Below are 57,671 nucleotides of genomic sequence, written 5' to 3'. Positions count from 1 at the left end.
GATTCGTTCACCTTCATAACACCCGATAGAAAACGGAGATACAGGATCGACTATCTCTTTATTCCAGAGGAATTCAATGTTCTGGGGGCAGGCTCTCCAGATGAGGATGAAATTCTCAGAGCAAAGCCGCGTTTATCTGATCACCTCCCTGTTGAGGTAACAGTGGAAATCTAGGCCAAAATGTTAATACTATATTAAAATTTAATATCACATAAGTTTGATTTAAGGGGCACTCAGATAATTAATATGTGAAAAATAATCGATTTTTATGCCGGGATTTTCATATTGAACTTCAAAACGGGCTTTTATGTTATTAACAATCATCTTAAGTCCTCCTTGAATTTAATTAATATTTTTGTAATATTTAATATTATAAAATCATATAAGTATTTCTGTCACAGGTATTAATTTTCCATTAAATTATTACATTAATTTGATTCAACTCAGAAATAGTAATAAAAAATTAATAAAAAATCTTAAATAAAATTTCTGAAAGATCTCTGATTGTAAAGAATAAGGGAGGTGAAAATGATTAGAAAACATTGGATTATTCTATTGATTGCAGCTTTTTTTACAGTGATTTTACAGGGATCCGCTGTAGCGGCAGAAATTGATGGGGGTGGAATGAAAAATCCAGAGAACCTCACAGACAGTGAGGGACGATTCACATTCACTGGTGTCAATGATAATAGCCAGGTTGTATGGGTGGACCCACTGACATTACCAGACAGGTATCGAATCAACGAAACACTTAGACTGACACTGCACCCATCCTCAAACGCATCAGTGAGGGCCGGAGATGTGGTACTTGAGGCATCCTTCATCAGCTCAACGATAACAGGAAGGCTCTACGCAGACCTTAACAGGAACAGCGTCTTTGATGACAGGGATGAGGCACTCGCCGGGGTGAGGGTGGTTGACCCTCCTGAGATAAGATTCCTGATAATCTCATGGCCAACAGAGGCTGGACAGCTCCTTCAGCCAGTGAAGAACATCATGCAGAAGCACCCTGAGATCACAGTGAAGGTAAGAAATACTGACCAGGCAAAGCTTAACCTGACAGAGACTGCTCAGCTAATTGAATGGGCTGACCTCATATACATCAGCAACGTCCAGACTGTTAACGGCCCAAACGGGCCTGTACCCGACCTCCTCATGTCAATGAAGAGCCAGGGAAAACTCAACGGCAAGATAATAGCAGCCTACCCCAACCCATACTACTGCTTCCCGGTTGCAAGGCTTACAAACATAAGCAACACACGCTTCGTTGATGCAAATGGTACTGAACTGACCGACAGTCAGCTGCAGGCCATATTCGAATCGGTATCAAGGGCTGTACCACCAAAGACACCCCTCATGGTTTTAAGGGAACTCCCGGCAGCATACCCTGCAATGGCATCCTATCTGAAGTTCCAGGAATACAAGACATCAGACACAGCATCCCCCGAGAACAGGGAGGAGGGCCTCATGTACCTCATAGCCCTGGCATTCCCTGGGAGGGGATACACATTCCGTGAACCAGTCATAGTGCCAAAGTACGCCCTCTACCGCAACGGAAGGCTCTACTACAACTTCACAGACTACGAGCAGTTCCTGATTCCAGGAAGACCAACGGTGGGTATAACATCATGGATGGCCCTCACATGGGAACGCGGGGACCTCCTCATGCTCGACAGACTCATAGGTGAAATGGAATCAAGGAGCATAAACGTTATAGCCACAATAGCCCAGGGGAACCCCGTTGACGGAACACCGGTCATAAATGCCATGAGGAGCTACTTCTTCGACTCACAGAACAGGACAAGAATTCAGGGCCTCATAACACTCCAGTCATTCAAACTGGGTGGTGCAACTGCAGCGATTGCCGAGAAAATGGTCCTTGATAACAATATCCTTGTCTTCAGACCACTCAACGTGGCCGACAACGAGGATGCATGGTACATTTCTGACGCTGGAATGGACTTCACCAGCATAACAAGCCAGATAGTCCTGCCTGAATTCCAGGGCCAGATACTCACAATGGTAACAAGCTCAACAAGAAAATCACTGGACCCATTAACAGGACTTGAGGTTGAATTCTACCAGCCCATAGATGAGAGGGTTGAAACCTTTGCAGACAGGATTGCAGCCTGGATTAAACTCAGGTACACACAGAACGCGGATAAAAGGGTTGCACTCATCTACTACAACTACCCACCAGGGAAGCAGAACCTTGCAGGTGCAAGTTACCTCGACGGACCATCCTCCATACTTGAGATACTCGGGCTGCTCAGAGAGAACGGTTACACTGTTAGGGGCGTGCCTGGCGGAGTGGATGAACTCATAACAGAGATGATGAACCGTGGCCTTAACATTGCAAACTGGGCTCCAGGGGAACTCGAGAGACTTGCCAATGCAACCGTACTCTGGGACGTGGAGAAGTACATGGAATGGTACGGCAGGCTCCCGGAAATTGCAAGAAAGGAGATAGAGGAGGGACCATTCGGTTACATTGAAGCACTCTTCAGATACAGCGTTAACAACCCCAGACTACCGGACACACTGGAAAGGTGGCAGAAGTCACTGATCACGACAATAGATGACATGCAGATCAGCAAAGCCTCAGAGGCCAGGGGTCATGTTTTAAGGGCCTACAGTGCCCTTAAGGACATCCTAAACGGCCTTAACAGGTGGAACGAATTCTACAGTGCAAAGTCAGCGTTCCTGGCACTCAGGGTTCCTGGACTATGTGGCTGGGGTGCTCCTCCCGGCAACATCATGACCGTTGAGAAAAACGGCAGGAAATACATGGTGATACCAGGGATGTTCTATGGAAACGTCTTTATGGCTCCACAGCCACAGCGCGGCTGGGAGGGTGACGCTGATAAACTCTACCACAGCCAGATAGTCCCCCCACACCACCAGTACCTGGCATTCTATGCATACCTTCAGACAGAATTCTGTGCCGATTCAATGATACATCTCGGACGCCACGGAACCTATGAGTGGCTCCCCAGAAAGGAATCAGCGCTCTCAGGGGCAGACTACCCGGACATATGTCTTGGAAGGGTGCCATGCATATACATCTACATCATGGACGGTGTCGGTGAAGTCATACATGCCAAGAGAAGGGGTCTGGCTGTGAGCATAAGCCACCTTACCCCACCAATGGAGGCAACCGGAGTTTACGGTGACATCGCGGCACTCAAAACCCTGATAGACCAGTACCATGCAGCACCAGGCAACAGGTCAGAGGAGATAAAACTGATAAGGGAGAGGGCAGCCAGACTCCACCTTGAGACAGTAATTGACCTCAACGTGGACCCCGATGAACTGGTTGACAGGATAGACGACTACATAAGGGAACTTGAGGGTACAATGATGCCGCTGGGTCTCTACGTCTTTGGCAGGGACTGGAATGAGAGCCAGGTTACCACAATGGTCAGATCCATGGCAACAGTACCCAGGATAACCGTGAGTAACACCACCTTCATATCAGTGATACAGGCACTCTCGGGGGTAAACAGGACAGTGGATATGATCATAAAGGATTTCTACGGTGGAAGATCACTTCAGACGGTCATATCGGAACTCCAGCTGTCACTTGGAAGAAATCTAACAGCCACAGAGATAACGGCCCTCAACCTGACACTCAATGATGTTCTGAACATCAAGGGTTCAGGTGCAAGGGAGAGGCAGATGCTCCTAAGGGCCCTTGGCGGAGGATACATACCCCCCACCGCAGGGGGAGACCCGATCAGAAACCCATCGGCAGTCCCAACAGGGGGAAATCTGTATGGTGAGGACCCATCACTCCTTCCAACACAGGCTGCATGGATCAGGGGGTCAAAACTTGCAGATGAGGCCCTGCGATCATACAATGCAACCCCTGAACAGCTGGGTGTTGTCATATGGGCCACAGAAACCCAGAACGACAAGGGAGCAACAGTTGCATTCATCCTGAGGCTCATGGGACTCGAACCCATCTATGGATATGGGGGTTCCGTCATGGGTGTGAGGGCAACACCACTGGCACAGCTCAACAGGTCAAGGGTGGATGTCCTGATGACCACCTCAGGGATATTCAGGGAGACCTTCCCGCTCCTGGGGGTTCTCCTGGACCGTGCATCAAGGGTGGCACTTGCGGCATCCTTCAATACACTGATGGCAGCTATAAATCAGGAAACAACAGATAACAGGACAAAACTCCTCGCGGCACTCAACGCCTCGGTTTCAAGCATCCAGAAAGCAGGGTTATTCATCCCTGGTAGCGACCCACTCGATAAGAACCCCATTGCAAGGCACTGGCTCTCAGACGTCAAGGCGCTCATTAAACTTGGAATGAAACCTGAGGATGCTGGAATCGCCGCAATATCCCGGCTATTTGGACCATCCCTCGGTAACTATGGCACCAGACTCCCTGAGGCTGTTCAGCAGGACTGGACATGGGATGAAAGACTGGACCTTGGAAAACTCTACATCGACAGCATGAAGTATGCACTGAGCGAGGATGGCTGGGGAGTGGACCTTGAAGAGGTCCTGACAATGAGGTTACGGGACGTTGAGGGCGTCTACCACTCAAGGTCAACAAATCTCTATGGAGTTCTGGACGTGGACCATAACTTCGAATTCCTAGGTGGTTTCAGGCTTGCAGTGGAGGCTGCAGGTGGCAGGATACCCGGGATGTACATAATAAACCAGGTGAACCCATCGGCTTCCAGAATAGAGACCCTTGGCCAGTTCCTCTACAGGGAGATGCAGTCCCGCTACTACAATCCCAGGTGGATACAGGGGATGATGCAGAGCGGATATGCAGGTGCAAGGGAGATCTCAAACAACTTCGTGGCCAACCTCTGGGGATGGAATGTTATGAGTCCCGAGACTGTTTCCGAGTGGATGTGGAAGGAGACGGTGGATGTCTACCTCAAGGACAGATATGGCATTGGTGTCAGGGAATGGCTTTCAAGGGGTAAGAATAGCTATGCACTCATAAGCATGACAGGTACCATGCTCACAGCAATACACCGCGGGTACTGGAATGCTGATGATGCCACAAGGCGCCTGATAGCCACCACATGGGCAGAGGCTATAGCAGAGAATGGTGTTGCCTGCTGTGACTGCAGCTGCGGCAACATTGCCATGATGGAGTGGGCCATGCAGTACCTCAACCCGGACCTCCTTGCAAGGGTTAAGGAGAAACTGTATGCTGCCACAAAGAGCTCAGCATTCGCCCCATCAGGAGGATCCAACCCTGATGTCCCCTCAACCCCGAACCCAGGAGAGCCAGGTACAGGGTCAACCTCAGCCGGGCGAACCCCATCATCAGATAGGGCCACTGGAAGGCCCAGTGATGCTGGGACTTCAGGTTCTGAGGTTACCAGTGCCTCCCAGGAGTCACCTGGTACTGACGCCGGGAAGGCCTATGAGGTGAGCAGGGCAACTGCTGCTCAGGGTTCCAGTACCGGAATGCCAGTATACGCTATAATCGGTGTTATAGCACTGGTCGCCCTTGTTGGTGTCGGATACTTCCTTGGGACTGGGAGAAACTAATATTAATTAATTTTTTATTTTTTCCCAATTTTATGAAGAAAAAACACTGGTTCTCATAAAGTGTACTTTTTTACACTTGAAGTGTACGTCTAACTGTGTTGTTAGGTAATAACTTCAGGGTTCAGCACCGCTCCCCACTATCTGAACAGGTTTATGGTGTTGAGTATAATTATGATTCAACCCCTGAGTTCCTCAAGGATTGAACTGAACTCATCATCGCCTATAACAGGTTCAGCCAGGGATATATCAACGGGTTTCAGGGTATTGGCATAGACCATGCCCCTCGTCCTCGCTGTGAAGACAGGCTCCCTCAGCCTGAAGACCCTGAGAATCCACACATACCCCCTTGAGCCGAGGTAGGATCTGACGTGCTCCGGGCTCCATATATGATAATCACTGAACCTTCCAAGACGATTTGAGGGCCTTTCCATAACATCAACAACCTCTGCAAGGTACCTGACCTCCGCCACATCGTCCCTCATCTCAGGGAGCTTCCTTTCACTTACAAAATCATGGTACTCAGCCTTGAAGGCCCCCAGAAAGTCATCGTTCATGGCATAACTTCTTGTGGGGTAGAGGAGGAATCTCTCAGCTGATGTTCTGTACTTCCTGATAAGGAGGGTCTGAATACCCTCACCAAGGGCCTCCACCACAGGATTCCACTCATTGAGACACTTTGTCATCTCCATAGTTTCACCTGAATAAATATTATCATGTGGAATTATAAATACCATTCATCATCTTCTGACAATTCATCACCCATGCCTTTAAATTCCTGAATAAATTTAAGGTTCCCGGGGAACATAGAAACAATTGATGAAAAGGGAAATAGTCTCACTTCTTGTACTCCTACTTGTCCTTTACCAGCTTAATGCTGTAGAAGCAGTTAATCTCACAGGCCAGGTGAGGTACCTGAGCAAGGATATAGGGCCGCGGCCAGCAGGTTCCCCTGCAGAGGCAGAGGCTGCAGGTTACCTGGCAGCGCAGTTCAGGAAATACGGACTTAAAACAGAGGTCCAGGAATTCAAATATTACTCACTGAGGTCAGGTGATGTTAAAACATCCAGGAACGTGATTGGAACCGTTGAGGGCCTCTCAGAGAGGGAGGTGGTGATATGCGCCGACCTTGATACTCCACGTGATACATTAACATCGACCTTTGTTGAGGGTGCCAACGACGATGCGACAGGTCTTGCAGTACTCATAGGCCTTGCAGAGAGGTACAGTAAAAGGAAACCACTCTACACGGTTAGACTGATAGCCTTCGGGGCCGGTGAGGACCCATTCACATTCCCCCTTTTCACACCAGAGAGAACATCACTTGAACCCGACAGCTACCACCAGATAGTATACATCCCGTACCTTGTGGGTAGCCGCTACCATGTCCTCTCCCACCAGGATACCCTTAACAGTACCGCCGCAGTTATCAGTGTGGAGGCTACAAGATCAGGGGCCTCTGATACAGGTACCGGTCTCTTCTGATAATTCTTCACTGTTTGCACAGCCAGAAAATGCAAGAACAGATATGCATATCATTAAAAAGATAAATATTCTCTCCATTTAAACCCCCATTTTTATATTCCCGTTCATTTCTTATTTAAGTTCAGGTCATGAATTTCGTGGGGTTTTACCCGGGCACACCTTCTTCGTAATATGGGACTATAACGCAGTAACTCATCCGTTTCGCACCCATCATTTAACCTTTAACATATTCTATTAAATTTTAAATCAGAAAAAATTGGAAATTTTTAAATTATATAAATAAATTATGTTTAATATACTGGTTAATTCCTGTTTAATGAGTGGGGCTCTGATGGATGGTGTCCTAGCCATTAAATATTTTGAGTCATAAAAAAGGGGTAATTGTATGGATGATGATTGCTGCAGGGGAGTTCTGGGGGTGTGTGCTTGTTTTCCTTCTTCTTTACTTCATCCTCGGTATACTTGCATGGAAGAGAATAACTCTGAAGGGGGTTCATGGTGGATTTCAGATTTTATGGTGGAGTTGATGAGATCGGTGGTAACAGGATAGAGGTATCCTGCAAGGGTGATGGGCTATTCCTGGACTTCGGGATGAGGTTCAATATTGAGAAACTCTACTTTGATGAGTTCCTGCAGCCAAGGAGCTTCAACGGTCTCGGTGACCTCATGGAGCTTGGGGCCCTCCCAAGGATAAGAGGGGTGTACCGTGAGGACCAGGTCAGGTACCTTGGAATGAAGTTTGAGGAGAAGCCCGCGGTATCAGGTGTGCTCCTGAGCCACCCTCACCTTGACCATGCAGGATGCCTAAAGTACATACGTCACGATATACCCTTCTACATGCTGGAGGAGAGCTTTCTTATACTGAAGGCCCTTGATGAAACATCTCAGAGTGGTGGCGAATTCCTTCATTACAAACCTAAATTTCATTTTTCTGAAAAAAAGACCTTCAGGGGCGGCACAACACATAAGAGGGATAAGATTAAGATAGAAAGGCCAGTGAGGATCTTAAAACCATACAAAAGGTCTGAGGCAGGTGAGTTCAGCATCACACCGGCACCGGTTGACCATTCGGTTCCAGGGTCCTGCGCGTACATGATAGAATCAGAGGAGGCAATAGTATACACTGGAGACCTCAGATTTAAGGGCCGAAGGGACCATGAATCCAGAAAATTCGTTAAAAAAGCAAGAAAATTTTCCCCAAACATCCTCATAACAGAGGGAACAAGGATAGACCAGGAAAACAGCACCTTCGAGGAGGATGTTGAGAGGAGAACAGCAGCTATAGCCGCACACCACAGGGGACTTATCATTGTCAATTACCCCATACGCGACCTCGACCGGTTTCTGACATTTTACCTGGCCGCCAGAAACTCAGATAGGACACTTGCAGTGAGCCTCAAACAGGCATATATAATCAGACTCTTTGAGGGTCTCGGTTACCCACCTCTGAGTGACCTTGCAGTCTATGTGCCCCGTAAAACATGGGGGCTCATCGGAGAGGACGCGTCTGTCTGCTTTGATGGTGAATGGGTACCTGCAGCTGACCTTCCCGAGGAATACCTCGTTCAGGATTACAGGGGATGGGAGAGGCAATTCCTTGAACTGGACAACATCATAACCTACAGGGACCTCCAGAGGGAACCCGGCGAGTATATCTTCCAGTGTGACTACTTTGACTTCAAGGAATTCATAGACATCAAACCTGAGGGCGCGGCCTACATCAAGTCCAAGACTGAACCCTTCAATGAGGAGATGGAGATCGATGCAGAGAGGGAGAGCAACTGGCTCAGGCACTTCGGCATAGCAGAGTACAGGAGGTTCCACTCCTCAGGCCATGCAGGAAGATCTGACCTCGTGGAGATGATACTCGACGTGGAACCAGAGTCCATATACCCCATTCACACCAGGAACAGGGAGGAATTCATGATCTTTAAGGAGGAGGGTATTAAGGTTCTTGATCCAGTGATGGAAAAATAGTGGATGATTTTCATCCGGAGGATTTAGGGCCTCTGAAAAAATGAGGGGGAAAGGTTCATCCTAAAAAGAGTCAATTTTAGAGTCTCCTTATATTCCCCTTTTTATTTCCTGATGCAGTGTTCTTTGCAAGGGTTGAACGTTTGCCTGAGGAGTATATGCCGTAGTAACTGTTGTATGAAGCCCTGTTGTACGCTATAACTGCCCTGTATGATGCTGAATTTATACCTGAACCCTTATTTCTGTTTGCAGTGTTGTAGTAGATCTTTGCATAGCCTCCCCTCGCATTTATACCGTCGCCACCATTGTACTGGATGGTGTTACGGTAGATGGTTACAGATGATCCCCCCACGTATATGCCGTAGCCTCTGTTGCTGCTTATGGTGGATGAGTAGATAACTGAACCGGCACCGGCAACGTAAACACCGTACCTGTTACCTGTAACCGTGCTCTGCTCCACACCTGTGGTGCCCCTGGCGTTTACGCCACAGTTTCTGTTTTCAGAGACCCTGGTTAGGATTATCCTGGAATCTGTTGCAGTGTATACCCCATCGGTGTTTCTGAGGGATGTGCAGTTGTATATGATTGAGCTCTTACCATACACAGCTATTCCTGCGGCAGCATTGTCTGTTGAGTTCACGGATCTCACGATTGTATCTGCACCGTTAACCTGGATCCCGTTCTGATGGTTTGAACTGGCTTTTCCTGATACGATGTAGCTGCGGGCCCCTGTAAGGTATACACCGTTTTTGAGGTTCTCCACTGCTTCGAAGTATGCCACCGTGGCGTTGTATCCTGAAGAGTAGATCCCATGCAGCCGGTTGAGTTTCACGGTGACGTCAAATATCCTCGCATTGATTCCTGTTGAGTTGATACCGCTGAGGGTGTTGTTGGTGGAGTTCCTCACATATGAAAGGTAAAGGTCCTTACCTGCGGAGTAAATACCGTTGAGACCATTATTCTTAACCTCAATGAACCATAAATATGCGCTATCACCGAGGCTTGAGATTCCATTATGTGAATTGGAAGAGACATCCAGTATTATCTGCATGCTGGCATTCCGACCTGCTGAGAGTATGCCGTTTTCACCATTGTAGGATGCGCTGGTTATATAGAAGAAAGCTGCATTGTCCCCTCTGGAATATATCCCATTTTTTCTGTTGAAACTTGCATCCACATACCTGAATGAGGCATTTGATCCTGTGGAGTAAATACCATTTTCACCGTTGTAGTAGGTGTATGAGCTGATGACAGAGCAGCCGGGGCCAGCCACATGTATACCGTTTCGGGTGTTGTTCTGTGCATAGGATCCCTGCACACTGGATCCGTTTCCTGAAACGTATATGCCATCGGCACCTGAGTACTTGACGGTATTCTGGGTTATGTTAGCCCATCCACCTGTTGAATGGATTCCCGTGAGGTTGTTCCTTAGCACCGTGTTGTTGGTGATCCTTGTACCATTACCTGAGGAATTTATACCATGCCCAGAGTTGAAGGATATGCTGTTACCTGCTATTGAAACACCTGATGCATTTGAACTTATCCCATCCCCCTTTGAGAGGTAGATGGTGTTACCACTGGCCATACAGCCATTTCCCCTTATTAGAATTCCGCTTCCGTTACTGTTTGTTATGGTGTTACCTGTGATTGTTGCGTTTTTCCCGGTTACAAGGACCCCGTGTGATGCTGAAGCGTTTATGAGACTGTTGCTTATGGTTACATTATCACCATTAACAGTAAGGGATGCGGGGGAGCTGAATATTCCTGAGCCATTGACTGCACATGAGTTACCGTTTACTACCAGTGTGCCTGTGACGTTTGTCCTGTTAAGGAAGCTCTTGTTACCGTTGAGTTCCACGGTTCCATTGACACTGAAACCGGTTATGTTTGCTGCGGAATTTACATCAATGAAGCCGTTGAGCTGCACAATGCCCGATGCAACCAGGTTAATGGCCCTGTTAACGATCATGTTAACGTTTTCGTATATTCCCTCAAGAAATGTGATGGTATCGCCATCCTGGAGGGTGTAATCTGTGCCGTTGAGGGTGAAGTTTTCTGAGACACCGGTGGGCGTGAATATCTGCATGTAGGTTGTGTTGTCCACGGTGTAATCTGCACCGCAGCTGCAGCCTGTCATCATGACTGATATGAGAAGAATAAGGGGCAGTGTTCTGAGTTTTTTAATAATTAAACCTCCTTTATTACCTGTAAGTGTATATTATCTTGGATCCTGAATATAAATTTTCAGAATCCGGTATTAACAAAAAAAGAGATTTGTGTGGAACTCAGGCTGCTGCCTCAAGTTCCTGGTAGGTCTGTTTCACCTGCTTGTAGGTCCAGTGGTACTTCCACTTGTATCTCCACTTACCGCCTCGTTTGTACCATTTTCTGTACCATTTCTTGACCTTAACCTTTGAGACCTTGACCTTGTTGACCAGTTTTGCAGGTGTGTTTTTGATTATGCCCATCATTGTTGTGTTTGTGCTGTTTTTGAAGTATTTCAGTATTGTGTTTCCTGTTAGGGCGATTGTGGCGTTGTAGAGTGTGATGTTGCCGTTGCCGATCTGATAGTATGTGCCGTTTTCAAGTTCTATGATTGGTGTCTGGTTGAATATCAGTTTGGGGTATGTTCTGTTGGTGATGTTTCCTGTTATTGCGTGGTTTATTATGCCGTATTTCACTGTACCGTTTTTGATTATCATGTACTTTATGTTCAGTGTCCTGTTGAGGACAATCGGAGATGTGTACCTTGTACTATTGACTGTCGGGATGGCACCATCAATGGTGTAGTAGACGCCATCTGCAGGCGCTGAAGTTACGATAAAGTCGCCTGAATCTCCTCTTGGCAGTTCTCCAACCCCTATATCATCGGTTGCAGCTGCCTGTCCCATTCCACCAATAACCAGCGCGACAAAGACAGCCATAAATAAACTAACTGTTCTTTTCATACCAAACCTCCCTTAATTGATATGTAGTACATTCAGATACATTAATCATAAATAATATATAAAATTTTTTGTTTACTCATAATTATAAACAATTAAATACTAAAATAAAATTAACTTCATGTATTATAAAATTAATTTTAATATATGTCTATTTAAGTTTAACAAATTTCGTAGGAGCAGGTATACTCCTGTGGCCCTATAATTCAGTGTGAATCAGGATTCTTTATGCTAAAAAGCCAAGAAAAAGTGTAAATCATCAAAAAATCAGGTATTCATTTAAAATCTTGCAGATAGATTTATTCTTTCGTTTACAGCCATAAGACCACCTAAATTTTCATTTTAAGAGGATCATCCAGCGTTTTTTTCAGATTTTTAAAATCAGATAAAAAGAGATAGGTAAGTTAAACTGAAAAGCTAGACTGGATAAAGTCCCTGGTATATCCTCTTTACCCATCTATAGGTCCAGTAGTATCTCCACTTACCGCCTCTTCTGTACCATCTCTTAACCTTGACCTTCATCCACTTGGTCTTTTTGATAGCTCTTGCAGGTGTGTTTTTGATTATGCCCATCATTGTTGTGTTTGTGCTGTTTTTGAAGTATTTCAGTATTGTGTTTCCTGTTAGGGCGATTGTGGCGTTGTAGAGTGTGATGTTGCCGTTTTTGATCCTGTAGTATGTGCCGTTTTCAAGTTCTATGATTGGTGTCTGGTTGAATATCAGTTTGGGGTATGTTCTGTTGGTGATGTTTCCTGTTATTGCGTGGTTTATTATGCCGTATTTCACTGTACCGTTTTTGATTATCATGTACTTTATGTTCAGTGTCCTGTTGAGGACAATCGGAGATGTGTACTTGGTGCTTTTTGGAGTGGGCATGGCACCGTTGATGGTGTAGTAAACACCATCTTCTATAGTTGTATTTCCGGCTACAGCACCCTGCAGGGGTACATTAACCGCCGTAGAATAACCGGTTCCAATGAGGACCGCCATGGCAAAAAGAACCATGAAAACCCCCGTATTCATTTTCATGAAAAACCTCCTTTCTATATTTAATAATCTAATGTGAATTTCACCCCTTCTTCAGAACATCATGGGGTTTTAGGACGCTCACACCGGTTGCATCACCCACAACCTCTATCTGTATAATCCAGTCAGGATCATCAGACTCCTTAACAGGAAACCGCTCCATTAAAAAAGCCGAAACTGCATTAACGACCTCCTCTGGAGACTTTATGTACCTGCGCCCCCTGAGGTCGCAGATGACCCTGAAACTCTCCCCTGCCTTAACCTTCTCAGATACGAGGCTCGCAACCCTTTCGATTATACTGTCCAGCCTTGTTCTCACAACAGCCTCAACAGGGACTACCTTGGATATTACAGTGGTTGGAGAATTCCTGATTATATTAACAGCCTCAAATGGGTCCATATCAAGATCAAATTTAAGGACATTTGGAAAATCAGAATCCCTGACCCTGAGTTCGCCTTCGTACCTTGAAAGCACCATCTCGATCTCTTCAATGCCAACTATCTCCTCACCTGCAGGGCCACCCTTCTGACCGCTTAGGGTCACGATGAGGTTGAAATTTTCAGGAATCTTCAAGGAATCACCCCCTATCATACTATGTTAGGGGATATATAAGTCATTATCCATGTAGCTATGATTCAAGGTTATATATCGGAGATTTTAGCTCCATTTGCCTTCTGTAACTCCCTTTAAATTAGGGTTCAAGGTCATATATCAGAAATCCCAGTATGAATCCAAATATTCCAAATGCAACAAAACCTTCAAGGGCTGATCTCAGAACGTTCCAGTCAACAGCCATCCTCCCTATCATCCCCCATATAAACAGGACGGCAGAGCCAAGCACCGCGAGTATCACCGCAATCTTGATTGAGTACTTAATCCTTTCAATCAAGGGGTTCACCTATCCAAGTTTTTCATGGACCCTCCTGAGTTCAGAGGGTATGTCGATCATCTGGGGGCAGGGCATGCAGGAGCCGCAGCCTGAACAATTTGATGCCCGCTCCCGGGCATCCATGATCTTTCTGTACTCAGTTTCCACTCCCCCAGTGCTCATGAACCTGTATACGTCATTCAGGAGTCTGAAGTTACGGGGTATGTCAACGCCCTCAGGGCAGGGCATGCAGTACCCGCATTCTGAACAGGGGACACTCTTCCTCATGCGGTAGACCCTTTTAACCTCCCTCAAAATTTCATGGTCCTCTTTTGTGAGCTCCTGCGAGTTCAGTGCAATTTCAACATTCTCTCTGATCTCTGAAACACTACCCATACCACTTAGAACCACGTCAACATCATCCATATCCCACAGATACCTAAGACACCACTCCACAGGCTTCCGTGGTTTTCTGGCCATTTCATATATCTCCTGGACCTCCGGTGGAATGTTACGTACAAGTGAGCCTCCCCTCAGCGGCTCCATTATCACAGTGCCGGCACCAAGTTCGCGGGCATATGAAAGGGTGGCGGAGTTTGCCTGGTGGTCATCCACTATATTGTGCTGGACCTGAATGACATCCCAGCTGTATGAATCGGCTATTTCAAAGAATACGTCGGCTGTATCATGAAATGAGAATCCAACGTAAATTCCATCATCCCGGAGTGAGTCAAGAAAATCAAGAACCCCCATATCGTTGAGGGTCAGCCAAGAATCCTTTTTGAGGTTGTGAAGGAGGTATATATCAATTTTGCCTCTGAGGCGCTTCATCTGCTCCTCAAAGTACTTATCCATGTCTTCTCTACTGTTAATAAGCCAGGTGGGAAGCTTGGTTGTCACGACCGCATCGTCCCTGTAGTCACCATTTTCTGATAGAAAATCCCCCACGAAGACCTCGCTTTCACAGCCGTGGTAGGTGTAACCGGTGTCAATGTAGTTTATGCCGCTCTTAAGGGCAAACTCCATAATCCTCTCTGCGGACCTTCTCTCAAGCCTCCCATTCACCTCAGGGAACCTCATGACACCTATCCCCAGTATCGACGCAGATATGCCTGTTGAACCGAGTTTTCGCCGGATCATCCTTTTCACCTCAAACATCAGGGCTTTCTGTGTACCAGGCAGACGTCAATCCAGGAACATTCGGCGCATATATCAGTTAATTCAGGGGAATCTATGAGTGGGGAGATAAGCCCATCAATTTCTGTGTGTGTAAGTTCATCTCCACTCTCTATACCCAGTAAATCCATGAGCATCTGATCCATTAGCCTCACGGTGTCTTCGGCCCTCAGGCAGGTGGATCCATCAAGGAATGGACATGCAGCACAGATATCATCTGGAAAATCAACAATCATTATGGGCTTCTGTGGGTTATCATGGATCCATTTGAGGATCCTCTCCATATTATCGACGAATTCCCTGCTGTAGCCGTATCCCTGAAACCCCCGCATACAGAGGAGGTGATGTGCCCTGATTATCAGCTCAGGGCAGCCTCCATTCAGGGAATTTATGGACGTCAACCTCTTCACCGTAGGGCTCCTTTGGTGTTATGGCCCTTGTAAGTGCCGCAGCCCCTGTTATCTTAAGCAGATCACCGGGTATGAATGGTAAAAGCCCCATGACAAGAAGTTCCCATGCTGATGGCATCTGTCCTGTTGTCTGCAGGGTCCAGAGACCCAGAACCAGAAGTCCAGGGATGTAGATAAGGCCAAAGTTTGCAACAAGCATCAGGGCCATCATTGGTGTGAACTTCCTGGATCTTATGTGTCTGTCAACAAAGTGGCCCAGCAGCAGCGCTGCAAGAACGAATCCAATGAGATACCCTCCGGTCGCACCCATCAGTACAGAGGCTCCGCCGGTCATACCGGCAAACCAGGGCACCCCCGCGGCACCAATGAGGACGTATATGACCTGGCTCAGTCCGCCCCAGTACCTTCCAAGGACGACACCTGACATGAGGACTGCCAGTGTCTGGGCGGTGATGGGTACCGGGGTCCATGGTAGCGGAATCACAACCTGGGCCATTATCCCTGTTACACAGGCCATGAAAAATGCCATGACTGTCTTGTTGATCCATGTCTGATTGTGTCTCCATCTGAACAGAGTGTAACGCATCCTGTAGTATCCTTCAAGGTCAATGTTCATATCATAACCTCCATGGAGTGAGAGTTAATTGGAATCCCTTAGATACTTGGCTGTCGGATGATAAAAAAGTTTTGTTGTGAGGGTTTCCTTGGGGTCCTTATTCTGTGGTGATGTGGTGATGGAAGATGGTCTGGTATAAGCTACTCTTCCATCTCCTGAACCCGCCTCACATATTCCCCTATCCTGAATTTCCGTTCAAGCCCACGGTCATTCATGTACCTGACCTTTCCGAAGATCTCCCTTTCGGCCCAGGCCCTGTCATGCTTGCCGAAACACCAGGCAACCCCTGTGAAGCCATTGGGGTCCCTGCCATCTATCTCATACTTATCATTGAGGTAAAGTGCTATGTCATAGGCCCTTTCAGGGTGATCTGTCCACTCCAGGATCTTTTTACCCCAGTACATCCTCATGTAACCGTGCATCTTCCCGGTGATAACCATCTCCTTCTGGGCGGCGTTCCAGTATGGGTCATGGGTTCTGGCCTCCTCAAATTCCCTGAGGGTGTACTCGTATTCCCTGGTGTCCCTTGCGTGCTCCATAAGAGTGTTCTGGGCCCACTCCGGAAGGCAACTTATACTGCTGTAATTCTCACTGTAATGCACAAAGTTCATGCTGAGTTCCCTTCTCACAATGAGTTCTTCAAGGAATTCAGGGCATTCACCCACTTCAGAGGCCTTCAGGGCAAGATAAAGAGGTGATATATGTCCAAAGTGGAGGTATGGGCTCATGTTTGATAGGCAGTTCTTTACAGGGTCATTTCTGTACTTCTCAAAGCATGCAAGTTTCTCTGAAAGAAACTTATCGAATAATCTGATTGCCTCAGAGGTCCCACCCCTGAAAATGGAGGGCTCAAGTTCCTCAGGGGCCCTGAATTTTCCTGTAACATCATGAAGGTCAGGGCCTGGGTCAAGGTCGAGGGAATCAACAGCCAGCCCCCGCTCCTGGAGTGGAACCATGAACCTTTCAAGTTCCCTTGTTATCTTCAGTCTGAAGGTCCCTGCAGAATATTCCTCCTTAGGGGAGGCTGTTTCAACTGGTACTATAACGTTGCTCTCAACCTGCACTAATGGGATGTGGAGTGATTCAGAGAGTTCATCCACCCATCCCCTCTGAATGTCAAGGTATCCCCTGTCCACCACCACTGCAGAGGCCTCATCTGAGTATTTAATAACAGCTGATGGGGGCCTTTCACATTCAACCACGAGCCTCACGCCCCTCTTCATGAGAGCATCCCCAACATCCACCAGGCCCTCTATGAGGAAACTGTAGTGGCGGGAGTTGGCATTGGGGAATTCATCTGTGAGTCCAAATATGACGATCAGCGGTTTCTGTAGGCTGTTGGCAGTTTCAATAGCATACTCAAGGGCATGATTCCAGTGTGCCCTCACAGAGGCCTGCATCCAGTAGATGACGTACTTACCACTCCTATCGGGTTCTTCCGTGTTGAGGCTCTTTATCCTCTCATCATGTATCATCACCGCCACCTCACACTATGAGGGTTACAGGCACAAGTTCGCGGGGGTAGGGTTCAAAGAGGGTCTGGCCCTCAAGGTAATCATCCCCGAATCTCACGACCCATGACCTCAGTATGCTGAGGGGCACAAGAAGCGGCATAATCCCCTTACGGTACCATTCAACCGATTCAAGGAAATAACTCTTCTCCCTTCCATTGAGTTCTGATGAGAAGTGGCCGAAGGCATGCAGGAGGCTGTTTATGATTCTTTCAGGTTTCAGCGGCTCTTTTATAACACTGCAGAGGGTTTCAGAGTACATACTGAGGGTGTCATCATGATCCCCTTGATTTGCTATTATCCTTCCAAGTGTCCTCTGCCCCTCTGGACTGTAGGACATGAGTAGCAGCTTGTTTGATGTGTGGAACTCTATGAGGTCACCCAGGTCTCTCACGGCACGGAAATCCCTCACCAGGTAGAGCTTTATGAGGAAATCCTCCCTTATCTGGAGGTTCCTCAGCCGTCCTTCATCCTCCAGTGGGAGGTGCGGGAACCTTTCCATAACAGCCCTTCCAAAGAACCCTACCCCATGGCTGCCTGGTCTTCTACCAGCACCCATGTAGACCTTAACGTTCCTTATGCCGCATGATGGGGATTTGTTCTTTAATATGAATCCATCGACTTTGTCCAGTGAATCCAGGAATGAGGTTATGAATGAATTCATCTCATCTGTCACATCCCGTCCGGTTTCAGGCTGAAAAAGTCTGAATTCCCCGTTATCCATGGTTATACGTATGGGTGGTCTTGGAACACCGAGTCCCATCTCAACCTCAGGACAGACTGTGATGAAATCCGCATACCCAGAGAACTGTCTTACAAAGGGGCTTGATATCATTGAGCCATCATATCGGCAGTGATCATGTTCAATGCAGCGGCTGAGTACAACGAGGGGTCTTCTGAATTTTCTCATAAGTTATATGTATGGGCTAGAGATAAATAAGACTTGCTCGGCGGATTTAAGTGTTATAAATCATAGCTGTGGCGAGATAAATAAGACTTGCTCGGCGGATTTAAGTGTTATAAGTAAGACTTTAGTGTTATAAATCATCTCATAAAGAGGATAGGATGACATGCAGGATTCTCATACTTGAGGATGTCCCCCTTGACGTTGAACTGATGGAGAGGGAGATAAGGCGCTCAGGAATCGATTTCATATCAAAAACTGTTGAAAGTGAAGAGGACTTTGTAAGGGCACTTCATGAATTTAGGCCGGATGTTATACTGGCTGACCATTCACTACCATCCTTCGACGGCCTCTCAGCCCTTGCAATAGCACGCAAGCTGTGTCCAGATGTGCCTTTCATATTCGTAAGCGGAAAGATAGGTGAGGAATTCGCTGTGAAGGCACTTAAGAGTGGGGCCACAGACTATGTTCTTAAGAGCAACTTCTCAAAGGTTCCGGTTGCAATAAAAAGAGCCCTCAGGGAGGTTGAAAAGGAGAGGGAACTTGAGAGGACAAGAAGATCCCTCGCAGAAAGTAACTGGCAGCTGAAGGAGGCGCAGAGGATAGGTAAGATAGGAAGCTGGCAGTGGAATTTTGACTCAGACACCCTTTCATGTTCTGATGAGGCGCTGAGGATACTTGGAATCAGAAAAGATGATTTCAGGGGCACCCCTGATGAGATGGTATCAAGGATCCACCCGGAAGACAGGGAGTCATTCCTTGATTCGGTCAGAATGAAGGAGCCATTTGAGGGGGAGTACAGGATAATAAGGGATGGCCTGGAGGGTGTCGCACTTTTCAGGGCAAGGGTCATCCAGGACTCCAAGGGGAAACCCGTCTCCATGATAGGAATAAAGCAGGATATAACCGAGGATAAACGTATCAGGGAGTCTCTGGAAGCTTCGCTGAGGGAGAAAGAATTTTTAATGTCTGAGATACACCACAGGGTCAAGAATAACCTTCAGCTTATTATAAGCCTCCTGAGGCTCCAGTCCAGGTACATAGATGATGAGAAATCCCTTGAGATATTCACCGAGTGCCAGAACAGGGTGCGGTCGATAGCCCTCGTACATGAGAGGCTCTGTGATTCCAGAAACGGGATGGCCGTAAACCTCTCTGATTATATTGAGGAACTCCTCAGTGAACTTAAGGGTATGTGCAGCGGCAGGGATGTGGTGTTCAGGGTTAAACTTGCTGACATTGAGACAGGAATCAACACCGCGGTTTCAATTGGTCTGATAGTAAATGAACTTGTAACAAACGCCATAAAGCATGGTATAGGGGATTCCGGGGAGATAAAGGTTGAACTTGAATCATCCAGCGGCTCCGGAGTCCTTATGGTTGCGGATAATGGTTCTGGACTACCTGAGGATATTGAACTTTTAGATCCTCCAGGTTTTGGTCTCAGACTGGTTAATTTCATGTTAAGCAGAATAAAAGGCTCAATTTCGGTAGAAAACCAGAATGGGGCGGTATTCAGGATCAAATTCGATCTTGGTGGTTGATGATGAGGAGAAGGGTTATCGTTGTGGAGGACGAGGAGCTGGTGGCCCAGGATATCAGGGCGATCCTGGAGGATGCCGGTTATGAGGTGCCTGCGATATTCCATTCGGCTGAGGATCTCCTTGAGGGAATTGAAAACCTCCAGCCTGACTCAATAATAATGGACATCATGCTCGCAGGTGAAATGGACGGAATAGAGGCTGCAAGGATCATAACAGAGAAGATGGACGTACCCATAATATACCTCACAGCCTACAGCAGCAATGATATCCTCAAGAGGGCCGGTGAAACCGAACCCTATGCATACCTGCTGAAGCCCTTCCATGAGAGGGACCTCAGGGTGAACCTTGAAATGGCAATCCACAAGCATGAGGCAAAGAGGAATAGACTTAAACTCATCAGGGAAAGAACCCTGAATGAATACCTTAAGAGGTCAATAGCTGAGAAGGAGGCGCTTCTACGGGAACTTCACCACAGGGTCAAGAATAACCTTCAGCTTATCATAAGCCTCCTTTCACTTCAGATAAGGTATGCTGAGGATCCCGCTATGGAGCACTTCTTCAGGGATTACGTTAACCAGCTGAGGTCAATTGCGGTTATACATGAGCGGGCATATCCATCAGGTGGCAGCTACATTATTGATTTCGGTGATTACCTCAGGAGCATCTCATCCCAGCTTCTTGAATCATATGGCGCATCATCATCTGTCCTTGTGGATATAAGGGCAGAGGGTATCCGCCTGAATATGGACACTGCGGTTCCCCTGGCACTCATAATATCTGAGCTAATCTCAAATTCACTGAAACATGCATTTGAGGGTGAGGGGAGGATAAAGATTTCCATTGAAAAAATGAATGGATCATACCTGCTGGTATACACTGATGATGGAATGGGGCTCCCTGAGGGGATAACGTTTCCTGATGGGGGGTCCTTTGGGTTCAGGATGATTGAAAATCTTTCCATACAGCTTGGGGGCAAAGTAAGGCTGGAAAAACCTGAAAGGGGTGTTAGGTTTACATTTGAATTCACTGAACAGGTCTATAGTGACAGGATGTCCTGATAAAATAAATCTCCGGATTTTACTCAAAGGCATCTCAGTATTCCAGGTCATTCAGGAGGTATTCGACCTTTGAGGGGATGCTATCATCTGATAGCATGTAGTGGACCCACACCCCCACCTTCTCTGATTTAAGGAAACCGGCCCTTTTGAGTATGTTGAGGTGATGTGAGACTGTCGGCTGGGGCTTTTCAAGGGCCGCCATGATTTCACAGACACAGAGCTCACCCTCAGATAATAGGTGGATTATCTTCAGTCTCGTGGGGTCGGCGAGGGCCTTAAGGGCAAGGGAATCCCTTTCTATTTTATCATCATCAGGTAGCCTTTCGAGCCTTTCATTAAGTCTCTCAAGCTGTTCAGGGCTTGGTTTATCTGTTTGACACATTTTCATAATGATCACCTATGAGCCACCAGCACCTGGCAGTGGGGCGTCTCTGCAAGGATACACTCAGGGACTCTAGCAGCTTATATAACATGGGACCTCCTTAATGATGGGCGAATGGGTTTAATGATTATGTCTGAGCACTGAATTCTTCTTCCAGGTCTGCAGAGATGCCTTTCGTTTCACATACCATAACTTCATCTGGAGTCCTGCCGGCCCTCTGAAGGCCTTCAGGACTTATTCTTACCACCGACTATGGAGGATACCTCATTTGGATTATCATTTCATTTTTCTTTCGCAGTCCATACAGTAATCTGTGTCCCTGTCGGTTTTGAATAGTTTGCCGCATCCCCTGCAGTTAACATACCTGAGTCCTGATTTTTTCTTTTCAAGTATACCTGTCTGGCATGCACAGGCCCTTGAGGAGATCATGGCCTTTATTTTACCCTCAAAGCCCTTTTCTTCATCCTTAACCATTGAATTCACCATAAAAAGTGGATCAGGAAAGGATATTCATTATCTCTTCCTTTGAGGCGACTCTCCCCATGATTTTGAGTTCACCGTCAACTGCAAGTCCGGGGAGGGCTGTGAGTCCCGCTTCAAGTATCTCGTCCATGTCCTTTACCTTCTCGAACTCTGCATCTATTCCCAGTTCCTTAACAGCTTCCCTTGCATTTTTCTCAAGCATCTGGCAGTTTGCACATCCTGTACCATAGATTCGTATCTTCATCCTATCACCTCAATTATATTATCATGTTGAATAGGTAACCTGTCAGTGTTATGGAGACTGCGAGTATTGCTATGAATGTTCCGAGGAGCCTGGGCTTCATAACCTTTCTGAGGATTATCATTTCAGGGAGTGATAGGGCTGTTATTGACATCATAAGTGCCAGGGCGGTTCCGACTGCCATTCCCTTCTCTATGAGTGCTGATATGAGGGGTATGGTCCCCGCTGCATTTGAATAGAGGGGGACACCTATGAGTACAGCCATGGGGACTGCGAGGAGGTTATCTGAACCTGCATATTCCAGCAGGAAATCGGATGGTAGATAGCCGTGTATCCATCCACCTATGGCTATCGCGACTATTATGTAGGGTGAGACCCTGCGGAGTATATCCTTCATTTCGTTTTTGGCTATCATGTACCTTTCCCTGAGGGTTGGTTTCGGGAGCTCAAGATTGGCTGTGCCAATTGCCTTCATCTTCTCAAGTGTTTCATAGACGTAGTCCTCAAGCTGGCTTTCCATTTTGAGTTTTCCTATGAGGACACCGCCGACCACAGCTATTATGTACCCTGATATGATGTAGAATGCGGTTATCTGCCACCCGAAGAGTCCCAGAAGGAGTACTATCGCTATTTCGTTTATCATGGGTGATGATATGAGGAATGAGAAAGTTGCGCCCAGGGGCACGCCTGCCTCAACGAACCCTATGAATAGGGGGACAGCTGAACATGAGCAGAATGGTGTGATTATACCGACAATGGCTGCAATGAAGTTCCCTGTATATTTATGCCTTTTTTCAAGGATCTCCCTGACCCTGTTGGGCGGTATGTATGTCCTTATGAATGATATGATGAATATGAGTGTTGCAAGGAGGATGAATATCTTTATGGTGTCGTATATGAAGAAGTTAACAGCGCTTCCGAGGTGTGATGCTGGTTCAAGGCCAATGAGATTGTAGGTTACATAATCGGCGAATTCCTGTAACAAACTTCAACCTCCGGATCAATATATTCAAATCTATGGATATATTTCTTATTTCTGCCGCAACTTTATATAACTTTCGGTATCATCCACCACTCACTGAGGATAAACCACTGAAAAAATAGGATTGAAGCTAAAGGAGCTTTGCACGATCATAAACATTTTTAAGCGTCTGCATATCCACACTGGTGTAGATCTGCGTGGTTGAAAGGTTTGAATGCCCCAGAAGCTGCTGTATGGCCCTTATATCCACACCGTTCTTGAGGAGGTGAGTTGCAAAGGAGTGCCTGAGGATATGGGGGGTCACCTTCTTGTTTATACCAGCCTTCCTGGCGTAATTCTTTATCATCATCTGGACGTACCTCGGTGTGAGAGGGTCCCCGAAGCGGTTGAGGAAGAGGTACTCACTCTCATGGACCCTCCCGCTGAGGTAATCCATAAGGAGGTCCCTTGTGCTCTCATCAAACAGGACTATACGATCCTTATCGCCTTTACCCCTTATCCTTATTGTCCGCTCACCGGTGTCAATATCATTGACCTTGAGTGAAACAAGCTCAGAGACCCTAAGACCTGAGGAGTAAAGGAGCGAGAGTATCAGTCTATCCCTGGTCTTTATGAATCTCTTAATGGCTGAACCATCATCTGAGACTTCAACTGCATTGATGAGCCTCATAACCTCATCCTCATTGAGGGACTTGGGTAGGGACTTTGTCCTCTTGGGCGCCTTGACCTCCTGCAGGCAGTCTATTTCACTGAACTCAAAGAACTTCTTGATAACAACAGTGACAAGATAGATATAGTTCTGGGTGACGTTCTTCTCCCTTTTAAGGTGCTGTATGTACCTCTTGAAGGACCTCAGAACCCTCCTATCATCGTAGAGGTCATCCTCATCCATCAGAAATTCATAGAAATTTTTAACAATTGACCTGTATGTTTTGATGGTGTTTGGGGAATAATTCCTGATTTCAAGTTCCACAAGGTAGTCCTCAATGAGTTCCGGGAAATTGTAGCGTTCAAGAAGACCCTGTTTTTCCTCTGACTCTCTCTTCATGTTCATGGTATCTACCATAAATCTCCACTTAAATCTTGCGGATCACGTTAGGGTCTCAACTGATAATCACATGTAGCTCCGATCTATGTTCTCACTGTTATAACTTTGATGCGACATCCTCTGTGAACTTGAAAGGTCCTTCTCAAGGGCCTTCTCATAGCTCTTGTACCTCCTGAGGATCTGGTCCTCGATGGAAACGGCCTTCCTTATTGCAACCTCCATGTGCCTGGTCTCAATGTAGGTGCTATCATCCATCACAGCAAGGTCCCCGGCCATCCTCACAACACCACCGAGGTCCCTGAGGCGGAGTGTAAGGGCGTCTTCCACTTCATCAATGACCCTGGCCCTCCTCTTCGCCTCCTCAATAAGGAGTTCAACAGCGGCAGCCCGTGCATGGGGTATCTTCCCATCCAGTTCTATCTCCTGTGCAACAAACTGCGCGATTTTTGCCCTGTTTTCATCGGTATCAGGCATCGTGGTATTCAGGAGAAGCTCGTAGCCCTCTCCCTGAACCCTTGAGCGGAGGGGGGGAAGTATGTACTGGAGATCAGCGATGTTACAGGCACCCACGAATATGAAGTCACAGGGGACCTCATCAACCTTAACGGAACTCCCGGCGCTCTGGGGGTTCCTGCCGACTATGGGGAATGTCTTATCCTGCATGGCAGTGAATATGAACCTCTGAAGGCCGGCTATGTGGACTATCTCGTCTATGAATAGGACGCCCTCATGGGCCTCGTGGATTGCACCGGGGACAACACGCTCATAGGGCTGGGAACCCAGGTCAGGGTGTCCTCCGTAGGGGTCATGGCGAACATCACCCAGGAGTTCGGTTTCACTTGCCCCCGTGGCCTGAATGAAGGTTTTTCTCTCAAGGGGGACTATGACGTTTCTGGGTTTCTCTTCAACCATCTGCCTCCTCTTTTCAAGGGCCCTCTGATCAAGGACCTTGATGCTGTCTCCGCCGACCCTCTCGTATATTACAACCTCCTCAACACCATCCATTATCCTGGTGGTTGTGACCCTCTTCTGGGGCACGCTGAGGCTCCCTGAACTCATCTCGAACATCCCGAGGAGGTCCCCGATGTGCTTCCTCCTTGCCTTAATATGGGAGAACTTATCACCGCCACATTTGGGGCAGATGCTGTTGTAGGCGCTACTGTACTCGCCACAGTGTATGCACTTGAATCCCAGGCGTTCTGCAACAGCCTCAGGGACACTTTGGGGATCTATGAGTTCACCCTCAGCCCTTTCAATCTCAAGGATTTCATCCTCTATTTCCTTACGGCTTTTAACCTCAACGAATGGCCTCTCAGGCCTTTCAGGGTTATGGACAACTGTTATCTCCTCTGATGGTTCAGGGAGGTGAAATGATATCGCCTGGGCAAGCAGGGACTTTCCTATGCCTGGCGGCCCCACTAGAAGCAGGTGCCGCCTCTGCTTTGCAGCTATCTTTATCATGGGCATGACGTCCTCATGCCCTATGACCCTCTCAAGGGGATCTTCAGGTATCTTAACGTCTTCTGTTGTGTTTATATCCTTCAGGTACTCACGGTTCATGTCGACATACATTTTGATGCCTTCTATGGGTTCAGGTGTGGCCTGTTATGAGTTTGAGGTTGTGGGGTTTCTTGACAATGTCCCCGCTCCTCACAGCCACAAGGTATCTGAGTCCCTTCTCAAAGGAGAGGTCAACAAGGCGCTGGGTTATCACACCATCAAAGACCACAGCGTAGGGGTGGTTGTTGACGCGGCTTAGTTCATCGTAGAGGTTCTCCACCTTGACCTCCTTCAGTATATTGAGGGCATCATCCAGTATCTCCGCGTTTCCTGTCCCCTCAAGTTCCTTCAGGATGTTCCGGAGGAGCAACATCTTGTCCTCTGATTTCTTCTTCTCCTTCTGCATCCCCAGGTCATGGTAGAACTGTTCCACCGGCACCTTGTTTCTGAGGGCCATCATGATCTCATCCTTCTCAAGGTCCTCCACCTCCTTGCCCTTTGGGGCCCTTGTGACGTAGTCTATGTCCCCCACCTGGAGGAGCTCCTTGAGGATGAGTTCACCGCCCCGGTCACCATCGACAAATGCCGTCACCGTTTTCTTCTTTGTGAGCTCTGCAACGGTTCTTGGTACGCTGACCCCCTCAACTGCAATGGCGTTCTTTATACCGTACTTTAGGAGGTTGAGGACATCGGATCTTCCCTCCACAACAAGTATGGCGTCTGAGGTTTCAACGTTGGGTCCTGCTGGAAGCTTTTCATCACCGTACTCTGTGATCTCATGGACCCTCATGGCCTCCTTGACCTCTTCGATCATTCTGAGGCTTTCAGGGGTGACCTCCTCCATCATACTGGCGTATATTTCCTTGGCCCTCTCAACAACCCTTTTACGTTTAACCGCACGGACGTCCTCAACCTTTGTGACCTGAATGTAGGCCTCACATGGTCCGACACGGTTTATTGTTTCAAGGGAAGCTGCAAGTATGGCGGTTTCAACACGGTCAAGGCTTGATGGGATGATTATCTCCCCCTTTGATTTACCACCCCTGGATGTGATGTTGACCTTGATCCTCCCGATTCTACCTGTTTTCTGAAGTTCCCTGAGATCAAGGTCATTACTGAGAAGACCTTCAGTCTGTCCAAATATTGCCCCAACAACATCAGGTTTCTCAACGATTCCGTTAGCATTAATTTGAGCGTGAATGAGGTATTTGGTTGTACTTATTTCTTCTTTTCCCATGTAAACCCTCCTTTGAGGAATGAACTGGTTATCAAATTGAAAAAATATGATGATAACAGTTTTCAGATATTATCAAGGGGGTATGGGCATACCTCCAGCTTCAGCCTTTCTATGTATGAGGGAAGGCTCTGTATGTCCTTGATGTATCTTCTGGTCATCCCCATGAGTCTTCTCCGTATTCTGAGGTCTGGATTCGCTCCAAGGCTCTGTATATCAGTGTACAATCTTTTTGCAAGTTCACTGCCCTTCCTGTCAAAGTCTGTTAGTATGATGACCCTCGAGGCACTGGCTGCCCGGAGGGCGATTTCAGAAAGTCCCATCATGGAACCTGAAACCTTTATGAAGGGTCCCTCGACACCCAGTTCCCGCAGGGCCTCCTCGTCCTTCCGGCCCTCGATGAGAATGGGTACTCCAAGTTCTCCCTGGTATTTAAGTTCATTTATTTCATGGGTTATCTGCTGAAGCTTTATAAGAGACATATTAAGCCCTTTCAGTAGCTTGATAATATCTATATTTTATATGGAGATACTGATATATAAAATAATCACAGATGTCCCGCTCTGGAATGGGACTATATTTAAATATCGTTTCTATCATAATACCCATATCATTTTAAAGAATCATGGAGGAAAGATGGTGGCTAAGGGCCTTATAAGAATTGTTCTGGATATACTCAAACCACACGAACCCATAATACCTGAATATGCCAAGTACCTGAGTGAACTCAGGGGCGTTGAGGGTGTTAACATAACCCTCATGGAGATCGATAAGGAGACAGAGAACATCAAGGTTACGATTCAGGGAAACGACCTCGATTTTGATGAGATAACAAGGGCCATTGAGAGTTATGGGGGCTCCATTCACAGCGTTGACGAAGTTGTAGCTGGAAAAACCATGGTAGAAGAGGTTACAACTCCCCAGGATTGATTATATGGCCATAAAAGGCATAAAACCCATTGAACGCCTGAGAAGTTTCCGCAGCCCAGGGGATCCCCTGAGGCTTCTTTCTGACATATCGGCCCCCCAGGTTTCAGATGCACTAAAGGCGGTGGCCGGTATAAATGGGGTTATACCCTCCATAAAGCCCGTTAACAACCTCAGACTCTGCGGATGGGCTGTTACCGCAAGCACATCAAGCAGTGACTGGGGGACCTCTGTAATGGCCATAGAAGCTGCAGGTAAAGGTGATGTTGTTTTTATAGGGACTGATGGCGATGATATGGCTGTCTGGGGGGAGCTCACATCAAAAACCGCCATGGCCAAGGGCATAGCAGGTGCTGTGATCTATGGATCCTGCAGGGATATGGATGCCCTTCTTGAACTTGACTTCCCGGTATTCTCCAGGGATTATGTCCCATGCGCGGGGGAACCGCTCGCAGAGGGCAGGCTGAACGTGACCCTTGAGTGCGATGGTGTCAGAATTGAGAGTGGAGACCTCATATTTGGAGATGAATCTGGAGTGGTTGTTGTTCCCGCAGAGTTTGTACCTGACGTTGTTCGCGCCGCAATGGAAATCAGAAAGAAGGAATCATCCATCAAAGAGAAGCTTGATGAGGGCTTCAAGCTTTCTGAGATTCTTGGATTGAAGTAGTGGGTTTTCATGGGAGAGAGGGACGTTTTTGCTTACATAGGGGAGAATAAGCGTACCATAATTCTCTCCTTCATTGCTGTTGCTGTCCTCATATTCATCATAGGATTATTTGCAGGTTTTGGGGATATTCTGAGGGCCCTTGAGAGGACCAGCCCCTATTTTCTTGCGGTGAACTTTCTTCTGGAGGCACTCATACTTGTGCTGTGGACGGTGAGATGGAGGCTTATACTGAACCTGGTTGACGATGCTCCATCGTTTCCCAGGCTCATGATGCTTCTTTTTGCAAGTATCTTCGGTAACAACATAACACCAGGGGCCGCAGGTGGCGAGCCACTGAGGGCATACCTCCTGCGGGAGGTTGAGGGGACGCCATTTGAGATCGGCTTTGCATCGTCAACAGCAGACAGGGTCTTTGAATTCATACCCTTTGCGGTTATATCAATTCTCTCAGCGGTCCTCATCATGACATGGAGCATATCCATCTGGACGAGGGTTGTTGTGAGTGTTCTCATCTTTTTCACAATCGCATTTTTCTCAGCTGCAATTTATGCCGGGATGAACCGGGATATTGCCCAGAGGCTTGCGCTTTCTGTTGTGAGAAGAGCTGTGGAGTGGGTTTCAAGGTTCAGGAAGGGTGATATCAGTTTCTCCAGAATACATGAGAGGGTCATATTCTATATAAACAGGTTCAGTGAGGGCTTTTCAACAGCGATAACTGATAAGAGGGTCTTTATAGCGGGTTTTTTTGTTTCGCTTGGAATGTGGGCCCTTGATGTTTGCCGCCTCTATGTTTGCTTCCTGGCGGTTGGGGTTTCACCACCTGCAGTACCCCTTATAATAATCTACACCGTGGGGATCCTGATATCACTTTTACCACTTCTACCAGGATCCCTTGGACTAAGGGAGGGTATACTTGTGGGCCTATTCGCTGTTGCAGGGATAGGGGCTGATTATGTCATGGCTGCCAGTGTGGTTGATAGGATCGCAAGTTACTTTGCACCAACCATGATAGGTTTTCTTGCGGCGCTGTATTATGGTAGATACATAATGGCCCCTGGGGATTAACTCAAGAAAACCGTGCACATCCCTGTACATCAAACACTGTTTTAATATAAAATTATCGAAACATTTATATACTAGTAGGTAAAGAGTACACTATATAAAATTTTCGGTGAATTATGAAGAGCTTAGGGAATATTTCACATGTCTCCAGCAAGGGAAGAATAATAGTACGTTCCACCAGAACACCGCAGCTTGGAGCACCCGTTTTTACTTCTGAAGGGAGAATGATAGGAAAAGTGCACGATATCTTCGGTCCAACACGAAATCCATACATATCAGTAAAACCAGTTCGTGCAATAAAACCTAAAAAGTTTGAGAACCGAGCTGGAGAGACTTTATACGTGGGTATAAAGAATGTGAAAAAATGGGGGCGAAGGAAACGAAGGAAAAAATGAGGTCTGATGTTTCTGAAATAGAGAAGGAAACAAAATGCCCTGAGTGCGGCTCCGAGGATCTCAGGGGCGACTACGAAAGGGCTGAAATAGTATGTGGAAAGTGTGGTCTTGTCATAGACGATAACCTGGTTGACATGGGTCCAGAATGGAGGGCCTTCGACCATGAACAGCGTGACAAGAGGACAAGAGTGGGGGCACCCATAACCTACACCATACACGACAAGGGTCTATCAACAATGATAGACTGGAGAAACAAGGACATATACGGAAGGGACATCCCCGCACGGAACAGGGCCCAGTGGTACCGCCTCAGGAAGTGGCAGAGGAAGATAAGGATCTCAGGGGCAACAGAGAGGAACCTCGCATTTGCCCTGAGTGAACTCGACCGTGACTCCTCAAGACTGGGACTCCCAAGAAGCGTCAGGGAAGCCGCATCAATGGTCTACAGGAGGGCAGTTGAAAACAAACTCATCAGGGGAAGAAGCATTGAGAGAGTCGTTGCAGCGTCACTCTACGCGGCATGCAGAAGTTGCAACGTTCCCAGAACACTTGATGAGATTGCGGAGGTCTCAAGGGTCAGCAAGAAGGAGGTTGGAAGGACCTACAGGTTCTTAACAAGGGAACTCAATATAAAGCTGCCGCCAACATCCCCCGTTGACTACGTGCCAAGGTTTGCAAGTGAACTTGGCCTCTCAGGGGAGGTCCAGTCCAAGGCCATTGAGATCATAGAGATGGCAATGAAGAACGGTCTCACATCAGGTAGGGGCCCCACCGGTGTTGCAGCAGCAGCCCTATACATCGCATCGGTCCTCCTTGGGGAGCGCAAGACCCAGAGGGACGTTGCAGAGGTTGCAGGTGTAACCGAGGTGACAATAAGGAACAGGTACAAGGAGCTCACAGAGCAGCTTGATCTTGGTGTGACACTCTAGTTACACCAGGAACAATTTTTAATGAGTTTTATATCAGGATCTCTCTTTTGCACTGTTTTTGGGTGAAATTCAGAATGAATTGTTTCTTATATTCTTCATACAGTTCTGAAATCATGGATTTTCAAATAGAAGCTACGAAATTCAGAATGAATTGTTTCTTATTCTTCATACAGTTCTGAAATCATGGATTTTCAAATAGAAGCTACAATATTCTATTTTTCTCAAATTTATCGGACCTTTAAAAATGAGAAAAACTGCTAAAAGAACCTTCAGAAACGGTTCTGCGGTTTAACATCCCCTTGAGCACTCATCTATTGCCCTCTTAAGGGCATCTATTATCTCATTGTTACCCCCATCATAATCCTCAAGGTTCCGTCTGTAGACGTCAAGCCGCCCAAGGAACCCCTCAAGAGTCTCCCTTTCTGTCTCCTCATGGAATTCGCCGTAACCCAGCTTCTCAAGGTATAACGCGTTGAGTATCTGCTCGAACTGTCCCTTAACAGGAACACTGTAGACTGGCTTTCTGAGGTAGAGGGCCTCACTTATCAGGGTGAAGCCGCCGTTTGTTATAACCGCAGCCGCAGACTCAAAGTCCCTGAAGAACCGGTCCTCATTGAATCTCCTGAAGGTGAGGTTGCCATCCACTTCCTCCCTGTCAAAGCCGTATACGATGAAGTCCCTGTCTATACTTTTCAGGATCTCAATGAGCCTCCTGTTTGACCTGCTGGTCTGGTATACCAGCACATGATCCCCATAGTAAGGATCAAGATTCATTATCTCCTCCCTCAGGACAGGGGGATACATTGATACCTTCTTGGGATTTTTAACCTCAGGGAAGAAGTAACTGGTTATGAGGTATCGTCTGGGCCTTACAATGAATGACCTCACAACAGCCGCGGCCTTGATCTTGTCCCGCCTGAATTTCTCAGGGTACTCTATCCTGCACTGGGTTATGACGTGCATGTTGTCTATGCTTATTAGGGGTATCCTGAGCATGTTGCTTATGACACTGGCATAGAACTCAAAGTCAGAAACCACAACATCCGGTCTGAAATCTCTTGCTATCCTGTAGAGAAGCTTGAGGTTCTCCTTGAGGTCCCTTGGGAACGTTTTCATGGCCTTTACGAATGTTTTGATGTCATTTACACTGTTATCCTCATAGACAGTGTTGAAGCCGTATATCTCATGGACATTATCGAATTTGCTGCTCAGGTACCTGTAGGCACGGTCACTTGCAAATATGAGGACATCATGGTCCTCTGTGAGCTTGTCCAGGATCACCCCACTCCTTATGGCGTGTCCCATCCCCTCACCGCAGACGGAGTAGAGCACCCTCTTCTTCTTAGAGTGCCCAAATTCATATTTGAGGTCTTCTGCACTCACCTTCTTCCCCATGAAGTCATATACTGTGCTCTTTGTGTACTTGAATGCCAGGTTTCTGAGGCCCTCCTTTTCAAGCCTCCTTATGGATACCAGAACCCTGGGTTTCCTCAGAACCCTGAACCTGCTTATCTTACCTATGCGCTCAATGTAGTCGGTATCCTCCCCGAAGTCAAGGGACTCATCGAAACCACCGACCCTTTCATGGAGTTCCTTGCGGGTCAGTATTCCGTAGCAGCCTGCCCCATGGGGTTTAATGGATTCAACGAGTATCATGAATCTGTTCGCGAATTCGTGGAGTATCTTATCACGCCTTCTGGTTGAGAGGGGTATCATCTGGGTTATGGCAATTCCCAGGTTCTCTGATTCGAATTCCTCCACAGCATCCCTGAGGTACCCGTCGGTGAGGACAAGGTCAGCATCCAGGAAGAGGAGGAGTTCTCCCCTGGCGACCTCAGCCCCCCGGTTCCTTCCGGTTGCGGGCATTCCACCCTCAACCACCCTGCAGCCGTACTCTTCTGCAATTTTTATTGTATTATCCTCAGAGTTTGCATCTGCCACTATAACCTCGTAGTCTGTGAAGTCCTGTTCCCTTATGCTCTCAAGCAGCGCCGGTAGATATTCCTCCTCATTGTATGTAGGTATGATTATACTGAGTTTCATCCCTTATCCTCCTTCAGAAGAATGAAAAGAAGTTCCATGTCATGAAGAACCCGCTGCATCTGCCATCAAGGCGACGGGTTAACCTATCAAGGAGCACCATCTCGTTCTGCTCCGGTGAAAGCCTCAGTATCAGCATATCACCCTTTCTCTCCTCTGAGAGAACAGTGAGTCCCTCAAGGTTGGGGGTGCCTGATGGCTCAAGGATGGTAACCTCATAGTATCCGGGCACTGACCCCAGGATCCCAAGGAGCACCCTCAGAACAACCAGTGAGGCTATTATGAGGGCCGGGATTTTAAGGTTTCCCGGGCTGAAGGGGACCCTGAGGGCGCTCATACCTATAATCCCTGATAGCCCGACAAGTGCTGGGGTTGAGAAGAGACCCCCGTCTATTATGCCTATTATGGTTGATGCTGTGGCGAATATGACTATCGCCACATGGAAATCCCTTCTGTCACCTGTTGATAGAAGCCCAAGGATGTATATCAGTGTGATGGAGGTGATTGTAACTGGCAGAAGGAATGGGATGTGACCTGCCAGTGATGAACCGATGTGGATACCTGATGAGGCAGGCACTACAAGCCCGGTGAGGGGGCTTAGGCTTGCCTTGAATATATGGGAGTGGGTCAGGCTCGTTGAGGCAGCCGGACTCATTGATATGAAGGTCGTGAATGGTGATACATTCATTTTAAGGCGGAGTGCCACCTCAACTGCGAGGCCCGTGAGGTAGGTTACAAGTGCTATGATCGCCGAGGTGTAGAGGTAGGTGTTCTTATCAGGGCCTTCAGGACCAAAAATTCCACCCTCCCTGAAGAGGGGCGCAAGGATGAACATGGTCCCCATTATGGTGAAGAATATCACATCCTTGCCCTCTGAGGAACCCATGAGGAATACGTGTGTTAAGGGTGTTATTATCGGGTCGAGGATGTCTGTGGTGAAGAGTGTGATTGCCAGTGCAATGAAGATTATGCCGGCTGCCATGAATCTGTCTGATCTCAAAGTTATTCACCAGAAGAAATTAATTTAATTAGCAGGGAGAGATATGGATCTTGTCACTTATAAATTAATCGCGGCAATGCTGATGAATGGATACATCAGGTTATAACATGGATCCTGTATTCTATATTACGGCACTTCTTCTTACAGGCATAGTGGCCGGACTTGCCACGGGCCTCCTGGGTGTTGGGGGAGGCTTCATAATAGCTCCTGTACTCTTCTTTCTAATGGAGTCCTCAGGCACACCACCTGATATTGCAATAAGGACGGCCTTTGCAACCAGCCTTGCAGTTATCCTGCCAGCTGCCCTCACAGGGGCTTACTCACATTACAGGAGGGGCTGTGTTGATGCAGGCAGAGCCATACCCATGGGGGCTCTGGGTGCCTGTGGAAGCATCCTGGGGGTCTTAACTGCCACCTCATCACCTGCAGGGATCCTCAGGGTGGTATTCGGATTGCTTCTGATTCTTGTTTCACTGCAGCTCATTCTGTCGTCCAGGATTTCACCCTCCCATGGGAGGAGGAATGCATCCATTCCACTGGGTTTCGTCGCTGGTTTCCTTTCAGGTCTCCTTGGCATCGGTGGTGGGGTGGTCCTCGTACCCCTCCTCGTGCTGGTTGGAGGTTTTGATGTGCTTGAAGCTGTAGGGACATCTTCGGTTGTGATTGCGATGACCGCAGCATCAGGAACAGTCTCCTATCTCCTGAGCGGACCCGGGGGACAGTTTTCTGTGGGATACGTTAACCTGGTCCAGTTCACGGCAATTGCATTCATGAGCGTCCCGGCATCACGTCTCGGTGTTATGGCGGCCCACAGGGTTGACGTGAGGTACATAAGGTACCTCTTCATAGCCCTGCTCCTTGTCACAGGCTTCAGGATGATCCTTTAGGTTTACATGGCCCTCTCCCTGTCATGGGCCAGGGTGATCTCCAGTTTATGTAAAAATCAGGTGAAATTTCATAAAATATATAAAATCAGATGAACATAATAATAGGCTGGTGAGATGATGCTGAAAAAATGGATGGGTCTCCTCTCGGTTATTCTTGGTATTGTATTTCTTGTATCTCCGATCTCGGGTGTAACAGCCATAACTATACTCACGGGCCTTTTGCTCTCGGGTCTTGGCGTGTGGATGCTTGCAAATGCCATCATGGCCAGGAAGTACATGGAGGTGGGGATACTCTGGATGATATTTGCTGTTATAACACTTGCAGTTGGTCTCATGCTTGTTTTCAGGGTCTTCCTCATAAATCAACTTGCCGGGGTATGGCTTTACGTTACAGGCATCCTCCTGCTTGTTGCAGCTATACTGATACTTGCAGCAGACTCCCAGAGTTACCTGAAAAGAAATGCTGGCATAATAAGCGCCATCCTGGGTGTCATATACATCCTCATGGGGGCGCTCTCATTCAGCGCGGTCTTTGTGGGTGTTGCAGTTGGTCTTATACTTGTGGTTTATGGGGTGGCGGTGCTGAGGTCACCGTGAGCCACCCTAAAAAAATCACCTACCTTCTTATTGAGAGAACAACCCACACCACAATGAAAAGCGCGAATATAAGGTAGAAGATTGTCCTTGTTCTCCTCACCCTCTGCTGATTTTTTGATAGGATCTCCTGGCACCTCTCTGAACAGGTCACCTCATCCATGGGTATGGGGGTGCTGCATACAGGACAGTGCTTGTGCGGTTCAACCATTCTCTTTACCTCCATTTGATTGATGAATTTAATCTTCTATGTTTATTCTGGGATAACAGTGGTTCCTATCCCACCATCCATTGCCCTCAGCAGGTTTTCAGGGTCACTACCATTGGCTATGATGGTCTTTATCCCTGACCTCTTTATCATCTTCAGGGCTGTATGGTCAAAGAACTCGTAGGTGCCGGCCTTAACATCGGATTCGCTGAGGTGCTCCAGCATCTCACTGGCGCTGATCTCAGGGTAGAACCTCGCATCAGGGTGCTTCTGGGGGTCCCTGTCATAGAAACCATCAACCGATGTGAGGTTTATCATGAGGTCTGCTCCAACGGTTTCGGCCAGTATCGCCCCAACCGCGTCGGTGCTGTGGGCAGGCTCCGTACCACCCATCACCACTATTCTGCCCGACGCTGCAAACCTGACAGCCTCCCTGAAGTTTTCAGGTACAGATGGGTACGCACTTTCACCCAGGGCTGTTATCAGGATCCGGGCATTCAACCTTGTGACATCAATTCCTATATCATCGCACTGGGCCTCCCCGGCCCCCAGCTTCCTTGCAACCCCTATATAATCACGGGCAGGCCTGCCACCACCCACAACCACAAACAGTTCATGTTCATTCCTAAGTGAATTAAGAATATCGGCGTATGCCCTGAACATTTCATGTGTGAATTCACTTATCAGGATTGATCCTCCAATGGTAATAACAATTCTCATAACGATCCACCGCGAAAATTAGTTGACTCTTCCTTTCCAGTTATGACTGAATCCACTTATATCTTTTCTCCCAGCATCCAGTAAACTTTATAATTACCCCGCCCCATATACAGTTACAGTTTATTTTATCATTTTCATGAGGAGTGATTCATAGTGAGTGAACCATCATCAAAGGAGCTTTTCGAATTCAAGAGAACCCTCCAGGAACTCTCAGATAAGAGGGGAAGGGGGACAGAGCTCGTATCGGTATACATACCCCCCGACAGGCAGATCAGTGACGTTGCAAAGCATATGAGGGAGGAACTGAGCCAGAGCGCCAACATCAAGAGCAAGCAGACCAAGAAGAATGTGCAGTCAGCAATTGAAGTTATAATGCAGAGGCTGAAGCTTTTCCCCAGACCACCCGAGAAGGGCCTTGTGATGTTTGTGGGAATGGTTCCCAGGGGAGGCCCCGGCACAGAGAAGATGGAAACCTACGTCTTCGAGTCACCAGAACCCATAAAGACCTACATATACCACTGTAACTCAGAGTTCTACCTTGAGCCCCTTAGGGAGATGCTTGAGGAGAAGGAGACCTATGGACTGGCTGTTCTTGACAGGAAGGAGGCAACCATCGCAACCCTCAGGGGTAAGAGGATAGACATCCTCAAGACCCTCACAAGTGGTGTGCCAGGTAAGCACAAGGCAGGTGGTCAGTCCCAGAGGAGGTTCGACCGTCTCATAGACCTCGCAGCCCATGAGTTCCTTAAGAGGATAGGGGAACACATGAACGAGGCCTTCCTCCAGATAGAGGACCTCAAGGGCATCATACTCGGGGGCCCTGGTCACACAAAGGAGGAGTTTCTAAACGGGGACTACCTTCACCATGAACTCAAGAAGAAGGTCATAACGACGGTGGACACATCATACACAGGGGAATTCGGTATCAGGGAGGTTATCGACAAGTCCATGGATGTCCTGAGTGAAATTGATGTGATGAGGGAGAAGAAACTGGTCCAGCGCTTCCTTAGGGAACTCATAAACGAGGATGGCCTTGCATCATATGGTGAAAGGGAAGTCCGCCAGCACCTACAGATGGGTGCAGTTGAGGTTCTACTGCTCTCAGAGGACCTCAAATATCAGAGGGGAACCTACGAGTGCGCATCGTGTGGGCACAGCATGGAAAAGACAGGTAAGGACCTGCCAGACACTGAAACCTGTCCATCATGTAACGATCAGATGAGGCTCTCAGACAGAAGGGATATGATCGATGACCTGGTTGAGATGGCTGAGGAGGTTGGAACCGAGGTTGAGATAATATCCACAGAGACAGAGGAGGGGATGCAGCTCCTCAGGGCCTTTGGTGGTATAGGGGCTATACTGAGGTACCGCCCCTGAGCCTTCAGGGGGTTAACTGAAACGGCACATTAAATGATCCCAGGATGAGTATTAGGTGAAGGGGGCCCTCCAGGTCTGCAATGAGTGTGGCTCTTTTTATATCCATCTCCCCCTTCAGGTGCAGGTAAAGGCAGGTGTAGAGGGCAAGGATAACTGCAGCTGCACCGCTTACAGGTACGAGTCCAAGGAGGATACCCGTACACAGAATAACCGCGCCAGCGGCGTTTATAACCTGCAGAATCAGAGAACTCCCATTTTCCCCGTAAACTGCAGGAAGTGTTCTGAGTCCCTGCAGCCTGTCTGATTCAACATCCTTATAGTCACTGAAGGCTGTGTTCACGTATACCTTCAGGAAGATGAAGGTGAACACCAGGAGATTCGATGCTGTGAGGGCACAGGGAGCTGCCGGTAGAACTGTCCATGAACTCCATATAAGGCCCAGGTAGATGTTTTTAAAGCCTGTGATCCTTTTTGTGAGGTTCTTGAAGAACCCTGTGTAGAGGATCCCTGCTGTCAGGAGGATCACCGTGAGGGCTACCATGAACGGATCCCTGCATATGCCAAGGAGAAGGATAAGTATCGCTGTACAGACTGCAATAATCGATTTACCCCATCGCTGGCTGAAATGGGATCTCCCGGGATCTGTGAACGAGTCGACCTTGGAATCTGCAAGGTAGTCGTAGGCGTACACCGTGAGGGGGAGCATGAAGGATATCAATGCGGTTATGGGGCTGCACTGTCTTTTAAGAAGGGCGGAAGATGCCAGAAGAAGTGATGGTCCCCAGAGCGCCGGAAGAATTCCACCATAGATGAACAGTTTTTTCAGGGCTGAAAATAATTCCCTTAAAATTTTGACGTTTTCAAGAAAACCGGTTTCATATACATGACCTGACATAGTATTAACTATGTTTAAATGAAATCTTATCGGTATCCGCCGATTTATCTGGAAGGATAATTTAAAATTAGATGGGATTCTGGTAATCTTTTAATTGATCATCTAATCCGGTCGTTTAGTGCTGGGCAGAGCACTGAATATATTAAAAAAATGGAGTTCAGCATACCGGTGTCTGGAGAACACATCTACCTGGATGGGATAATATTCTAAGGTTTAAAACCAGTTAAAAGGTTAAATGCATTAGAAAAACAGATGAAGGTTTTTAGAATATGATTTCAGGCTTTTAAGAAAAGAAAAGTCTTTCGGGATTTGTTTGTGTTTATCAGTAGGTTAGGGATAATGAAATTGAAGTGGTTATCAGCCAAGCCTGCTGACCCTTATGAGTGACTCGACCGGTACACCATCAACCTCTGAGATCCCCTTCTTATCTATGAGGACGGTGACCGCCAGGGGTTTGGCTCCCTGTTCCCTGAGGACCCTTACAACCTCACCTATGGTCCTCCCGCTGGTTATCACGTCATCAACAACCACAACCCTCTTACCCTTAACCTTTGCAAAGTTGCTGCTAATGGCGCCCTCCGCCCCCTCATCCTTCCTGTGTTTCACAGGGTGGAAGACTGCAAGGGATGTTTCAAGACCCGTCTCAGCCCCCATAACATCGGCCATGAGGGTGGCGAATGGTATGCCGCTTATGGCTATACCAAGCACAACATCTGCAACACCATACTTGAGTGCCATGTCTGCCATTGCAGCCGAAACATATCTCATACGGGATGAACTGCCGCCGAGGCTCTCCCAGTTGATGGCAAAATCCACAGGGACCTCCTTTGGGGAAACTGAACTGGCAGTCTGAAGCGTCAGCCACCTGGCAGTATCCTTTGATACGTTCAGTTCATCTGCAATTTCCCCTGTAGTAAAACCCCTTTTTCTAAGTTCCCGGGCCTTCTTTATAAGTTCATTTTCCATTACAAGCACCTCAAATATCACCGTTAAGTTTCACGGGCCTGTGTTCCCTCGCAGATTTCATGGCTGCAAGTACAGTTCTAAGGGCATATATGCCGTCCTCACCGGTTATCTCAGGCTCCTCATCGTTGATAACCGATGAGAGGAATGATTTGATTTCATTCCTGAGGGGTTCCTCATGTTTGATCTGTATGTCCTGGGCGAACTTCCCGTACACGTCCAGCTTCTGATCGATATAGTCAACGTTTATTATACCATCTGTTCCTGTGATGGCAAGCTTCCTCCTCTTGTAGGGGGTGAGCCAGTTAACCTCAAGCATCCCTGTGATTCCGCTTCTGAACTTTGTCATTATCTCAGCATGGTCCTCATACTCACACTTCTCGAGTATGCTGCCCATGACCGCGTATACCTCTGCCACGGGTTCGCTGAAGAGGTAGTGCATTACATCAAGGTCATGTATCGCCAGGTCAATGGTGACACCAACATCCTTTATCCTTGGGGGGAATGGGCCTACCCTCTTTGCAGATGCAGAAACCACGTCCCCTATCACATCATTTTCAATTAACTCCTTCGCCTTCTGAACAGCCGGGTTGAACCTTTCAACATGTCCTGTCCCCAGCTTCAAACCCTTCCTGCGTGCTGTTTTCACCATCTCCTTGGCCTCTTCAAGTGTGAATGCAATGGGCTTTTCCACAAGAACGTGTTTATCATGTTCGAGGGCGTCCATAACCACACGGTAATGGTGGGTGGTTGGCACGCAGACACTGACAACATCTATCTCCGGTATCTCGAGGAGGTTCTCGTAGTCCACATACCCGACAGCATCGTACTTGTTGGCAACCTTCTGGAGTGTTCCCTTCATGATGTCGGATACGGCCATAAGATTCGCATTTTTAAGTCTGTAGTAAACCCTGGCATGGTTGTAACCCATGGCTCCAACGCCGATTACACCCACATTTATCTTTCTCAAATATAATCCTCCATTTCTTTGGCAGCTTTTTTACCGATGTCCTCTGCTTTATCAACAGATCCCTTAACGTTAACTCTTTTGAGTATCTCACCATCTCTTGTTAGAAGAACAGCGTAGAGGTTGATCTCTCCATCAGAGGCCCTTGCTATAACCCCAAGTGGGCACTGGCACCCTGCACCCAGTTCCCTGAGGAGAGCCTTCTCGGCTGTGACTTCCTGCTGGGAGGGGTAATGGGTTATCCTCTCAATTGATTCCCTTAATTCGCTGTCCCTCCTTGTTATAACCGCCAGAGCCCCCTGCCCAGCGGCGGGTGTGAAGTATTCCAGCGTGAATCTTTTTTTAATGTAATCTTCAAGTCCGAGACGCTTTAAACCTGCCTCGGCCATTATGGTTGCATGGACCTCTCCTTCCATCACCTTTCTTATCCTAGTATCTATATTTCCTCTTAGGGGCTCCATCTTAAAATTTTTTTGGTGATGATTGCAGAATGCTTCCCTCCGGAGACTGCTGGTTCCAAGTTTAGCACTAGGGGGAAGCTTATCCCAGTCAAAACGGGATACAAGAACTTCATTCGGGGATTCCCTTGGGGGTACAGCTGCAATCACAAGTTCAGGGTCAAGGTCACTGGGGACGTCCTTGAGGCTGTGAACTGCAAGGTCAACCTCCTCCTCAAGGACTGCAATGTCAAGCTCCCTTGTGAAGAGGCCCCTTGAGTCCATACTGTAAAGCTGGGAATCCTTTATCCTGTCACCCTTTGTTTTTATGATCTTTCTTTCGATTCTTTCATCGCAGATTTCTCTGAGCATATCAATGACGTGGTCTGTCTGAACCAGTGCCAGGCGACTCCCCCTTGTTCCAGCTATCAATGAATCATCTCCAGTAAACGTTAATCACTTGAAAAATTTATGGCATCCTATTTATAAGTTTTTAAAAAGTCACGGTTATTAAAAAAACCCAATTTCTGACTACATGCACTCTGTAAGACTACTCATCTTCTTGAGAGGTCACCATACTCTGACCTGTAAATCAGGATCACGGTTTCATGTCCAATGACAGCCTTCAGCGCATCATCCGGCGATTTAAAGTAGGGGCCATTTTTACGGGTTTTTCTCATTATACTGTACCCGAGTTCGTCGGTGAATATGAGGTTGAGGTCAGCGAATTCTCTGAGAACTTCAGAGAGCCTATCCTCATCTATATCCTCACATGTAACCCCGTATCTTCCACCTATGATCACCGCAGGGTCAGGGAGGTCCTCTGCCATTTTCAGGGTGTACTCGACTGCCTTCACATTCAGACCCGGGTTCACCTCCTCTATTATGCAGGTGCCATCCAGTTTTTTGATTGATGTGCGGCCGGGTATCCCCTGGAAGCCCTTAACACCCCTCTGGATGTCCTTCACATCCAGGTTAAGTGTGAGAGCAGCGCTGACTGCGGCAAGGACGTTTGATAGGTGGTGCTCTGCCGGTGCAAATGTTTCAATTCCAAACTCTGTGTTGATCAGGTTACCATCAATGGTTTTGAGGTCCTCCACGATGACACTGGCCACTGTGGAATCAAGGCCGTACTTAACATCGGTGGTATGCACACTGGCCATACCATCAACCGAGAATGTGTTTGTTTTATCCCCAAAATTCCGGTAGTATCTGTTGAATGCCTGAAGCTCGCAGCAGACCATTCTGCTCCTGAATATCTGCCTCTTGGCGGAACTGGCCCTTGATGTGCCCCTCCTTATTCTGTAATCCTCGGCTATATTTGTCAGCACCCCAACATCTGCAAGGCCAGTACCACCAAGTGAGACCTCGAAGATGGCTGAACCATAATCACGGGGACCTGCAAGTTTCACGGTTTCAATCATACTGGCGGGGGTTATGCTTATATCCCTCCTCAGTAGTTCGGAACCTGCATAGGATCCGAGGCTGCTCAGGACAAGGGGTTTCAGGTTCTCCATGATCTTTCTGAGTATCCATACCGTGCTGCTCTTGCCCTTGACACCTGTAACCTCAACCACTGGTATCCCACGTGCCTCCTTCCAGGGGCCCAGTAAAAGACCGGTTATCTCATGGTGGGTTATATCGGCTTTAATCGGGCAGTGAACAGGTGCTATTATTGTTGAATCGGCGATGGGACCATCAACTTCCCTGACACCCATTTCAAGGAGCATTTCATGGTCAGGGCCATTCAGAGTCCCGTATATGTCCCATGCAAGGACAGGGTCCGATATTTTTCTCAGCTCACAGGCAATGATAACTCCACCATGTGTGAGGTCAACAACAAGGAGTTTTGAGATGGTTTTGAGGTCTTTGGTCATCTGTATAACCTTTTTTTGGGTTTTGAGATGGTTTTGAGGTCTTTGGTCATCTGTATAACCTTACTCCAGTTAAACGGCTTTGGTTAACCATTGAGACCACAGAGACACTTAAAATCAGCTTTAACCCTTTATTGAATCTATACCACCCTCTATGAGCTTCTCACGCACCTTCCTGTAGAAGTCCTTGCTGAGCCTTACAAAGTGGGCGCAGTGATCTGACTTTTTAAATACAACCTCCTCCATGTAGTTGATTTCCTCCTCGTACTGCCCATCAATCACCGCGATGGCCTTCTTGCCCTTCCTCAAAAGTTTTACTCTGATGACACTTTTGTTGGATACAACCAGTGGCCTGGCGCTAAGTTTGAAGGGGCATATGGGGACTATAAGGAAGGCCTCCACACGGGGATCCACTATAGGACCACCAGCGGACATGGAATACGCTGTTGAACCGCTGGGTGTTGCTATGATTATACCATCCGCCCTGAGCTCCTCAACCACCTCATCGTCAACGGATATCTCTATGTGGAGCATCTTGGCGGGCTTCCTTGTCATCATAACAACCTCATTGAGGGCTGATGGAAGTTCACCGTTATGGTATACGCTTAGGAGGGTTCTCCTCTCAACAGCATAGTTGCCAATAAGCACATCCTCCAGGGCAGAGAAGACATTTTCAGGGTCAACTTCCGTGAGGAACCCGACTGTGCCCATGTTTATTCCAAGTATTGGTATCTCCTTACCCTCTATTAGGCTCTGGGTCCGGAGTATCGTCCCGTCCCCCCCAATGGTCAGTATCATGTCTACTTCCATGTCCCTGATGTCCTTTCCGTATTCACGGAGCTCAGGGAGTTCCTCTGTGATCTTTAGGTCAACGCTCAGTTCAACACCCCTGTTTAGAAGGAACGAGGCCACCTTACCTGCAAGTTCAACAGCTTCGGGCACATCAAAGCGGGCTATTATACCTATACGCATCATATGACCTCCAGGGTCTGCATTATCTTTTTGTGGAGTTCCATATTTCCTGCCGCGATTAGTGAGGTCCTTGCCTTGACATTTAGTAGACCGTCTATTGATTCACCCCTCTCATTTGTCACCACACCACCGGCCTCCTCTACGATTAGCTTGGATGCGGCTATGTCGACTATTCGCAGATTCTCCCTGAGGTCCATGAAGGCATCATATGATCCGCTTGCAACGTATGCAAGTTCAAGGGCCACGGAGCCAAGAATGCGCATCCGGCGGATCACCCTGCAGATACTATCAACCCTTCTGAATCTCGTGCCATAGATGAATGCACCGAGGGAGGTCCTATCCAGGGAGCTCTGGCTTGATGCACAGATTTTTTTATCATTCAGGAATGCCCCCTGATCCCTTATTGCCCAGTAAAGGTCTCCCGTTGCAAAGTTCTTCACGAAACCCATGACGACATTGTTTAGGGAGGGAAGGTCGTCTCCAGGGATATATTCTGCAACAGCCACAGAGATCCCGTAGAAGGGTATGTTTCTTATTGCATTGCTTGTACCATCAAGGGGGTCCACAACGAAGATTATTCTGGGTTCATCCGGGGGCTCCTGATTTATGTGGAGAATACCAATCTCCTCACTTATTATCGTGACGGGCCGCTCGGTGTTCTCAAGAACACCTATCGCCTCATCCTCCGCCACGAGGTCTATGAGTTTTGTGGGTGTTCCATCGGCCCCCATCTTGATTACCTCCCCGGCATCTGGAGTTCCTACAAGGGGAGCAACAGCCTTTTCAACCTGCTCGGCCATTTTAACTGCGATGCTCTTCCAGTAGTAGATGTCTGATTCTTCCATTCAACCCCCTTCTTGATTTCAATCAAGGTAGATGAGCGCTGATACAGCAGCCCCACACTTTTCAACAACATGGTTTGTTTCTTCTACTATTAATTCGTTTATTTCAAGTCCCCTCACAGACATCATGTATCTGACCATTGAGATGGCCTCTTCCCTGACATCCTCAGGTTTTCTGTTAACCGCAGAGTTCTCAACGACACATCCAAACTCATCTGAAGTTGCAGCTGCTATGGCAGCGGATATGAGGTCACCTGGGGTATCTGATATTTTATAGGAGAGCACACAGTTCACCATGGACCCGGGTTCAAGGGCGGGAAGTTCAACTATTTCCGTGCCATGGGGGAGTATGCTTGAAACCTTTATGAGGTTCACATCACCTATTCCAGCTTCAAGGAGTGCATTGTCAAAGGCATTGAGACTGGTGGGTCCTTCAGAGCTACCTGATGTTATAGCAACCTTCATTTCAATCACTTCTTATCAGATTCAATTCAATCACAAATTGGGGGTAATGATTCTATAAAGCTTTTATATATGTGCACCAGATTAATAGATATACATCTGTCTCATATCACTCATTCTAACAGGAGGTAAGATTAATGTCAAAGAAAGTGGTTGAAGTTAAGACACTTAAGGTTGGAAAGTATGTGATCATTGATGGTGAGGCATCGAAGATTACAAATATCTCAACATCATCTCCGGGCAAGCACGGATCAGCAAAGGCCCGTGTTGAGGCTGTTGGGATCTTTGACAACCAGAAGAGAAGCTTTGTTAAGCCTGTTGACTCAAAGGTTGACATACCCATAATCGACAAGAGGACAGCCCAGGTCCTTGCAATAATGGGTGGGGATGTCCAGCTGATGGACCTTGAAACCTATGAGACCTTTGAAACACCCATACCTGATGAACTGAGCGACCAGCTGGTTGAGGGTGTTGAGGTGGAATACATAGAGGCCCTTGGCCAGAGGAAACTCATGAGGACCAAGGGATAATCCCACAAACTCCTTTTTTACAATCTGATAAATCAGGTTTTTGATCCGAATGCTTCTACATACAGAGGATCCCCTAAAATTTGCTTTTTCAACAACGGACCCTGAGAGGATACCTGAACTTTCATTTGGGATACTGGGGGTCCCATTTGATTCCACAACCACCTATGTTCCCGGGACACGCTTCGGCCCCCTGGCGGTTAGGGAGGCATCCTACAGCTTTGAATCATATAACCTCAGGTTTTCAGGAGAGCCAGGCGTTAAATGCTTCGACTTCGGTGACGTGGATGTGGTGCCTGGTAATTTCCAGAGAACCGCAGAGTTCATAAGTGACTCCATAGGTGGGGTGCTGGATCTGGACCTCAAACCCATCACCCTGGGCGGTGAGCACACGGTGACACTACCCGTGGTCGGGGAACTCACATCACGGGATATAGCTCCTGTGGTTATCCACCTCGACGCCCATATGGATATGGCGGATCGCTATGCAGGCGAGAGGTACTCCCATGCAACCGTCATGAGGCGCGTTCATGAACTGGGGCTGGATGTCATAATGATCGGTGTTCGTTCGGCATCAGCCCATGAGGCCGAATTTGTAAGGGAGAATGATATAAGGTGCATAATGGCCCATGAGGTAATGCAGAACCCTGAGGCTGTACCTGAAGCCCTCAGGGGTATCAGGGGCCCGGTATATATCTCGGTTGACATGGATGTACTTGACCCGGCATATGCGCCATCCGTTGGTAACCTCACACCCTGTGGACTTGCACCATGGGTTCTTGAGGACATGGCTGAAGTTCTCTCAAGGAAGGATGTGGTTGGTTTTGATGTGGTGGAGGTTGCATCAACCGTCTTCGGGGATCAGACATCTGTGAATGCGGCCAAGATAATATATGACCTTCTGACACTTTTATAATTCTTTAAAGCATCTAAAAGCCCGGATTCCCTTTCTGATCCCAGCACATTTTATATACTTTGTTGGTCAACCATTTAATTATCAATCCCGGTGGTGTTAATCATGAATACTCGAGAGGTGGAACTCAGGGGTCACATAATTGACAGTCTCATACTCCCCAGGGCCCTTGATATAATAATGGATATGGGCGGGGATTTCCAGATACTTGAAATCGAAATAGGAAAGAGAAAATCTGACCCAAGCCATGCAAGGATACTGGTGGAAGCGGAGACACCATCACTACTCAACCAGATCCTGGATGAACTCAGCGAGATAGGGGCATCAATAGCAGAGATAAGGGAGGTTGAGCTGAAAAGGGCCCCGATGGACAGGGTTCTCCCTGATGACTTCTACTCCACAACCAACCATCAGACCTTCATTTACCATGGAGGCGAATGGCTGGAGGTCGAGGGGATAGAGATGGACTGCATGATAGTCGTTGACCCTGAAACAAAAACTGCCCGCTGTAAACCCATCAGGGACATAAAGAAGGGGGACCTGGTTGTTGTTGGAAGGGAGGGCATAAAGGTGGTACCGCCTGAGAGGCCCAGGGGAAAGCAGGGAGTTTTTGAATTCATGGGGAGCGACGTTTCAAGTGAAAAACCCCTTGTGACCACCATAAAGAAGATAGCCTCTGAGATAACCGATATTAAAAGGAGGGGGGGTAAGATAGGTCTCGTTGGTGGCCCGGCAATTGTGCACACAGGTTCTGCACCTGTGATTGCAGAGATGATACGCAAGGGCTTTATAGATGTGCTCTTTGCAGGCAACGCCCTTGCCACACATGATATAGAGTCAGCCCTGTACGGCACTTCACTTGGGGTTAACCTTGAGAGGGGCGAGGCCGTGAGCAGGGGTCACAGGCACCATATTAACGCCATAAACGAGATAAACCGCGCCGGTTCAATAAGGGATGCGGTGGAAAAGGGGGTACTCAAGTCAGGGATAATGTATGAGTGCATAAAGAATGATGTACCATTTGTCCTTGCAGGTTCAATAAGGGATGACGGGCCGCTTCCTGACGTCATAACCGATGTCATGGAGGCCCAGAATGAGATGAGGAAGTACGTTCAGGACCTCGACATGGTCATAATGATAGCCACAATGCTCCACTCAATAGCCACTGGCAACATACTCCCATCACGTGTAAAGACCATATGCGTTGATATAAACCCGGCAACAGTAACGAAGCTCTCTGACAGGGGCAGTTCACAGGCTGTGAGCGTGGTTACGGATGTGGGCGCGTTCATCCCCATACTCCTTCATGAACTCAAGAAGATGAACAATCTGGAGGATTAGATGATAAGGGGTAACATCCTAAACGTCTTTACCGGGGACATATACCCTGCAGAGGTTGAAGTTTCCGGTGGCGTGATAACATGTGTCCGGAGGGTTGAGGGGAACTTCACCGATATAATCCTCCCGGGTTTTGTGGATGCCCATGTCCACATCGAAAGCTCAATGCTCACCCCATCATCATTTGCCGCCGCTGCAATCCCCCACGGTACCACTGCTGTTGTTTCTGATCCACACGAGATAGCCAATGTTATGGGTGTTGAGGGGGTTGAGTTCATGCTGGAGGATGCATCAAGTGCACCCCTTAAATTTTACTTCACGGCACCATCCTGCGTACCTGCAACACCCTTTGAGACATCAGGCGCAGAACTCTCGGCCAGGGAGATAGAGGATCTCCTTTCAAGGGACTCTATGGTGGCACTGGGCGAAATGATGAACTTTCCAGGTGTTATAGCAGGTGATGGGGAGGTAATGGAAAAGATAGATGCTGCGAAGAAACTCAATAAGCCGGTGGACGGCCACGCACCCCTCCTATCAGGCGATGAACTGTGTGCATACATAGGGGCAGGCATATCCACCGAACATGAATGCGTGAGCCCCGCCGAGGCCCTTGAGAAGAGGGAACTTGGAATGAAGATAATGGCGCGTGAGGGTTCCAGCGCAAGGAACCTCCGGGACCTTGCAGCCGTCGACTGTGACTTCCTGGTATCAGATGATATCCACCCAGCGGACCTCATGGAGGGTCACATGGACAGGATACTCCGGAGGGCTGTTGAATATGGTGTTGACCCTGTTAAAGCCGTGCAGATGGCCACCGTGAACCCTGCAGATCACTACAACCTCAACACAGGGGCTATAGCACCTGGAAGGGCAGCCGACATGGTGGTTGTTGATAACCTCAGGGACTTCAATGTTAAGAGGGTATACATTGATGGAAGGATCGTTGCAGAGAATGGAAGATGTCTGGGAGCCCCTAAAACCGGTCGCAGGAAGATGAACCGCCTTGAAATCGTAGATTTCACTGCAGAGGATCTTGAGGTGAGGTCAGATGATGATGAGGTCACTGTTAGGGTCATCCATGTATTTGATGGCCAGATAGTGACAGGGGAGTTACAGAAGAGACTTGAGGTGAATGATGGTTTCGTAGCCCCTGACCCATCCCTGGATGTACTTAAGGTATCGGTTATAGATCGTTATGGTAAGGGAAACATCTCCAATGGATTTGTTCATGGCTTCGGACTTAAGGAAGGGGCCATTGCCTCAACGGTGGCCCATGACTCACACAATGTCATCACAGTGGGCCTGGATTCGGGACTCATGAAGAGGGCGGTCGATATACTCAAAAAAACAGGCGGGGGTCTTGTTGCTGTTTCAGAGGATGATCAAAGGATCCTTGAACTCCCTGTTGCGGGTCTAATGTCAGATGAGAGTGCAGTGGAGGTTGCATCCATGATGGAGGACCTCAACGATTTCGTGCGTGAACTTGGCTGCACTCTGGGTGCCCCATTCATGACCATGTCGTTCCTATCACTTCTTGTTATCCCTGAATTGAAAATAGGTGATATGGGCCTCTTCAGTGTGGATGAATTCAGGTTCGTAGATGTTATTGTTGGGTGATGATCAGACGACGATTAGGGTAAACATCGACGATGATATGAGTTCGTAGATGTTATTGTTGGGTGATGACCGGGTCCTGGTTTTTAGTTCTGGATGTATTCAGTGGTGATCACTTAAACACCTTCGATTCAAGTTCCCTTATTATCCTTTTCATGGCCTCCCGTTCACGGGGTCCCCCAACCTTCCTTGCAACCCTGTTCATTTCACGGATTCTGTCCATCAGGTCGCGGGGGTCTATGAAGCCGGCCCGGGTATAATTTATGAGTGACTCTATAACAGCGTATATTCCCCTGTTGAGGACGATCCTGAAATCTTCACCCCTGAAAATCTCAGGGATTCTGGCATTCACGATGTGGATCTCTGTTTCACCGTACCTGTCAGTCCTCACCACCCTCTTAACGGAATCAACCTCTGCGGTGAAGAATGCATCGGCGCCCTGGAGGTGAAGGTATCCCCTGTGGGATGAGAACATCTCATCTCCAAGCTCACCCAGGGTGGCCTCGGTGAAGATGAGGGGATCCAGGGTTACGTTCACCGTGAATTTTCTGTTTCTGAGTATATTCTCAAGTGTGTGGGTTCCAGGGTACAGGTAGAGGGTCACGCTTCTCTCACCGGTGCAGAGGACTCCGATGGGGGCCGCGTTTCCTCTCATCGATTCATCCCATGTTACAACTATGGTCTCATATAGCTGTCCAGGGACCATATCAAGGGCCATCAGACTGGATTCTGGGGTGTACACTGTGCCCTCGGATGCCCCACCATCTTCATGTTTTCTCTTCAAATTGATACCCATCACCTTCTGAGGACAAAACCCTCTATATCTGCGTTTATGACACAGTCAAAGTCCAGGAGGTCGTACCATCCGGCCCTGGCAAACATGTCCATGTAGCAGAGCCCCATGAGCATCCCGCCATCAACAAGGGCCTCATCAGCGAGCCGTTTAACATCCTCAATGTCCGACCCGATACCTGGCATTGAGAGTCCCCCCAGCAGCACCAGGACATCAACCTTTTCTGATTCTATTTCACCAAGCTCAACACCGTACTCTGTTAATTTCAGTGTCCTTGCCCTTTCAAAGTCAGTGTTGGGTATGAATATGTTATCCTTGTCCCTCGAGGCATATGCAAATAGCTGGGCGAAGGGCGTGCAGACCCCTGGTACGCCTGCAAATCCTATCCTCTCAGAATCCTTAACAGCCTTCCTGAATACGCTGAGATGCTCCTTTATACCCCTGAACTCCTTTACCTTCTCCATACTGACACCTCAAAACTTATACTTATAAATTAATGGTCTCCCTATAACTATTTTACTGGAATATTCTCTTTGAGTGATATCATGGAAATAGAGAACGTTAAGTTGGCCCTTGAGATGCTATCATCCTCTGAATGCTTCGGGATTCTCATACCCGAGGTGAGGTCCAACCTTGTAATGGCAAGGGAAAACCCCCGCGACCCCGAGGATGTTGTGGCGGTACCCGGCAGAATCACCGAGTTCCGTGGGAGGGCCTTCGCATGCAGGGAACCTGAATTTGGGGCGTCATCCCACATGGCACGCTTCATAATAGCCCTCAACAGGCACTTTCCCTGGAAGAGAAGCGCCATTAATATTAAATTTGATGAAAGTATAATTGATATCTGTGAGGACCATGGAATGGTGGTCTCATCATATGACCGGAGCAGGGAACCACCAGCTGTGCGGGAAATGGAAGGTGGCACCATACCATGGGGTGTTGAGGAGGCCATAAGAAACTCAGAATCGCCTCCTGATGTCGTATACCACAGGGGTGCATGGGGTAAGGAGCCAATGGTTGTTCTCACCGGAAAGGACGCAGTTGAGGTTGCAGAGGCGGCCATTAGAATAGCTGAGGATTATAAAAAACTTTTGGGGAGATGAGATGAAGTACCGGATGTACACAGAACTCATGGAACAGCCAGAGTCACTTAAAAGAACCCTTAAAGCTGAGGGGGACAGAATGTCCCAGATATCAAATGAGATTGCTGACTGCAGACGCATATACCTTGTTGGATGTGGAAGTTCACTATCCACATGCTACAGTGCAAGGGACGCAGTTAATATGAACTATGAGCTTAACATTGATGTCATGACAGGCTATGAGTTCTACTACCACAGAAAGATTGAGGAAAGGGACTCTGTGGTTATATTCACGTCCCAGTCCGGGGAGACAGCAGATACAGTTGCAGCACTTAGGAGGGCCACTGAACTTGGACTTAAAACGGTTACGATAACAAATGAACCTGAAAGCACCATGGCCTCTGAGTCTCAGAGCACCATAATAACCCGCTGCGGCAGAGAGGAGGCCATACTTGGCACCAAGACCTACATGACACAGCTCCTGGCCCTCTACAGGATACTGTTTGGCATTCACACTGATGAGTTATCTGAGGGGATACTCTCGGAACTTGGGGAGCTACCTGATGAGGTTGGGAGGCTCCTGGGTGACACCGAGGATGACTGCAGGGGTCTTGCAGGGGAGCATGCAGGGGAGGATATATTCTACTGTATGGGGAGCGGACCAAACTATGGACTGGCATACAAGCTTGCCATGACCATGCTCATGGAGGGGGCCCTGAAGCATGCATGTCCCCTATATTCAGGCGAATTCAGGCATGGGCTCATTGAGAGAGTGGAGAAGGGGGTGCCTGTGATATTCCTTGAGTCAGGCTTCCCGGGTGATGAGCTTACAGAGAGGGCTTTGAGGTTCTGTGAGAGTCTGGGAGCCCTGAACATAGTATTCAGAATGTCTGATTATTCTGACCTGAGTCCACTTCTCTCACCATTTGTGCTTGCAGTTCCCCTTGAGTGGTTCGTATATTACCTTGCCCACTTCAATGGTGAGGATCCTGGAAGCACGAGGCATATCGGCAAGGTCAGATACTAATAATTATTCCTTTCTTTAAAATAATCTATGAACTGGTCTTTTCTTTTATTTAGCCAGCAAAATTAGTTACATAAGTTCCCGCGGCAACAAAAAAATAGTAGGTGGTTCATTCCACCTTGAGGAGCTGTTTCTTTTTGACCTCCACTTTGGGTAGCTCAACTGTTAGAACACCATTTTCAAATTTGGCTTTGGCCTCTTCTACCTTTATCTTTTCAGGGAGCCTCATCTCCCTTTTTGCCTCACCATACTTCCTTTCCTTTTTGACGAAATTGGCTTCTCGGACCTCAACTTCCTCTTCAAAGACTGCAGAGATGGATATGGTATTTTCTGTGAGTTCTATGACTATATCGTCTTTCTTAACACCAGGAAGGTCGGTCTTTATGATTATCTGGTCATCTGTTTCTATGACGTCCATGTTCAGCTTTTCAGGTATGTTCTCGGTGTACTCTGATATCTTCTTCTCGAACTCCTTCTGCATCTCCTTCATGTTCTTTATCATATCCTCCATCATCTTCTCGGCCATCAGCCTTCTCTTCTCAAACATTGTCATGGGTTTTTCCAGTTTCTTTTTCATATAAACCCTCCAGTTTTTTTACTATCTCGGAGACCCCTCTGCCCTGGAATGCAGACACCATCAGTGGTTCCTCAACCATATTAATATATTCTTCCAGATACTTAACATTTTCTGCAAGGTCCATCTTGTTGAAAACCGTGATGATGGGGGTGTTAAAGACGCCCTTTATGCCAAGGTAGAGGCTGTACTGGCTTTCGAGTGTGTATCCGCAGGTCTCTGAGGCGTCAAATATGAAGAGTATGACATCGGCTATGTTCTCAAGGGCAACCATGGCCTGGAGTTCAATGTTGTTCATATCCTCAACCGGCCGGTCAAGGAGCCCGGGGGTATCTATAACCTGAATTTTCCGCCATTTACGTTCAAGGTGGCCTATCTGGATACCCTTGGTGGTGAAGGGGTAATCAGCAACCTCTGGTTCTGCACCCGTCAGTGTCCTGAGCAGTGTTGATTTCCCCACGTTTGGAAAACCCGCTATAACAACCGTGAATGCATCGAAGTCCACGGTTGGCATGTTTCTGAGCCTGTTCTTTGCAAAGTCAAGGAAATCAAGGTCACCCTCAATTCTTCTTACAACAGATGATATCCTCCCGAAGGCCTCCCTTCTCAGATTTGATGCATCAGCTGGTTTAGAACGTTTGATTTTCTTCATGTAATCTGATTCAAGCTGATTGAGTATTCCGACGGCCCAGTTAAGCGCGCCAAGGGACTTTTTGAGGTCATCCACACCCACGGTTACATCGATGTAGTCCTGATAGAAGTCTGGCAGTGACTCTATATCTGGTAGGCGCTGGATGATCATCTTCAGACGGTCCCTTATAACCTGGCATGCTGTCTGGATGCGTGTTGATTCGATGATCTTGGCCTTCTTCTGTCCAGGGATCTTTGAACTCCTCTTGAGGGATGCGGCCTTCCTGGCCCTCCTGAACCCCTTATCAAGGAGTTCATCTGCTGTTGGAACTGTTGGTATTATCATGAAATCACTCTTCTCTATTAATAACTTTTGAATATGTATTTATGTAGGTGAACCTCAAAGGTATGATTCTGGGTTTTATCTGCAGTCCCTTTCACGGAATATCTGGGCCTGGAACCTGTAAACCCTCGTCTGGGGGTCATAGAAGCAGTCAGGTGGGAGTCCAGCCTTCATGCAGGTGTTGCAGAGGAACTCCTCAGCGTCCCATCCCCACTCTGTTGCAACCTGTGGCAGCAGAAGGCCCCTCGCCCATCCCCTCTCAACGATGAGGCCATCAACACCAACCCTAATCATTCGGGGATAATCAGCAGGATTTTCAACCCTGATGGGGGTGGGTGGTGTGAGAACGCTGACCTCAACCTCTATCTCATCAAGTTCCTCAGGTTCAACAGGCGGGAACCTCGGGTCACATGTGGCCGCGGATATGGCGGCGTCGATAAGGGCATCTATGAGGGGCCTTACTGGTTCAGGGTAACCTATGCATCCCCTGAGCTCTCCATTCTTCTCCAGTGTAACGAATACACCCCTGTTCTCCCTGAATTTATCAGGAAGATTCCCTGGTAATCTGAATGTTTCGGAGCCACGCAGGCGCTCCTCGATTACACTCCTTGCAATTTCGATAAGAAGCCTTCCCTCATCTACTGATATGGACTTCATGTTCCACCAACCATTGCGTTGAGTATCCTCACATGTGGCCCCCCATCACCTACAGGGACGCTCTGTCCTGATTTACCGCAGAAGCCAATCCCCAGTTTGAAGTCTGAACCAACACCATCAACGTTCATCAGGGTCTCAAGAACGTTTCCTGAGAGTGAAACATCCCTGAGGGGCTCACCGATCTCACCATCCATTATCCTGAATGATTCAGCCGCATTGAACTGGAATATCCCCTTGCCCGTATCAACCTGACCTCCCCTTGAACCCCTGAGGTAGATGCCGTCACGCACATCCTCCACGAGTTCATCAAATGAAAGGTCTCCTGGTTCAAGGAAGGTGTTGCTCATCCTGACAATGGGCTGGTCCCCTATGGCTGAACGTGCGTTTCCTGATGGTTCAATTCCAAGCTTGAAGGCTGTTTCCCTGGAATTCAGGAGTGATCTGAGAGTGCCGTCCTCAACAAGAACAGTCCTTGATGCCTCCACACCCTCTGCGTCGTAGCTGTAACTACCAAAACCATCAAGGGTGGGATCATCAACTATGGTCACACCCTCTGAGGCAATCCTCTCACCGAGCCTGCCCTCAAGGATTGAGTCGCCCTGAAGTATGAGGTCAGCCTCGGCGGCATGCCCCAGGGCCTCATGTATGAAGACACCTGTAAGTTCAGGGTCTGTTATTACATGAAATCGTCCTGATGGTGGCGAATCTGCTGATAGGAGTCTCACGGCCTTCTCACCTGTTCTGCGCCTGAATTCTTCGATGTCCTCCCTTTCAAGTATCTCAAATCCTCCCGTGCCACCGCAGCTACCATGGCCAAACTGGATGCTGGTACCGTCGGATGCAACGGCATTGAGGAACAGGGCAACCTTTGAATCGTTCATCTCTATGCATGATCCCTCAGAGTTGAGAAAAACGGTTGAACTCTCCATATCAACGTAGCTCACGGTGGTGCTCACAACCCCGTCAACCGATGCCGCATGGTGAGTCTCAAATACAAGCTCCCTTTTCTCATCTGCCGGAACATCTGAGGGGGCCCTTGATGATTTAACTGATGTCCTATCGTGTTGGGGCCGCAGTGAACCAACCTCAACATCCCCCCTGAGAGATTCAGCCATCTTAACTGCACGAAGGGCCATCCCCTCAAGCTCTTCTGGTTCATCGGTGAAGGCGAATCCCCATGAACCATTTTTAAGCACCCTTATCCTGAACCCTGCAGCCTGTCCTGACTTGACCTCCTGTACATTGCCGTCCTTGAGTATAATTGAACCTGAAGATGAGGTCCCTGCCCTTATGTCCGCGTATTCCACCTTTTCAGCTATACCGCTGATTACCCTCTCCAGATGATCCATATCGATATCCATTTCCCATCAGCCTTCAAGAAGTTTCTTTAGGTTTATCTGTTGGTGGGGCCTTATGATTCTTTTGCATGTTTAGTTGGATGGTATATGATTGAGTTTATAGAATGCCATTGCAGTAGGTAAATCTTTAGATCGGGAGGATTCAGTGGGTTAGATAAATTATTTAAATGAACACCCATATACCAACTAATCAGTTCATTTTACCGATGGCACCGGATGTGGTATATTGAAAACAATTGAGGAAATAAACCAGAAGATCAGGGATGGGGATGCTGTCGTCGTAACTGCAGCTGAGATGACAGCAATTGTGGCTGAAACCGGACCAGGAGATGCTGCAAGGGAAGTTGATGTTGTTACAACAGGTACATTTGGTGCTATGTGTTCATCAGGTGCTTTTCTCAACTTTGGACACTCTGATCCACCGATAAAGATGTCGAAGACGTACCTGAATGGTGTGGAGGCATATTCAGGGCTTGCAGCTGTTGACGCCTACATAGGGGCAACACAGCCAAACAGGGACCCTGAGATAGGCCTCAGCTATGGAGGTTCACATGTCATAGAGGACCTCATAAGGGGAAAGGAGATAGAACTGGTTGCAGAGGCCTACGGTACGGATTGCTACCCATTGAAGAGCGTGGAGACCCTCATAAGCCTGGAGACAATAAACCAGGCGGTAATGGTGAACCCCAGGAACTGCTACCAGAACTATGCAGTTGCCGTCAATTCAACACAGGAGACCCTCTACACCTACATGGGAACACTCCTCCCAAATTACGGTAATGTTACATATTCAAGTGCCGGGGAACTCAGCCCCCTCCTCAACGACCCCCACTTCCAGACGATAGGTGTGGGTACAAAGATATTCCTCTGCGGTGCAGAGGGCTATATAATCGGGGAGGGTACACAGCACTCGACAGATGTGGATAGGAGAAACGGGGTTCCTGTTTCAGCTGCAGGGACCCTCATGGTCAGGGGGGACATGAAGGAGATGGACCCTGAGTATGTGAGGGGGGCGACCATGCCAAGGTACGGTCCCACACTCTATGTTGGGGCGGGGATACCCATACCAGTGCTCAATGAGGATATAGCGGCGGCAACAGGAATATCCGATGAGGAAATAGTGTGCAGAGTGATAGATTACGGTGTTCCAAGAAGATCAAGACCGGTTGTCATGGAAACAAACTATAAGGAGCTCAAATCAGGTAAAATCGAAATAAATGGTGTTGAGGTCCCAACATCTCCACTCTCATCACTTAAAAAGGCGACGGAGATTGCAGTGGAACTGAAATCATGGATTGAAAGGGGAGATTTCCTCCTCACAGAACCCATTAAACCCCTACCATCAAGGGGCCATTCCACAAAGCCACTGGAAATAAGGAGACCCTCAATAATGGTGAGGGAACTCGAGAGCAAACCTGTCATAATAACCCATGAGGATGACGACCTCAGGGAGGTGGCGAGGAAGATGGTTGACAACAACATAAACCATATACCGGTGGTTGACAGCCAGGGCATCCTCAGGGGTATTGTGACATCATGGGACATCGCAGATGCAGTTGCAAGGGGTAAGAGAAGCCTTAAGGATGTAATGACCCGCAGAGTAATCGTAGCAAGGGAAAATGAACCCGTTGATGTTGTTGCAAGACGCATAGATAAATATAACATATCTGGTTTACCTATAGTGGA

Annotated in this window: 58 protein-coding genes (2 of these 58 cut by a window edge); 21 read left to right on the top strand and 37 right to left on the bottom strand. The window is 47.8% G+C overall.

Translation table 11 applies throughout. The features are described from left to right. A protein-coding gene (locus L5462_RS06560) for an endonuclease/exonuclease/phosphatase family protein (RefSeq protein ID WP_237779987.1) crosses the window boundary here: on the top strand, window positions 1–174 show its end. It extends 522 nt beyond the left edge of the window; 174 of the gene's 696 nt are visible here — the last part of the coding sequence; its start codon lies off the left edge, out of view; it ends in the stop codon at window positions 172–174. Between the two features lie 450 nt (window positions 175–624). Then, on the top strand, window positions 625–5,529 hold the full coding sequence (locus tag L5462_RS06555; protein WP_237779986.1) for a cobaltochelatase subunit CobN: 4,905 nt from the start codon (window positions 625–627) through the stop codon (window positions 5,527–5,529). A gap of 176 nt (window positions 5,530–5,705) precedes the next feature. Here L5462_RS06555 and L5462_RS06550 read toward each other — a convergent pair whose 3' ends face one another. Continuing rightward, window positions 5,706–6,218 (bottom strand): DUF1802 family protein, encoded by a 513-nt coding sequence (locus L5462_RS06550; RefSeq protein ID WP_237779985.1) that lies wholly within the window; start codon window positions 6,216–6,218, stop codon window positions 5,706–5,708. A 127-nt stretch (window positions 6,219–6,345) separates the two neighbouring features. Here L5462_RS06550 and L5462_RS06545 point away from each other — a divergent pair, with 127 nt between their 5' ends. Together L5462_RS06545 and L5462_RS06540 are read left to right on the top strand one after the other, a co-directional pair. After that, entirely contained in the window at window positions 6,346–7,011 is a 666-nt protein-coding gene (locus tag L5462_RS06545; RefSeq protein WP_237780035.1) for a M28 family peptidase, read from the top strand. 495 nt (window positions 7,012–7,506) lie between these two features. After that, window positions 7,507–8,988, top strand: coding sequence for an MBL fold metallo-hydrolase (locus L5462_RS06540; protein WP_237779984.1), 1,482 nt, complete (start codon window positions 7,507–7,509; stop codon window positions 8,986–8,988). Between the two features lie 76 nt (window positions 8,989–9,064). On the opposite strand, the gene L5462_RS06535 is transcribed toward L5462_RS06540, so the two are convergent. The 10 genes from L5462_RS06535 to L5462_RS06490 all read right to left on the bottom strand — a co-directional run bounded on the left by L5462_RS06535 (window position 9,065) and on the right by L5462_RS06490 (window position 18,448). Beyond that, the gene (locus L5462_RS06535) at window positions 9,065–11,125 is read right to left on the bottom strand and encodes a right-handed parallel beta-helix repeat-containing protein (RefSeq protein WP_237779983.1); all 2,061 of its coding nucleotides are present in this window, start codon (window positions 11,123–11,125) and stop codon (window positions 9,065–9,067) included. 145 nt (window positions 11,126–11,270) lie between these two features. After that, the gene (locus L5462_RS06530) at window positions 11,271–11,933 is read right to left on the bottom strand and encodes a chitobiase/beta-hexosaminidase C-terminal domain-containing protein (protein ID WP_237779982.1); all 663 of its coding nucleotides are present in this window, start codon (window positions 11,931–11,933) and stop codon (window positions 11,271–11,273) included. A gap of 414 nt (window positions 11,934–12,347) precedes the next feature. Further along, window positions 12,348–12,959 (bottom strand): chitobiase/beta-hexosaminidase C-terminal domain-containing protein, encoded by a 612-nt coding sequence (locus L5462_RS06525; RefSeq protein ID WP_237779981.1) that lies wholly within the window; start codon window positions 12,957–12,959, stop codon window positions 12,348–12,350. A gap of 40 nt (window positions 12,960–12,999) precedes the next feature. Continuing rightward, window positions 13,000–13,530: a THUMP domain-containing protein gene (locus L5462_RS06520; protein ID WP_237779980.1), complete on the bottom strand. Its 531-nt coding sequence runs from the start codon at window positions 13,528–13,530 to the stop codon at window positions 13,000–13,002. A 118-nt stretch (window positions 13,531–13,648) separates the two neighbouring features. Continuing rightward, complete coding sequence (locus tag L5462_RS06515; protein ID WP_237779979.1) at window positions 13,649–13,855, bottom strand: hypothetical protein; 207 nt, start codon at window positions 13,853–13,855, stop codon at window positions 13,649–13,651. Then, window positions 13,856–14,965, bottom strand: coding sequence for an aldo/keto reductase (locus tag L5462_RS06510; protein ID WP_237779978.1), 1,110 nt, complete (start codon window positions 14,963–14,965; stop codon window positions 13,856–13,858). A gap of 17 nt (window positions 14,966–14,982) precedes the next feature. Continuing rightward, on the bottom strand, window positions 14,983–15,411 hold the full coding sequence (locus tag L5462_RS06505; protein ID WP_237779977.1) for a DUF1284 domain-containing protein: 429 nt from the start codon (window positions 15,409–15,411) through the stop codon (window positions 14,983–14,985). Beyond that, on the bottom strand, window positions 15,365–16,027 hold the full coding sequence (locus L5462_RS06500) for a biotin transporter BioY (RefSeq protein WP_237779976.1): 663 nt from the start codon (window positions 16,025–16,027) through the stop codon (window positions 15,365–15,367). The genes L5462_RS06505 and L5462_RS06500 overlap by 47 nt, the downstream gene beginning before the upstream one ends. 140 nt (window positions 16,028–16,167) lie before the next feature. Continuing rightward, on the bottom strand, window positions 16,168–17,502 hold the full coding sequence (gene phrB / locus L5462_RS06495) for a deoxyribodipyrimidine photo-lyase (protein WP_237779975.1): 1,335 nt from the start codon (window positions 17,500–17,502) through the stop codon (window positions 16,168–16,170). 10 nt (window positions 17,503–17,512) lie between these two features. Further along, the gene (locus L5462_RS06490; RefSeq protein ID WP_237779974.1) at window positions 17,513–18,448 is read right to left on the bottom strand and encodes a DUF523 and DUF1722 domain-containing protein; all 936 of its coding nucleotides are present in this window, start codon (window positions 18,446–18,448) and stop codon (window positions 17,513–17,515) included. A gap of 155 nt (window positions 18,449–18,603) precedes the next feature. On the opposite strand from L5462_RS06490, the gene L5462_RS06485 reads away from it, so the two are divergent. Together L5462_RS06485 and L5462_RS06480 are read left to right on the top strand one after the other, a co-directional pair. After that, window positions 18,604–19,986 (top strand): sensor histidine kinase, encoded by a 1,383-nt coding sequence (locus tag L5462_RS06485; RefSeq protein WP_237779973.1) that lies wholly within the window; start codon window positions 18,604–18,606, stop codon window positions 19,984–19,986. Window positions 19,987–19,988: 2 nt separating this feature from the next. Then, on the top strand, window positions 19,989–21,044 hold the full coding sequence (locus tag L5462_RS06480; RefSeq protein WP_237779972.1) for a histidine kinase dimerization/phosphoacceptor domain -containing protein: 1,056 nt from the start codon (window positions 19,989–19,991) through the stop codon (window positions 21,042–21,044). A 34-nt stretch (window positions 21,045–21,078) separates the two neighbouring features. On the opposite strand, the gene L5462_RS06475 is transcribed toward L5462_RS06480, so the two are convergent. The 8 genes from L5462_RS06475 to L5462_RS06440 form a co-directional block, all read right to left on the bottom strand. After that, window positions 21,079–21,432 carry a helix-turn-helix transcriptional regulator gene (locus L5462_RS06475; RefSeq protein ID WP_237779971.1) on the bottom strand — a complete coding sequence of 118 codons (354 nt, stop codon included), beginning with the start codon at window positions 21,430–21,432 and terminating at the stop codon, window positions 21,079–21,081. A gap of 270 nt (window positions 21,433–21,702) precedes the next feature. Further along, window positions 21,703–21,900, bottom strand: coding sequence for a hypothetical protein (locus L5462_RS06470; protein ID WP_237779970.1), 198 nt, complete (start codon window positions 21,898–21,900; stop codon window positions 21,703–21,705). Window positions 21,901–21,922: 22 nt separating this feature from the next. Next, complete coding sequence (locus L5462_RS06465; protein ID WP_237779969.1) at window positions 21,923–22,153, bottom strand: MTH895/ArsE family thioredoxin-like protein; 231 nt, start codon at window positions 22,151–22,153, stop codon at window positions 21,923–21,925. Between the two features lie 13 nt (window positions 22,154–22,166). Continuing rightward, a complete protein-coding gene (locus L5462_RS06460) occupies window positions 22,167–23,135 on the bottom strand; it encodes a permease (RefSeq protein ID WP_237779968.1) in 969 nt (322 codons plus the stop codon). 127 nt (window positions 23,136–23,262) lie between these two features. After that, window positions 23,263–24,198, bottom strand: a complete 936-nt coding sequence (gene xerA, locus L5462_RS06455; protein ID WP_237779967.1) for a site-specific tyrosine recombinase/integron integrase — start codon at window positions 24,196–24,198, stop codon at window positions 23,263–23,265. Between the two features lie 48 nt (window positions 24,199–24,246). Continuing rightward, window positions 24,247–25,752, bottom strand: a complete 1,506-nt coding sequence (locus L5462_RS06450) for an ATP-binding protein (RefSeq protein ID WP_237779966.1) — start codon at window positions 25,750–25,752, stop codon at window positions 24,247–24,249. 19 nt (window positions 25,753–25,771) lie between these two features. Continuing rightward, the gene (dnaG, locus tag L5462_RS06445) at window positions 25,772–26,917 is read right to left on the bottom strand and encodes a DNA primase DnaG (protein WP_237779965.1); all 1,146 of its coding nucleotides are present in this window, start codon (window positions 26,915–26,917) and stop codon (window positions 25,772–25,774) included. Between the two features lie 62 nt (window positions 26,918–26,979). Beyond that, window positions 26,980–27,396, bottom strand: a complete 417-nt coding sequence (locus L5462_RS06440; protein WP_237779964.1) for a toprim domain-containing protein — start codon at window positions 27,394–27,396, stop codon at window positions 26,980–26,982. A 154-nt stretch (window positions 27,397–27,550) separates the two neighbouring features. On the opposite strand from L5462_RS06440, the gene L5462_RS06435 reads away from it, so the two are divergent. The 5 genes from L5462_RS06435 to L5462_RS06415 all read left to right on the top strand — a co-directional run bounded on the left by L5462_RS06435 (window position 27,551) and on the right by L5462_RS06415 (window position 30,894). Then, a complete protein-coding gene (locus L5462_RS06435; protein ID WP_013296094.1) occupies window positions 27,551–27,844 on the top strand; it encodes a DUF211 domain-containing protein in 294 nt (97 codons plus the stop codon). Between the two features lie 4 nt (window positions 27,845–27,848). After that, window positions 27,849–28,508: an RraA family protein gene (locus tag L5462_RS06430; protein ID WP_237779963.1), complete on the top strand. Its 660-nt coding sequence runs from the start codon at window positions 27,849–27,851 to the stop codon at window positions 28,506–28,508. Between the two features lie 9 nt (window positions 28,509–28,517). After that, entirely contained in the window at window positions 28,518–29,573 is a 1,056-nt protein-coding gene (locus L5462_RS06425) for a UPF0104 family protein (RefSeq protein ID WP_237779962.1), read from the top strand. 113 nt (window positions 29,574–29,686) lie between these two features. Further along, entirely contained in the window at window positions 29,687–29,965 is a 279-nt protein-coding gene (locus L5462_RS06420) for a Gar1/Naf1 family protein (protein ID WP_237779961.1), read from the top strand. Continuing rightward, on the top strand, window positions 29,962–30,894 hold the full coding sequence (locus tag L5462_RS06415; RefSeq protein ID WP_237779960.1) for a transcription initiation factor IIB: 933 nt from the start codon (window positions 29,962–29,964) through the stop codon (window positions 30,892–30,894). The genes L5462_RS06420 and L5462_RS06415 overlap by 4 nt, the downstream gene beginning before the upstream one ends. A 288-nt stretch (window positions 30,895–31,182) precedes the next feature. Here L5462_RS06415 and L5462_RS06410 read toward each other — a convergent pair whose 3' ends face one another. Beyond that, window positions 31,183–32,937 carry an MJ1255/VC2487 family glycosyltransferase gene (locus L5462_RS06410; RefSeq protein ID WP_237779959.1) on the bottom strand — a complete coding sequence of 585 codons (1,755 nt, stop codon included), beginning with the start codon at window positions 32,935–32,937 and terminating at the stop codon, window positions 31,183–31,185. Between the two features lie 13 nt (window positions 32,938–32,950). Next, window positions 32,951–33,934: a hypothetical protein gene (locus L5462_RS06405; protein WP_237779958.1), complete on the bottom strand. Its 984-nt coding sequence runs from the start codon at window positions 33,932–33,934 to the stop codon at window positions 32,951–32,953. Between the two features lie 86 nt (window positions 33,935–34,020). Here L5462_RS06405 and L5462_RS06400 point away from each other — a divergent pair, with 86 nt between their 5' ends. Both L5462_RS06400 and L5462_RS06395 read left to right on the top strand, forming a co-directional pair. Continuing rightward, on the top strand, window positions 34,021–34,821 hold the full coding sequence (locus L5462_RS06400) for a sulfite exporter TauE/SafE family protein (RefSeq protein WP_237779957.1): 801 nt from the start codon (window positions 34,021–34,023) through the stop codon (window positions 34,819–34,821). A 117-nt stretch (window positions 34,822–34,938) separates the two neighbouring features. Next, window positions 34,939–35,418, top strand: coding sequence for a DUF308 domain-containing protein (locus L5462_RS06395; RefSeq protein ID WP_237779956.1), 480 nt, complete (start codon window positions 34,939–34,941; stop codon window positions 35,416–35,418). A 19-nt stretch (window positions 35,419–35,437) separates the two neighbouring features. Here L5462_RS06395 and L5462_RS06390 read toward each other — a convergent pair whose 3' ends face one another. Both L5462_RS06390 and pyrH read right to left on the bottom strand, forming a co-directional pair. Next, window positions 35,438–35,626, bottom strand: coding sequence for a DUF2116 family Zn-ribbon domain-containing protein (locus L5462_RS06390; protein ID WP_237779955.1), 189 nt, complete (start codon window positions 35,624–35,626; stop codon window positions 35,438–35,440). Between the two features lie 42 nt (window positions 35,627–35,668). Continuing rightward, on the bottom strand, window positions 35,669–36,343 hold the full coding sequence (gene pyrH, locus L5462_RS06385) for a UMP kinase (protein WP_237779954.1): 675 nt from the start codon (window positions 36,341–36,343) through the stop codon (window positions 35,669–35,671). A 153-nt stretch (window positions 36,344–36,496) separates the two neighbouring features. Between pyrH and prf1 the strand changes: the two genes are divergently transcribed. After that, entirely contained in the window at window positions 36,497–37,720 is a 1,224-nt protein-coding gene (gene prf1 / locus L5462_RS06380; protein WP_237779953.1) for a peptide chain release factor aRF-1, read from the top strand. Window positions 37,721–37,724: 4 nt separating this feature from the next. On the opposite strand, the gene L5462_RS06375 is transcribed toward prf1, so the two are convergent. The 8 genes from L5462_RS06375 to L5462_RS06340 all read right to left on the bottom strand — a co-directional run bounded on the left by L5462_RS06375 (window position 37,725) and on the right by L5462_RS06340 (window position 45,135). Then, on the bottom strand, window positions 37,725–38,615 hold the full coding sequence (locus L5462_RS06375; RefSeq protein ID WP_237779952.1) for a UbiA family prenyltransferase: 891 nt from the start codon (window positions 38,613–38,615) through the stop codon (window positions 37,725–37,727). A 357-nt stretch (window positions 38,616–38,972) separates the two neighbouring features. Beyond that, window positions 38,973–39,581, bottom strand: a complete 609-nt coding sequence (locus L5462_RS06370) for an orotate phosphoribosyltransferase-like protein (protein ID WP_013296081.1) — start codon at window positions 39,579–39,581, stop codon at window positions 38,973–38,975. A gap of 10 nt (window positions 39,582–39,591) precedes the next feature. Beyond that, window positions 39,592–40,548, bottom strand: coding sequence for a Gfo/Idh/MocA family protein (locus L5462_RS06365; protein ID WP_237779951.1), 957 nt, complete (start codon window positions 40,546–40,548; stop codon window positions 39,592–39,594). After that, window positions 40,545–41,414 (bottom strand): hydroxymethylbilane synthase, encoded by an 870-nt coding sequence (hemC, locus tag L5462_RS06360; RefSeq protein ID WP_237779950.1) that lies wholly within the window; start codon window positions 41,412–41,414, stop codon window positions 40,545–40,547. Before hemC ends, L5462_RS06365 begins: the two co-directional genes overlap by 4 nt. A gap of 122 nt (window positions 41,415–41,536) precedes the next feature. After that, the gene (gene cfbE / locus L5462_RS06355; RefSeq protein WP_237779949.1) at window positions 41,537–42,859 is read right to left on the bottom strand and encodes a coenzyme F430 synthase; all 1,323 of its coding nucleotides are present in this window, start codon (window positions 42,857–42,859) and stop codon (window positions 41,537–41,539) included. A gap of 120 nt (window positions 42,860–42,979) precedes the next feature. Further along, on the bottom strand, window positions 42,980–43,831 hold the full coding sequence (locus L5462_RS06350) for an NAD(+) kinase (RefSeq protein WP_237779948.1): 852 nt from the start codon (window positions 43,829–43,831) through the stop codon (window positions 42,980–42,982). After that, on the bottom strand, window positions 43,828–44,673 hold the full coding sequence (locus L5462_RS06345) for a bifunctional fructose-bisphosphatase/inositol-phosphate phosphatase (protein ID WP_237779947.1): 846 nt from the start codon (window positions 44,671–44,673) through the stop codon (window positions 43,828–43,830). The genes L5462_RS06350 and L5462_RS06345 overlap by 4 nt, the downstream gene beginning before the upstream one ends. An 18-nt stretch (window positions 44,674–44,691) precedes the next feature. Continuing rightward, window positions 44,692–45,135: a pyruvoyl-dependent arginine decarboxylase gene (locus L5462_RS06340; RefSeq protein ID WP_237779946.1), complete on the bottom strand. Its 444-nt coding sequence runs from the start codon at window positions 45,133–45,135 to the stop codon at window positions 44,692–44,694. 134 nt (window positions 45,136–45,269) lie between these two features. Between L5462_RS06340 and eif5A the strand changes: the two genes are divergently transcribed. From eif5A to ade, 4 genes are all read left to right on the top strand, one after another. After that, window positions 45,270–45,662: a translation initiation factor IF-5A gene (gene eif5A / locus L5462_RS06335; RefSeq protein ID WP_147671696.1), complete on the top strand. Its 393-nt coding sequence runs from the start codon at window positions 45,270–45,272 to the stop codon at window positions 45,660–45,662. Window positions 45,663–45,711: 49 nt separating this feature from the next. Then, the gene (speB, locus tag L5462_RS06330) at window positions 45,712–46,575 is read left to right on the top strand and encodes an agmatinase (protein ID WP_237779945.1); all 864 of its coding nucleotides are present in this window, start codon (window positions 45,712–45,714) and stop codon (window positions 46,573–46,575) included. Window positions 46,576–46,677: 102 nt separating this feature from the next. Next, window positions 46,678–47,913, top strand: coding sequence for a TIGR00300 family protein (locus tag L5462_RS06325; protein WP_237779944.1), 1,236 nt, complete (start codon window positions 46,678–46,680; stop codon window positions 47,911–47,913). Further along, a complete protein-coding gene (gene ade / locus L5462_RS06320; RefSeq protein WP_237779943.1) occupies window positions 47,914–49,527 on the top strand; it encodes an adenine deaminase in 1,614 nt (537 codons plus the stop codon). Window positions 49,528–49,636: 109 nt separating this feature from the next. On the opposite strand, the gene L5462_RS06315 is transcribed toward ade, so the two are convergent. Beyond that, a complete protein-coding gene (locus L5462_RS06315) occupies window positions 49,637–50,320 on the bottom strand; it encodes a DUF447 domain-containing protein (protein WP_237779942.1) in 684 nt (227 codons plus the stop codon). Continuing rightward, entirely contained in the window at window positions 50,320–50,781 is a 462-nt protein-coding gene (locus tag L5462_RS06310) for a DUF2124 family protein (RefSeq protein ID WP_237779941.1), read from the bottom strand. Before L5462_RS06310 ends, L5462_RS06315 begins: the two co-directional genes overlap by 1 nt. Before the next feature lie 81 nt (window positions 50,782–50,862). Here L5462_RS06310 and L5462_RS06305 point away from each other — a divergent pair, with 81 nt between their 5' ends. Then, complete coding sequence (locus tag L5462_RS06305) at window positions 50,863–51,420, top strand: thiamine-phosphate synthase family protein (protein ID WP_237779940.1); 558 nt, start codon at window positions 50,863–50,865, stop codon at window positions 51,418–51,420. Window position 51,421: 1 nt separating this feature from the next. Next, window positions 51,422–52,426 (top strand): SIS domain-containing protein, encoded by a 1,005-nt coding sequence (locus tag L5462_RS06300; RefSeq protein WP_237779939.1) that lies wholly within the window; start codon window positions 51,422–51,424, stop codon window positions 52,424–52,426. A 106-nt stretch (window positions 52,427–52,532) separates the two neighbouring features. Here the strand turns inward: L5462_RS06300 and L5462_RS06295 are convergent, their stop codons facing one another. From L5462_RS06295 to L5462_RS06280, 4 genes are all read right to left on the bottom strand, one after another. Then, entirely contained in the window at window positions 52,533–53,000 is a 468-nt protein-coding gene (locus tag L5462_RS06295; RefSeq protein WP_237779938.1) for an Hsp20/alpha crystallin family protein, read from the bottom strand. Beyond that, window positions 52,963–53,973 carry an NOG1 family protein gene (locus L5462_RS06290; RefSeq protein ID WP_237779937.1) on the bottom strand — a complete coding sequence of 337 codons (1,011 nt, stop codon included), beginning with the start codon at window positions 53,971–53,973 and terminating at the stop codon, window positions 52,963–52,965. Before L5462_RS06290 ends, L5462_RS06295 begins: the two co-directional genes overlap by 38 nt. Window positions 53,974–54,048: 75 nt before the next feature. Further along, window positions 54,049–54,627: a TIGR00296 family protein gene (locus tag L5462_RS06285; RefSeq protein ID WP_237779936.1), complete on the bottom strand. Its 579-nt coding sequence runs from the start codon at window positions 54,625–54,627 to the stop codon at window positions 54,049–54,051. Next, window positions 54,624–55,988 carry a TldD/PmbA family protein gene (locus L5462_RS06280; RefSeq protein ID WP_237779935.1) on the bottom strand — a complete coding sequence of 455 codons (1,365 nt, stop codon included), beginning with the start codon at window positions 55,986–55,988 and terminating at the stop codon, window positions 54,624–54,626. The genes L5462_RS06285 and L5462_RS06280 overlap by 4 nt, the downstream gene beginning before the upstream one ends. Window positions 55,989–56,211: 223 nt before the next feature. Here L5462_RS06280 and L5462_RS06275 point away from each other — a divergent pair, with 223 nt between their 5' ends. Further along, window positions 56,212–57,671, top strand: the 5' portion of a protein-coding gene (locus L5462_RS06275; protein WP_237779934.1) for a homocysteine biosynthesis protein. Its footprint extends 88 nt past the window's final position; only the first 1,460 of its 1,548 coding nucleotides appear in the window; its start codon is at window positions 56,212–56,214; its stop codon lies off the right edge, out of view.

Origin of the sequence: Methanothermobacter sp. K4 (genome assembly GCF_022014235.1) — an archaeon.
Taxonomy (GTDB): Archaea; Methanobacteriota; Methanobacteria; order Methanobacteriales; family Methanothermobacteraceae; genus Methanothermobacter.
This window is presented reverse-complemented; position numbering and strand designations above follow the sequence as displayed.

What these genes read in the sequence shown, in the direction of transcription:
- L5462_RS06555 (WP_237779986.1), top strand. Translation starts at nt 625, where the DNA reads ATGAAAAATCCAGAGAACCTCACAGACAGTGAGGGACGATTCACATTC.
- L5462_RS06550 (WP_237779985.1), bottom strand. Translation starts at nt 6,218, where the DNA reads ATGGAGATGACAAAGTGTCTCAATGAGTGGAATCCTGTGGTGGAGGCC.
- L5462_RS06545 (WP_237780035.1), top strand. Translation starts at nt 6,346, where the DNA reads ATGAAAAGGGAAATAGTCTCACTTCTTGTACTCCTACTTGTCCTTTAC.
- L5462_RS06540 (WP_237779984.1), top strand. Translation starts at nt 7,507, where the DNA reads ATGGTGGATTTCAGATTTTATGGTGGAGTTGATGAGATCGGTGGTAAC.
- L5462_RS06535 (WP_237779983.1), bottom strand. Translation starts at nt 11,125, where the DNA reads ATGATGACAGGCTGCAGCTGCGGTGCAGATTACACCGTGGACAACACA.
- L5462_RS06530 (WP_237779982.1), bottom strand. Translation starts at nt 11,933, where the DNA reads ATGAAAAGAACAGTTAGTTTATTTATGGCTGTCTTTGTCGCGCTGGTT.
- L5462_RS06525 (WP_237779981.1), bottom strand. Translation starts at nt 12,959, where the DNA reads ATGAAAATGAATACGGGGGTTTTCATGGTTCTTTTTGCCATGGCGGTC.
- L5462_RS06510 (WP_237779978.1), bottom strand. Translation starts at nt 14,965, where the DNA reads ATGATCCGGCGAAAACTCGGTTCAACAGGCATATCTGCGTCGATACTG.
- L5462_RS06500 (WP_237779976.1), bottom strand. Translation starts at nt 16,027, where the DNA reads ATGAACATTGACCTTGAAGGATACTACAGGATGCGTTACACTCTGTTC.
- phrB (WP_237779975.1), bottom strand. Translation starts at nt 17,502, where the DNA reads ATGATACATGATGAGAGGATAAAGAGCCTCAACACGGAAGAACCCGAT.
- L5462_RS06490 (WP_237779974.1), bottom strand. Translation starts at nt 18,448, where the DNA reads ATGAGAAAATTCAGAAGACCCCTCGTTGTACTCAGCCGCTGCATTGAA.
- L5462_RS06485 (WP_237779973.1), top strand. Translation starts at nt 18,604, where the DNA reads ATGACATGCAGGATTCTCATACTTGAGGATGTCCCCCTTGACGTTGAA.
- L5462_RS06480 (WP_237779972.1), top strand. Translation starts at nt 19,989, where the DNA reads ATGAGGAGAAGGGTTATCGTTGTGGAGGACGAGGAGCTGGTGGCCCAG.
- L5462_RS06475 (WP_237779971.1), bottom strand. Translation starts at nt 21,432, where the DNA reads ATGAAAATGTGTCAAACAGATAAACCAAGCCCTGAACAGCTTGAGAGA.
- L5462_RS06470 (WP_237779970.1), bottom strand. Translation starts at nt 21,900, where the DNA reads ATGGTTAAGGATGAAGAAAAGGGCTTTGAGGGTAAAATAAAGGCCATG.
- L5462_RS06465 (WP_237779969.1), bottom strand. Translation starts at nt 22,153, where the DNA reads ATGAAGATACGAATCTATGGTACAGGATGTGCAAACTGCCAGATGCTT.
- xerA (WP_237779967.1), bottom strand. Translation starts at nt 24,198, where the DNA reads ATGGTAGATACCATGAACATGAAGAGAGAGTCAGAGGAAAAACAGGGT.
- L5462_RS06450 (WP_237779966.1), bottom strand. Translation starts at nt 25,752, where the DNA reads ATGTATGTCGACATGAACCGTGAGTACCTGAAGGATATAAACACAACA.
- dnaG (WP_237779965.1), bottom strand. Translation starts at nt 26,917, where the DNA reads ATGGGAAAAGAAGAAATAAGTACAACCAAATACCTCATTCACGCTCAA.
- L5462_RS06440 (WP_237779964.1), bottom strand. Translation starts at nt 27,396, where the DNA reads ATGTCTCTTATAAAGCTTCAGCAGATAACCCATGAAATAAATGAACTT.
- L5462_RS06435 (WP_013296094.1), top strand. Translation starts at nt 27,551, where the DNA reads ATGGTGGCTAAGGGCCTTATAAGAATTGTTCTGGATATACTCAAACCA.
- L5462_RS06430 (WP_237779963.1), top strand. Translation starts at nt 27,849, where the DNA reads ATGGCCATAAAAGGCATAAAACCCATTGAACGCCTGAGAAGTTTCCGC.
- L5462_RS06425 (WP_237779962.1), top strand. Translation starts at nt 28,518, where the DNA reads ATGGGAGAGAGGGACGTTTTTGCTTACATAGGGGAGAATAAGCGTACC.
- L5462_RS06420 (WP_237779961.1), top strand. Translation starts at nt 29,687, where the DNA reads ATGAAGAGCTTAGGGAATATTTCACATGTCTCCAGCAAGGGAAGAATA.
- L5462_RS06415 (WP_237779960.1), top strand. Translation starts at nt 29,962, where the DNA reads ATGAGGTCTGATGTTTCTGAAATAGAGAAGGAAACAAAATGCCCTGAG.
- L5462_RS06410 (WP_237779959.1), bottom strand. Translation starts at nt 32,937, where the DNA reads ATGAAACTCAGTATAATCATACCTACATACAATGAGGAGGAATATCTA.
- L5462_RS06400 (WP_237779957.1), top strand. Translation starts at nt 34,021, where the DNA reads ATGGATACATCAGGTTATAACATGGATCCTGTATTCTATATTACGGCA.
- L5462_RS06395 (WP_237779956.1), top strand. Translation starts at nt 34,939, where the DNA reads ATGCTGAAAAAATGGATGGGTCTCCTCTCGGTTATTCTTGGTATTGTA.
- L5462_RS06390 (WP_237779955.1), bottom strand. Translation starts at nt 35,626, where the DNA reads ATGGTTGAACCGCACAAGCACTGTCCTGTATGCAGCACCCCCATACCC.
- pyrH (WP_237779954.1), bottom strand. Translation starts at nt 36,343, where the DNA reads ATGAGAATTGTTATTACCATTGGAGGATCAATCCTGATAAGTGAATTC.
- L5462_RS06375 (WP_237779952.1), bottom strand. Translation starts at nt 38,615, where the DNA reads ATGTCAGGTCATGTATATGAAACCGGTTTTCTTGAAAACGTCAAAATT.
- L5462_RS06370 (WP_013296081.1), bottom strand. Translation starts at nt 39,581, where the DNA reads ATGGAAAATGAACTTATAAAGAAGGCCCGGGAACTTAGAAAAAGGGGT.
- cfbE (WP_237779949.1), bottom strand. Translation starts at nt 42,859, where the DNA reads ATGACCAAAGACCTCAAAACCATCTCAAAACTCCTTGTTGTTGACCTC.
- L5462_RS06350 (WP_237779948.1), bottom strand. Translation starts at nt 43,831, where the DNA reads ATGATGCGTATAGGTATAATAGCCCGCTTTGATGTGCCCGAAGCTGTT.
- L5462_RS06345 (WP_237779947.1), bottom strand. Translation starts at nt 44,673, where the DNA reads ATGGAAGAATCAGACATCTACTACTGGAAGAGCATCGCAGTTAAAATG.
- L5462_RS06340 (WP_237779946.1), bottom strand. Translation starts at nt 45,135, where the DNA reads ATGAAGGTTGCTATAACATCAGGTAGCTCTGAAGGACCCACCAGTCTC.
- eif5A (WP_147671696.1), top strand. Translation starts at nt 45,270, where the DNA reads ATGTCAAAGAAAGTGGTTGAAGTTAAGACACTTAAGGTTGGAAAGTAT.
- speB (WP_237779945.1), top strand. Translation starts at nt 45,712, where the DNA reads ATGCTTCTACATACAGAGGATCCCCTAAAATTTGCTTTTTCAACAACG.
- L5462_RS06325 (WP_237779944.1), top strand. Translation starts at nt 46,678, where the DNA reads ATGAATACTCGAGAGGTGGAACTCAGGGGTCACATAATTGACAGTCTC.
- ade (WP_237779943.1), top strand. Translation starts at nt 47,914, where the DNA reads ATGATAAGGGGTAACATCCTAAACGTCTTTACCGGGGACATATACCCT.
- L5462_RS06315 (WP_237779942.1), bottom strand. Translation starts at nt 50,320, where the DNA reads ATGGGTATCAATTTGAAGAGAAAACATGAAGATGGTGGGGCATCCGAG.
- L5462_RS06310 (WP_237779941.1), bottom strand. Translation starts at nt 50,781, where the DNA reads ATGGAGAAGGTAAAGGAGTTCAGGGGTATAAAGGAGCATCTCAGCGTA.
- L5462_RS06305 (WP_237779940.1), top strand. Translation starts at nt 50,863, where the DNA reads ATGGAAATAGAGAACGTTAAGTTGGCCCTTGAGATGCTATCATCCTCT.
- L5462_RS06300 (WP_237779939.1), top strand. Translation starts at nt 51,422, where the DNA reads ATGAAGTACCGGATGTACACAGAACTCATGGAACAGCCAGAGTCACTT.
- L5462_RS06295 (WP_237779938.1), bottom strand. Translation starts at nt 53,000, where the DNA reads ATGAAAAAGAAACTGGAAAAACCCATGACAATGTTTGAGAAGAGAAGG.
- L5462_RS06290 (WP_237779937.1), bottom strand. Translation starts at nt 53,973, where the DNA reads ATGATAATACCAACAGTTCCAACAGCAGATGAACTCCTTGATAAGGGG.
- L5462_RS06285 (WP_237779936.1), bottom strand. Translation starts at nt 54,627, where the DNA reads ATGAAGTCCATATCAGTAGATGAGGGAAGGCTTCTTATCGAAATTGCA.
- L5462_RS06280 (WP_237779935.1), bottom strand. Translation starts at nt 55,988, where the DNA reads ATGGATATCGATATGGATCATCTGGAGAGGGTAATCAGCGGTATAGCT.